Here is a 57,671-nt window from a genome sequence, read left to right as displayed (position 1 = left end):
CCCTGACGCAGAGGAGACCCCCTGATGCAGGAACAACTGCTCGATTTTGCCGCCAGTGACGAACTGGCCGGTTTCCGTCTGCATCAGCTGGAGGTCTACAACTGGGGTACCTTTGACAAGCATGTCTGGTCGCTTGCGCCCGGTGGCCACAACAGTCTGCTCACCGGCGATATCGGCTCCGGAAAATCCACCCTGGTGGATGCGGTCACCACCCTGCTGGTCCCCGCGCAAAAAATCGCCTACAACAAGGCCGCCGGTGCCGACAGCAAGGAACGTACCTTGCGCTCCTATGTGCTGGGCTACTACAAGTCCGAACGCAACGACAGCGGTCACAGCGCCAAACCGGTGGCACTGCGCGATCACAACAGTTTCTCCGTTATCCTCGGTCACTTCCGCAATGAAGGCTATGATCAGGACGTGACCCTGGCGCAGGTGTTCTGGTGCCGTGATACCGGCAGTCAACCGCAGCGCTTCTATATAGTGGCCGACAAGGTGATGAGCATCGCCGCCGATTTCTCGGGCTTTGGCAGCGACATCAACCAGCTGCGCAAACGCCTGCGCAACCAGTCTGCCGTCGAAGGGCCGTTTGATGCCTTTCCCGCCTATGAAGCTGCCTTTCGCCGCCGTTTCGGCATCGAGAACGCTCAGGCGATGGAGCTGTTTCATCAGACGGTATCGATGAAATCCGTCGGCAATCTCACCGACTTTGTGCGCGAGCACATGCTGGAAGCCTTTGATGTTCAGGCCCGCATCGATGCCCTGATCGGCCATTTTGAAGACCTCAACCGTGCCCACGAAGCCGTGCTCAAGGCGCGGGATCAGGTGGAGCGCCTGTCGCCGCTGATCGAGGACTGCGACCGTTATCACCGCGTCAGCGATCAGGCGCGCCACTGGCGCGAGTGCCGCGACAGCCTGCAACCCTATTTCGCTGCGCTCAAGGCCGAGCTGATCGAAAAGCGCTTGAGTAACCTTGATGCGGACGCGCAGCGCCTCGATGCCCGTATCACTCAGCAGACTCAGCAGCTGCAACAGCAGCGCGGTGAACGTGACCAGTTGAAGAACGCCATTGCCGCCAATGGCGGTGATCGACTGGAGCGGCTCAAGGCCGAACTTAACGAGCGCAATCAGGAACTGAGCAAGCGCCGCAACCGCGCCGAGCGCTACGCCCTGCTGGCCGAGCCACTGGGTCTGCCCACCACACCGGACCTGGACAGCTTTATCGCCAGTCGCCGACAGGCACAGCAACAGCGCAACGAGATCGATCAGCAGGAAGCCCAGTTGCAGAACGACCGCACCGATCAGGCCGTCGAACTGCAGCAGCTCAAACAGAGCCATCAGGCCCTGAGTGAAGAGATAGCCTCTCTGAAGCAACGGCGCAGCAATATCGACTCGCGCCAGATTGAGATCCGACGTCTGTTATGCGAATCCCTGGGCGTGGACGAGCACGAGATGCCCTTTGCTGGTGAGCTGATCCAGGTACGGGAATCCGAACAACAGTGGGAAGGAGTCGCCGAGCGTCTGCTGCACAATTTCGGCCTGTCGCTGCTGGTGCCCGAGCATCTTTATCCACAGGTGGCCGAATGGGTCGACCGGACCCGTCTGCGCGGACGGCTGGTGTACTACCGTGTCCGTACCGACCGCACCCTGGCACCGGCTGCGCCCCTGCCGGACTCCCTCGCCGACAAACTGGAGATCAAGCCCGACAGCGAGTTTTACTCTTGGCTGGAACAGGAACTGAGCAAGCGTTTCGACCATATCTGCTGTGAGTCGCTGGATCGCTTTCGTCGTGAGCACAAGGCCGTCACCCTGGCCGGGCAGATCAAGGCCGGTGGCCAGCGTCACGAGAAGGACGACCGCCACCGTCTGGATGATCGCAGCCGCTATGTACTGGGCTGGAGCAACGAAGCCAAGATCACCGCACTGGAGCAGCAGGCGGCTACGCTTGAGCGCAGCATGCAGGGCATCGCCGCTCGGCTGGCCGAGCTGGAACAGCAGCTGCGTGCGCTTGGCAATAACAAAACTCTGCTGGACAAGATTCAGGAATTTACCGATTTTGACGAGTTGAACTGGCAGCAGCTCGCCCGCCTGATTGAGGAGCTGAGTAGCGAGCTCAAGGCGCTGGAAGCCAGCTCAGACCAACTCAAAACCCTGACCGCCCAGCTCAACACCCTGGAAACCGCCATCAGCGAAACCGAATCGGCTCTCGACACCTTGAAGGCCGAGCTGACGACCAACAGAGTCAACCGCGAACAGGCACAGGCACTGCTCGACAGTTGCCGTGTGGTGCTGGAGCCCTTTGCTGCCGAGGTGCTGGCCGCCATTCGAGCCGAACTGGACCCGCTACGAACCGAGGCTTTGGGCGAACACCGGCTGACCGTGGAGGCCTGCGACAACCGCGAGCGTGACCTTCGCAATTGGCTGCAAGCCAAAATCGACAGCGAGGAGCGTCGCCTGAAAGACCTGGGTGAACGCATCGTCAAGGCGATGGAAAACTACCGCCACGCCTACCCTCTGGAGACTCAGGAAGTGGATGCCCGCATCGAGGCCGCCGACGAATACCGGCAGATGCTGACCCAGCTACAGGCCGACGACCTGCCCCGCTTTGCCGAACGCTTCAAGGCGCTGCTGAACGAGAATACCATCCGCGAAGTGGCCGGTTTCCAGTCCAAGCTGAAAAGCGAACGCCAGACCATTCAGGAGCGAATTGAGCGCATTAACCGCTCACTGGCCGATATCGAATACAACCCGGGGCGCTATATCCTGCTGGAGGCTCAGGCCAACCAGGATGCGGATATCCGCGACTTCCAGCAACAGCTGCGCGCCTGTACCGAAGGCAGCCTGACCGGATCGGAAGAGGAGCAGTACGCCGAGAACAAGTTCCTGCAGGTCAAGGCGATCATCGACCGTTTCCGCGGTCGTGAAGGGACCACCGAGCTGGACAAGCGCTGGACCCGCAAAGTCACCGATGTACGTAACTGGTTCCAGTTTGCCGCCTCCGAGCGCTGGCAGGAGGATAACAGCGAACACGAGCATTACACCGACTCCGGCGGCAAATCCGGTGGCCAGAAGGAAAAGCTGGCCTACACCGTGCTTGCCGCCAGCCTGGCCTATCAGTTCGGGCTGGAATGGGGGGCGGTGCGCTCGCGCAGCTTCCGCTTTGTGGTGATCGACGAAGCCTTCGGTCGCGGCTCAGACGAGTCGGCGCGCTACGGTCTGGAGCTGTTCCAGAAGCTCAACCTGCAGCTGCTGATCGTCACCCCACTGCAGAAGATCCATATCATCGAACCCTATGTGGCCAGCGTGGGCTTTGTCCACAACCCCGAAGGGCGCGACTCTCAGGTACGCAATCTCAGTATCGAAGAGTATCAGGCGGAGCGTGACGCACACACCTTATGAGCTGGACCGAACTGGACGAGATCAAGGCGCGGCTGAACAAGGCCTGGGCCAAGGGCAGGCTGCTAAGATCGCCTCTGGATAACGATGATGGCTGGCCCCTGCGCTACCCGCTGCGCCACCCGGCGGCAGGCGAGCTGGGCAGTCGTTTTGCCGAGGCGCAAACATGGGTGCAGCGCTGGTGTACTCATGAAGAAAAACACGACTTCCAGCTGGAGTGGCGTGATATCAATTCCCGCGACATCGGCCGCAACGAACTGCCGGTGGCAATACGGTTTGACTGCCCCGAAGATGCACAGGCGTTGATCGGCAAGCGCCGTGACGGGCGGGACTATACACAGCTGTGCGCGCAGATCACCACATCCTGCCCCGACCTGCTCGACTGGTGCGCGCGCAAGCCTCTGGCCGTACTGGAGCTTCAACCTGCCTGGCCCCGGCTGCTGAACGTTATCCACTGGCTCTGCCAACATCCCCGCCCAGGTGTGTATATCCGCCAGCTGGAACTGCCTGGCGTGGATACCAAGTTCATTGAGGCGCACAAAAAGGTGTTGAGCGAGCTGCTTGATGAGGTCCTGCCCGGCAAGCAGATCAACGAGGATGCCAGAGGCGTCAGTGGTTTCGAGCAGCGCTACGGCTTTCTCAACAAACCTGCACAGATCCGCTTTCGCCTACTCGACCCCAACCTCTATATCCAGGAGCTGAGCGACCTGCAGATCCCGGTAACGGACTTCGCCAGGCTGACATTGCCAGTTCAACAGATTGTGATCACTGAAAACGAGATCAACGGCCTCGCCCTGCCAAACATGCCCGGTGCAATGGTCATCTTCGGGCTAGGCTACGGTCTGGACAGTCTCAAACAAGCCAACTGGCTGGCCGACAAGACAATTCATTACTGGGGCGATCTCGATACTCACGGCTTTGCCATGCTGGATCAGTTGCGCAGCTACTTCCCGCAGACCCAGTCATTGCTGATGGACCGCGCCACTCTGCTGACTCACGAACCGCTGTGGGGTGAGGAGCCGAAACCAACCCGCAAGCGGCTGTCACGTCTGACTGATCACGAGCAGGCGTTGTATGAAGATCTGTGTCTGGACCGGCTGGCACCGGCCCTGCGACTGGAGCAGGAAAGGATCGGCTTTGAGCATGTGAAGGCGGCACTGGCGGGTTTAGGGGGTGGCACCTAGGCTCGCAGCCGGTTGATCACATCCTGAACAGGCTCAACGTCTTCCTGCTGAATCTGCCGTGTTCCAAGCGCAAGGATCTTGAGTAACGCCATCGTCTCTTGGGTTTGTTCATAGCTGCCGATCCCCTGAATCACGGCCTTGGCTTCACCATTCTGGGTAATCACCAACGGCTCTCCTTGATCTTCCAGCGTACGAACAACCTCCGCTGCATGCGCTTTAAGGTAGCTGATGGGCTTTATATGCGTTGAAAGTTTCATAACCACCTTCTAACAAGACCAAATATAGTACTTTATTAAGTCCATCAGTCAACTACACCCAGCGCCGCGTCCCACGGCAATAAACCTCATACTCATCACCAAACAGTTCCTGCAGCACTCGCTCTTCCGGCCGGATCTGAAAGCGGGTGATATAGACCACAAACCCTGCCAGCCAGAGCGGCGACAGCAGGTGTCCGAGTTGCAGCATCCATGCGGTCAGCAACAGCAGCAGCGCCAGATACATCGGGTTGCGGCTGAGCTTAAACACGCCGTAGGCTACCAGACAGCTGGTTTTTTCAGGGCAGTGCGGATGCACCGTAGTGCGCGCACGAAAGCAATGTAATACTGCCAAGGTACCCACCACACCTGCCAGCACCACCGGGACCAGGACCCAAGGCAGCGGTAGCCGAAACAGCACCCCACCCGGCCATAGCCAGGTACTCAGCCAACAGAGCCCAGCCGCGGCCAGCATTACTACCGGTGGCGGAACCAGCAGTTCAAGCGGGTGTTGTTTGCGCATGCTTTATTCCCTATTCGATACAGTGTGATTCGACCGCTGATCTCTGGCTTGCTCGCTCAAAAGAGATACCCCGCCATTACGGGCTATACCATAGGTCTCAAAATCCTGCGCCAGATAAAGCGTGCCGCTGTAATGGTGTGCCGCTTCTGCACGCAGCAGCTCGATCGACAGATCGCGTGGACGCCTGGGCCTGAGCAGATAACGTGGGCTGAAATGGGTCAGCAGCAGCGCCGGGATAGCGCGCGCCTCGGCGAAGCGTGCCACCCGGGCAGCACAGCTGTGCTGAGGATCTGGCCCCACCTGCTGCAGAACTTCTTCAGTATAGGTGGCTTCATGAACCAGCAACTGCACACCCTGGCAGGTCTTGTCTAAAAGTTCAGGCCGGTCGTTATCACCAGCCACCACCACCGCGCGTGCCGGGTGCGAGGCAATGCAGTATTCCCGCCCATCCAGCTCACGACCATCGGGTAACGTCACGTGCTCGCCCTGCTGCAAGCGGCCATACAACGGCGATGGCATCACCCTTTCTGTCTGCAGACGCTCGGTATCCAGCCGTACCGGGACATGAGCTTCCTGCAGCCGATAGGCCCAGCTCTCGGTACGATGGCTGAGTTCTGTCGCCATGATGCTGAAGCCACCCCGCTCCAGCTCCAATGTACGGGATACCTCAACAAACTCCAGCGGATAGTCGATGCGCAGCTCGGTATGCTCAATCACGGCCTGCAGATAACGCCAGACCACCGCCGGCCCCACCAGTGTCAGCGGCGCCGTACGCCCATTCAGCTGACAGGATGCCAGCAGCCCCGGCAAGCCGTAACAGTGATCGCCATGCACATGGGTGATCAGAACCGCCTGCAACTGCAGCGGTGACAGATGCGTTCGCAACAGCTGATGCTGGGTCGCCTCACCGCAGTCCACCAGCACCCACTGCCGCCCTCGCTCGGGCTGAATGGCGGTAGCACTGACATTGCGCTGTCGGGTGGGAGCCCCGGATGAGGTGCCAAGAAAGGTGAGTTGCATGGGTTACTCCCCTGCCAACCAACGCTCGATCCATTTGCGCACCGGTGAGCCCGCGCTGAACGCTTCGACTGCACCCATGCGGTAATGCTCGGTATAGGGCTTCAGGCCCGGGCCGAGCAAACGGTCATAGGGGCAGCTGTCTGTCGGATCAATATAGAGGATGGTCGCCGCGCCGTTACTACCGCTGTAAGCTTCAAGGCAAAACTGGATCACCGTTTCGCTGCTGCCGACCACCAGCACCAGATCATGTCGGGTCAATGAATTCATCAGGGTAAACAGGTCACGATAGACCGGCGCCACCTCACCGAAGAACACAACATTAGGCTTGAAGTGCGTAGGGTGAGCAACGTGATCAAACGCCTCATAGCCGATCGGTTGCACCTCATCTTCGGCCAGATTGACCAGCTCCAGCAGGTTGCCATGGATATGTACCACCTTCGAGCTGCCGGCACGTTCGTGCAAATCGTCCACGTTAGTGGTCATCAACGTCACCCGATCGCCGTAGCATTGCTGCAGTTCGGCAATCGCCTGATGCGCGGCGTTGGGTTCTAACCCTTGCAGCGCCGTGCGGCGGGCATTGTAGAATGCATGCACAAGGTCGTAATTTTGCTCGAAGGTGTCGATGTGACAGACATCCTCGATACGGTGATTGTGCCAAAGGCCATCCGGCCCGGTGCGAAAGGTAGGTACTCCGGACTCGGCGGAAACACCGGCACCGGTAAAAATGATCAACCGCTTGGACATTGTTACCTGCTTCATGACCCGTTAACGGTGTTCAGTACCTGACGCTCCAGCTCGGCTGCCAGTGCCGGTTCGAGCTGCAGCGCGGTTGCCAACTGGTTAAGCCAGGCACGTTCCATAGGGTTTTGTTCATCAATGATCGCGACACTGACCGCATAGATTTCACGCCGTGCCTGTGGCGAATCGGCACTGCGCGCCAGCGCATCGGCATCCAGCGGCGCATCAAACTGCTGCTGAATCCAGGCATGCAGCTCGTCATCCGGCCCCAGGCTTTCAATCTTGCTGGTCAACAAGGCGCGCTCGGCTGCATCAACATGGCCGTCTGCACGGGCGGCCATTATCATCGCCTGCAGAATTTCAAGCCCACGCCGTTCCTGATCCGGCCCCTGCAGCTGCTCAAGCGGCTGCCCTTCCGGCTGGTTGTTGGCTGAAGGACTCGCTGCCGATGCCGGCGACTGGGACTGATAGTTCTGATATGCCTTCCACGCCAGCACGCCGACCCCTGCCAGCGCACCATACTTCAGCGCCTTGCCACCCATCTTGCGACCACGCTTGGAACCCACCAGCAGCCCCAGCGCACCGCCACCGAGCAGGCTCTTCATATCGATCCCACCGGCACCACTGCCGCCAGAACCGCCCTTGAACTGCGAGGCCAGTTGGCTAACCATTCGGTTAACATCACCGCCCCCGGTAGAGCCGCCCTGACCACCGGAGGCCTGGTTCATCAGTTGCTTCAGAATTGACATGGCATTCATAGGCTTTTGCGCGAGAACCCCGTTTCGGTCTGGCCGTTGGCCTGAAGTACGGGGTGGGATAGCACGGGGTTGAGCCCCACCTGTTCTCGCTCCTCCCTTTTGGCTTGCTATCTTGGATTGGGGTTTGTAATGGTATGTGGATACACCGGTTGAGTGGGTTTGGCAACATACAACGTCAAAGCATTTCAGGACATATAGAATCGCTCGTTCGGGCAGTATATCAATAGCTCTGTTTTTTAAGCTGCCTTATACGGTAGCAAATACTGCTCAGTGGAAAGGGGGTCGCCCCGGTTTTGATCCCCGTGCCTACGGGGAACACGGCCAGCGTGAAGTCATGGTGATCTGGCCTGACGGTTGATCCCCGTGCCTACGGGGGAACACAGCACAAACAGCAGCGCTCCCAATACACCTGGCGGTTGATCCCCGTGCATACGGGGAACACATGTCGTTCTTACCAGTAGTAAGTGGAGCCAGCGGTTGATCCCCGTGCCTACGGGGAACACATCGAAAGAAATAGAGGAATTAACACCACCACACGGTTGATCCCCGTGCCTACGGGGAACACACGCGGCTTGAAAATATGTTCACGCAAGGCGGCGGTTGATCCCCGTGCCTACGGGGAACACTGAATAAACAGTGCGCCCCTGTTCAATGAATTCGGTTGATCCCCGTGCCTACGGGGAACACAGATTTGAATATTTCCTCAATGATTAATTCCGCGGTTGATCCCCGTGCCTACGGGGAACACTTGCCGCGCACCTGCTTGCTGGGGATTTCGACCGGTTGATCCCCGTGCCTACGGGGAACACGGGACGTTAGGGTGGTATGCCCCATCACTGTCCGGTTGATCCCCGTGCCTACGGGGAACACTCCCCCCGAACGTGAATGCGCTGGGCGGTAAACGGTTGATCCCCGTGCCTACGGGGAACACTTCGGCAAAAAGACCTGCCAGAGCATGACCACCGGTTGATCCCCGTGCCTACGGGGAACACGCAGCAGTCGCAGAGCTCCCAATATTGAACCGCGGTTGATCCCCGTGCCTACGGGGAACACTCTTCAATACCGTAAATGCCGTCGCCTTCGGGCGGTTGATCCCCGTGCCTACGGGGAACACTCACGCTCTCTTTTGGCTGAGCTCAGCCGCGGCGGTTGATCCCCGTGCCTACGGGGAACACCCTTGATAGTCAGAACCGGCGCTTCACCGGTGCGGTTGATCCCCGTGCCTACGGGGAACACGCAGCGGACGGCAGCAACTTCGATATCGAGAACGGTTGATCCCCGTGCCTACGGGGAACACGGGAAGGGCTGGACCGCGAGATCGCCAAGGCGCGGTTGATCCCCGTGCCTACGGGGAACACAAACACAAGCAGTAGCTGATTACGCCAGGACCCGGTTGATCCCCGTGCCTACGGGGAACACCTGTAGATAGATGCGTTCATCCATTCCGGGAGCGGTTGATCCCCGTGCCTACGGGGAACACTCAACGAGCAAATGAGCTGCAGAAATGACAGCCGGTTGATCCCCGTGCCTACGGGGAACACCACTCTAAAAACATCAAAAATACTCAATCAGACGGTTGATCCCCGTGCCTACGGGGAACACATCAAACCGGGCCTCTAACTGGCTAAGAACATCGGTTGATCCCCGTGCCTACGGGGAACACGCTTCAACCTTGGCGATCGAGGCTGCGGCCGGCGGTTGATCCCCGTGCCTACGGGGAACACGTCTGCTTTGTAACAATTCCTGAACGTGGTAGCGGTTGATCCCCGTGCCTACGGGGAACACCTATAAAGGATTCTCGTTTAAACAAATTATTACGGTTGATCCCCGTGCCTACGGGGAACACGTCTGCTTTGTAACAAGGGCTTAACGTGATAGCGGTTGATCCCCGTGCCTACGGGGAACACTAAAGTAACGGTTTATTCTATGGTTTCGATAACGGTTGATCCCCGTGCCTACGGGGAACACGCAGGGTGCCGAGCAGGCGGTACTGGTTGAGGGCGGTTGATCCCCGTGCCTACGGGGAACACAGAACGGCGGGCTCGCTATCCGTCTCGATTTGCGGTTGATCCCCGTGCCTACGGGGAACACTCCCCGGTTACATCCTCACCAAGCCCGGCCTGCGGTTGATCCCCGTGCCTACGGGGAACACACATGGATACAAGAACTCTTTGCTCAGGCTCTCGGTTGATCCCCGTGCCTACGGGGAACACTCCTGTTTTTTGGTTTATGGAGCTTGCCTTACCGGTTGATCCCCGTGCCTACGGGGAACACCTGCTTTTACAGATACCCAGCTCTGCAATACCCGGTTGATCCCCGTGCCTACGGGGAACACATTTGTGATTGGACAAAGTACAAATAAACCGGCGGTTGATCCCCGTGCCTACGGGGAACACCTGGAATACGCGGCCCTTGATGAGCTCAAAACCGGTTGATCCCCGTGCCTACGGGGAACACCGTTGAATATGATAGTGACGCCCGACCAAATCCCGGTTGATCCCCGTGCCTACGGGGAACACCTCCCAGTCTTCAATGTAGCGGTCGCGGCTTTCGGTTGATCCCCGTGCCTACGGGGAACACGGGTGCGCGACTTCCTACTGCGCAAAGCACACCGGTTGATCCCCGTGCCTACGGGGAACACGCATTCGGCGGCAGTGCGGTATGGCTTTTGGCCCGGTTGATCCCCGTGCCTACGGGGAACACACACCTCTCGCGAGGATGTCATAAACATTAGACGGTTGATCCCCGTGCCTACGGGGAACACCGGCCTGCTAATCGCCATCACCGCGGCTAACGCGGTTGATCCCCGTGCCTACGGGGAACACCAACGGGCACCACACGCAACCTGTAAGCAATGCGGTTGATCCCCGTGCCTACGGGGAACACCCGACCCCTGTGCCTCCGTTCACTGGCTGCACCGGTTGATCCCCGTGCCTACGGGGAACACTGGAGTATCTCAGCGTTAAGGCTGATTCCACGCGGTTGATCCCCGTGCCTACGGGGAACACCTAATAGGGGGGTAAAGTCTCTAAACCGTCAGCGGTTGATCCCCGTGCCTACGGGGAACACATCGTACAGTTCAGACCAGTTATCCGGGGTCACGGTTGATCCCCGTGCCTACGGGGAACACGCCACAATGTCTGATCGCAGGAGTTGAGAGCGCGGTTGATCCCCGTGCCTACGGGGAACACGATCCCCAATGCTCAATGAAGAGCATGAAAAACGGTTGATCCCCGTGCCTACGGGGAACACTTTTGCAATCAGACGGCGAATACCGGTAGGAGCGGTTGATCCCCGTGCCTACGGGGAACACGCTTCAACCTTGGCGATCGAGGCTGCGGCCGGCGGTTGATCCCCGTGCCTACGGGGAACACGTAGTAGCTCAGCTGCATCGTGTATTTCGTCACGGTTGATCCCCGTGCCTACGGGGAACACGTTCATTCGCGGCGAAGAAGTCCTACGGGTTCCGGTTGATCCCCGTGCCTACGGGGAACACCCTACAAGGAAGGGGAGGCATTGGCGCGGGAGCGGTTGATCCCCGTGCCTACGGGGAACACCAGCAGTCCCATTCCTTGAGCGCATTAAATGCCGGTTGATCCCCGTGCCTACGGGGAACACGCTCCTGTCGAATGTCGTCACGACTGCACCTCCGGTTGATCCCCGTGCCTACGGGGAACACGTTTATATCCAAAGGTCAACCCTGAGCTGATCCGGTTGATCCCCGTGCCTACGGGGAACACGTTAACTTTATTTTATCGTCCGCGGTTACACGCGGTTGATCCCCGTGCCTACGGGGAACACTCAACCACTATGGGACCGCAGGCCCGCACATGCGGTTGATCCCCGTGCCTACGGGGAACACGGTGCCCTGGTGCTGTTCAAGCTGTTCAAGCGCGGTTGATCCCCGTGCCTACGGGGAACACGCTATCGTGGCTCAGTTACCGTGTTCGGCTCGCGGTTGATCCCCGTGCCTACGGGGAACACCTTGTCTCAGTTTCTCCAGGTCGTCAGTCATGCGGTTGATCCCCGTGCCTACGGGGAACACGTACTGAGGGTATATTTTTGCCAGCTCTTCTGCGGTTGATCCCCGTGCCTACGGGGAACACTGATTCAAGGCTGTTCATGCATCTATATCCCGCGGTTGATCCCCGTGCCTACGGGGAACACGGAGCCTCAAAGAGAAAGGAGCCCGAAGGCCCCGGTTGATCCCCGTGCCTACGGGGAACACCGCCAACTCGTAGTACCGGCAAAGGACCACGGCGGTTGATCCCCGTGCCTACGGGGAACACTGTAAATCATATTTTTTCAGATCACGGTCGCGCGGTTGATCCCCGTGCCTACGGGGAACACACATTGATTGGATTTTTTAATGGTTGAGCGTGCGGTTGATCCCCGTGCCTACGGGGAACACGGGCACACCCAGTCATCCGGCACCCATACCCGCGGTTGATCCCCGTGCCTACGGGGAACACCAAAGCTTTTGGGTTATCTGTACAGAATTTAGCGGTTGATCCCCGTGCCTACGGGGAACACTTTTTACAGGGTTTTTTCTTTTATAGCCCCTCCGGTTGATCCCCGTGCCTACGGGGAACACTTAAGGCTTTGAGAGCTACGCTGCACCAGAGCCGGTTGATCCCCGTGCCTACGGGGAACACTGTTCTGTATGCCATCCGGTGATCTTTTAGACCTGGTTGATCCCCGTGCCTACGGGGAACACCGATCATCATTGCAGAGCAACCCGATCATCCGCGGTTGATCCCCGTGCCTACGGGGAACACTAGATAAGACAGGATGATATGCATGAATCCCCCGGTTGATCCCCGTGCCTACGGGGAACACTCGAGTATCTGCAACCGCTCTGGGCGTATGGTCGGTTGATCCCCGTGCCTACGGGGAACACCTCTAAAAACATCACAAATACTCTGAATCAGGCGGTTGATCCCCGTGCCTACGGGGAACACTTTCCAGTGGACTCTGGGTCATGGGTAAATTCCGGTTGATCCCCGTGCCTACGGGGAACACTCACCAATGTGTCACCGGAGCCAATTTTACCGCGGTTGATCCCCGTGCCTACGGGGAACACTTATCGTAAAGGGGGCGCATATCAGGTTGTCTCGGTTGATCCCCGTGCCTACGGGGAACACTTTGGCGTTGTCACTGCTTTGTTTATTGCTGGCGGTTGATCCCCGTGCCTACGGGGAACACAACAATCGCATGAGGTCATATACCGTTAGAAACGGTTGATCCCCGTGCCTACGGGGAACACTTCGTACAGTTCAGACCAGTTATCCGGGGTCACGGTTGATCCCCGTGCCTACGGGGAACACTATTTGATAGATGTCCTCTCGGTATCCCTATCCGGTTGATCCCCGTGCCTACGGGGAACACCTCAGGCGGCTGCCCGATAATGAAGAACGTCCCCGGTTGATCCCCGTGCCTACGGGGAACACTCACCATGCTCACGCGCCCAGTGCTGAAACACCGGTTGATCCCCGTGCCTACGGGGAACACATTGAAATCCGTTTGACTCATGCGGCCTCCCGCGGTTGATCCCCGTGCCTACGGGGAACACGGTTGTCTCACGTACCCACAGCAGATCGCCAACGGTTGATCCCCGTGCCTACGGGGAACACAATGCCGTCAGACCGAGTAAACGTGGTTTTCTCGGTTGATCCCCGTGCCTACGGGGAACACATCGCTATGTTCAGGGTTACTCTGACGTGATTCGGTTGATCCCCGTGCCTACGGGGAACACCAGACATCAAACCCGGCATCGCCGAACTCAGCCGGTTGATCCCCGTGCCTACGGGGAACACGTATACAAAGAGCAGTACGAGCGCGAAAAGACGCGGTTGATCCCCGTGCCTACGGGGAACACACTTCGCGAGCCTTGGCCCACTTCTCGGCCGCCGGTTGATCCCCGTGCCTACGGGGAACACAGCTTTTTCACCACACCATCCCACAGCAGCGACGGTTGATCCCCGTGCCTACGGGGAACACCTATAGAGTAAGTCCTATCCGGATAATAAGCACGGTTGATCCCCGTGCCTACGGGGAACACCCGTTGATTGTGACGCCCTGATCCTCGGCAGACGGTTGATCCCCGTGCCTACGGGGAACACATATGGGCCGGGTCGCTGCTGTTTTGCGTTCCCGGTTGATCCCCGTGCCTACGGGGAACACGCCTTGGTAAACTTCGGTGGTGGACCAGTTTACGGTTGATCCCCGTGCCTACGGGGAACACGACCCCCTTCATTACGCGCAAGCTGGAACTTTCGGTTGATCCCCGTGCCTACGGGGAACACAGCATCTGGATGGTGAAGGTTGCGTCTTGTGGCGGTTGATCCCCGTGCCTACGGGGAACACATCTTCGAGATCTGCGCCTGGCGATTGCCAGCCGGTTGATCCCCGTGCCTACGGGGAACACCTGACAGAAGCCGAGCGCGAGCTGTGGCTTACCGGTTGATCCCCGTGCCTACGGGGAACACGTGATAGAGCCGCCATTGATCACGCCGTCCGGCGGTTGATCCCCGTGCCTACGGGGAACACTTGAGTCGACCAGAGCCATCAAGCGCTGGGATCGGTTGATCCCCGTGCCTACGGGGAACACAATGCCATGATCAGTTGCCGGCTTTCTTCTGCCGGTTGATCCCCGTGCCTACGGGGAACACGCTGATCTGAACGGCTCGCTGTTCGACTGTGCCGGTTGATCCCCGTGCCTACGGGGAACACGCTATATGTCAGATTGATCCTGATAATGTTCCTCGGTTGATCCCCGTGCCTACGGGGAACACTCTTTGGTTATCGCCGATCTTTCGATCTTGTGCGGTTGATCCCCGTGCCTACGGGGAACACCCCTGAGCCTGTCACTCGGTGGGAACCTGTCCCGGTTGATCCCCGTGCCTACGGGGAACACCAATACATGATACATAACATGTATTAAAAACCCGGTTGATCCCCGTGCCTACGGGGAACACAGGGGCGCGCTGTTTATGCAGATATTGATGGCCGGTTGATCCCCGTGCCTACGGGGAACACTTAAGGTTTTCAACACTGGCGAGGTATGCAGCCGGTTGATCCCCGTGCCTACGGGGAACACACTTCAGGCCTTATCCCTGCCAGCTTTGCAGCCGGTTGATCCCCGTGCCTACGGGGAACACTCATCAAATACCGTGAATCAGTCGGCGATCCACGGTTGATCCCCGTGCCTACGGGGAACACACCCCCACGAGAGCCGACATAGAACGTGCATCCGGTTGATCCCCGTGCCTACGGGGAACACGCCCAAGGGAGCACGCTCAACCCATTTTTTTGCGGTTGATCCCCGTGCCTACGGGGAACACACTTAATGGATGTGATTGTTTTAAAAGGCTTTTCTCGCCGTTTAAAATTCCACCAAGTTTTTGAACTATATCCCTGGTTGTTAAAGAACGCTAACTTATTGTTTTTCAAAAGGCAGAAATGAGACTAGCCTGAGTCCATCATGATCCACCGGCACACGCCGGTTAGTACCATAAGTTTGGAACTCAAAACCAGACTCGGTATTAGTCGCCCAAGCCATCACGACATTGCCTTCTTCCGCCAATGCATTGACCTGTTCCCAAATCATTTCTCGGATACGGCGAGAGACATCACCGATGTATACTCCCGCTCGTACTTCCAACAACCAGATAGCCAAGCGGCCTCGCAGCCTGGGCGGTACATTTTCAGTTACCACCATCAGCATGCTCATGAATGGCTCCTGTGGCCTATATCACCTGTGGGCGCTGGCTCAGAGATTGCAGGGGGCTGACTGTCTTCCGGCGGCTCGGGCGGTTGGATATCACCCGCCGCCAACACCTCTTCAATCAACGGTATCAAACGATCCAGCACCTTATTACTGCGGAAAATATCGCGACACGCCAAGCGCGCGGCGCGATCAGGTTCCTTGGGGCCGGTCGCCGCAATTTCGAAGGCTTTGGGTACCACTTCGTCAAACTTGATGATATCTGCAATGTCATACACGAATGACAAAGGTTTGCCGGTATGGATAAAGCCGATGGCGGGCGCATAACCGGCGGCCAAGACCGCCGCTTCGGTAATACCATACAAGCAGGATGTGGCTGCACTGATACACTGATTGACCTTATCACCTTTGTTCCAGTCCTTTGGATCATAGCGGCGGCCGTTCCACTTGACGCCATGGCGTTGGGCCAACAATTTATAGGTTTCACGTACGCGGGCACCTTCGATGCCACGGAGCTGCTCCACCGAACGTCGACTCGGCGCCGGTTCGCCAAAACGCAATTCGAACATCTTGCGTACCACTTTGAGCCGCAAGTCTTCATCCAGCGCCAGCTTTGCTTGATAGAGCAAACGATCCGAACGTGCGCCACCAGGCTGCCCCGATGCATACAAACGTACGCCGGCTTCACCCACCCAAACCAGCAAGGTGCCAACCTGTGCCGCCAACTTAATGGCGGCATGGGAAACGCGGGTGCCCGGTTCAAGCATGATGCAGGCCACGGATCCAACAGGGATATGGGTTCTAATGCCGGTCTTATCGATCAGAACGAAGGCGCCATCCAGCACATCGACCTGTCCATATTGCAGGAAAATCATCGACACCCGATTCTTGATCGGGATGGGGCTCAGCGGAATAAATGACATATCAGCCTCCAAATGCAGGCTTGATCATCATCAGTCCACAGCCGAACCCTTTTGCCGGCCCCATTCCACTGTGGATAAGTTCGCGCAGTCTGTCCGGATCTTGAACAATGAGTTCACCTGCCAGATCCACCGCGCAGAATCGTGCGCTGCGCCCCTTCTCCGGCAGAGCATGAGCCTGGTAGCCACTCCACTGGAAAAATGGGCGCTCATATTCGCGATCCTGCTCTTCATCAAACACTGTTCGCGTCGCAAGCGTGAATACCCCTCTGCGAGATTTGTTATCACAGAGCCAGGACGCAAGCCGCTGGCTGGTGCGCTCCTGTAAGACTTGCTCCAGTGCTTCCGCAGGCTGAGCCGACAACTTTCCGGGGAAATGGGCCGAATATTCTTGCAAGACCACGTGCAACGAAGCGGCAACCTCGGGCACAAGCAGTTGACGACGCAACACCTGCTTAGTGCCCTTAGTCTGCAATCCTAATCGATCTGCCAATTGCCGATAGAAGCTCTGCTGTTCATCCATCACCAAATCGTGACGCTTGCCGTTGCGTGTCACGACCGGGTTGGCTCTGAGCCTGAAGGCCAGATGCTGTCCCTCCTGCAACTGTGGCTCAAAGGGTCGACTATCCACCGCAAACAGCGGCGTATCCTGCGCTGGTTGGACGGAGGACAACAGATACCAGATCGATTCCCCTTTGATGCCATTCCCCTCTTCGCGCAACTGACTTTGAGCCAGTTCTTCACGGTAAAGAAAGCGTGCCTGACCACCGGGAAACAGATCCCACAGCAACTGATGTACACCGTAGGTGTTGTGCAGCAGCAGCCTCCCCAGCTGGCTCTGTCGGTCAATCTCGGGCCTGATGCGAACTCTGGACAGATACATCCTGGCTTACCTCCCTGTAACGATAGATTTCATTACTGCCAAACTGCCAACGCTGCCGCGACAACAAACGGTCGTGCCGGGTCAGCTGCATGAGCTGGTGAGCATCCAATTGTTGCGGAGCAGCGAAGTCAGCCACTTCACCTTCCCAGTAATAATCGGTGTACCCCTGCGTGTGCAGCGCAGTGTTATCAGACAGGGCCGATGGTGCCGGTTGATACTGTGCAAACGCCGCAGCAAAGCCATCAGCCTTTACCATCTCAGGCTGCAAGGGTGCCGCCAGTGGGCAGGATTTACGCCCCAGATAAAGGGTAAACCTGGGCTTTCGCAAAGCGGCCTGTAACTCGGCCAGGCTAAAGGGCGCGCTCTCCAGACACTGGAGTGCAACCAGCGCCTGCGCATCGGTACGATAGTCGCGGCTGGAGAGCACCGTTCCCAAACGATCCCGCCCGGTCACCAGTTCATCGCGGCGTGTGCGATACCGTACCTTGCCCACGGAGTCCGGCGCCTGCACCGTGTGATAATCACGCAGCAGGTCACCTTCGCTCAAAATCGCACTGGCCATACGGTAGCCCTGATTCAGCGCCAGATGCTGCGCCTCCTGCTCACGATCAATGCCCAGTGCAGCCGCTACCAGCCCCATGACAGCTGACTTGGTAGGGGCAGCATGCACATGCCGCGATTCCCCTACCGCAATATCGCCCCAGGCCGCCATCGGGCCATAAAGGCGAAACAGCAGATAGTCCATACGGCCTCCTTACTCGGCAGCAAATGCCAACAAGGCTTTCATCTCGCCTTTTTGTTCTGCAACCGAAAGCTCGTAACGTGCATCGGCACAAGCGCCATAAACCTGATCAAAATTGTCGCACTGAGTGCGAATCGCTTTGATGGCCTGAGTCAGATAGTCGTCATCGTTACGACCACGAGTTTCGATCGGCTTGAGGAAAGAAACGGACAGCGAGCGCGGCTGCTGACCGCCTGACTCCGCCAGCACGTAACTGGCATACCCCTGATGGGCAAAGCTGTTCTGCTTGCCAGATGGGGGCACTTTGATGGCGGCCTCGATCAGTGCAGCGATGGCCTTGTCGGCCAATGCCTTGTCACCATTGAGGTTATCGACCAGCTGCTCGCGGTTGATGCAAATATAGGAATAGAACAGGCCGGATGCGAACCCGGTTTCGCCGATATGCGCCGAACCAGTGTCTTCGCTTCGGTCATTGAGATCATCCACCGCCGTGAAGTAGTCATCTTCGATCACTACCGGGTGCACACTGATAGCATGGGCGACCTGACAGGCCGCTTCCACGTTAAAAGCGGGCTTGGAGGCCAGCATACGGCCAAAAAGTGCGATATCAGCAGCACTGGTATTGTGTCGCAGCAGGTCCAGCTCTTCCTTTTCCGGTGCCCGGTTTTCCTGAACCAGCACCTGCGCCAGCTGATTTACCGCCTGTCGCTCATCCTGACTGACATGCACCAGTTGTTCGATCTCCAGCTCATTCAACGGGTCGTTCTTGTCAGCCTTCTTGCATTTACCGAACACCCCGGCAATCTCACCTGCCCATTTGAGCGCGTCCTTGTCCTTGATGCCACCGGCGACCAGCTGGTGATACACCTCAACACCCAATCGTTTGGTACGCGTACCGACATGCTCACCCAATGCGGTTTGGAACAGTTCAGACGTACGCCAGTGGCGCTTGAGGCTCTGCGAAGAAACCCTCAGGCGGTCCACACCCCCCATGCGCGCGGTTTTCGGACGCCCCTGGTCATCACGGTTCAGGTTCGCGGGCGGATAGGCAGTCAGCAGGTGCAGTTGCAAAAAACGGTTCATTTCATGTACTCCTTCACATTTAAATTCAGGCCTTGAGTTGGCTGTAGTATTCACGCGCCCAGATCATACCCAGGCGATTGCGGGGGTTGGCGTCAGGGCCGAAGTGATATTCCTGATGCCAGTGCAGAATGCCTTGCGCCAGCGAAACCACATTGACTTTGCCATCCAATAGCCGGATAGCTCTCAGGGTACGGCGGAAGAATTCCTCAGGTGAGCGACTTTTCAGTAACTGACGAAAACGCAGCTCACTCATGGCGGGTTTATCACCACTGGCCAACGCTTTGGCGAAGCTCTGCTTGTCGTCAGTACGCACATGACTCAACAAGGTGGCGACACTGGCGGCGGTATAGAGCCTGTCGCCCTGTGCCCAGGATTCAGGCACCCGCTGCAGGAAATGAAAGAAGGCATCGGTCAGCAATGCATCATCCGGCGTAGCGGCACGACGCAACCGGGCACGCTCGCCGCGATGGTCCTCCAGAGCATGCCACCAGGCCATAAGGCTGGCCGGATCGGCACCGTGCAATCGTGTATCAACCATGAGCTTCCTCCTCCATGGCGGGCTGAGCGAACTCCTTCAGCTCCTTGATTGGTTTCAGGGTATAGATGCGCTTGTGCAGTTGTTCCCGTGCTTTCATCACCCGCTTCAGATCCAACGCCTCGACCGAAGTGTGCAAAGTAAAATGATCGAACAGCTGCCGTGTCGTGTTCATCAGGGTGCTGTACCAACGCAGGTACAGCGCCGCATCGACACGCCCTTGCTCCGTCTTGGCAGCATACTCCGACAGCAAACGGTAAAATTCGGGCTCGGTGCGTTGCCAGAAAGTCTGGTCGATCATCGAGGTATCACCCTTGTGATCCTCGGGACGACGGAACCAGGCACTTTTGACCTGCTTACGCAGCTCCGGCAGCAGGGCACGTGCGCAGTTGATCAGGACTTGCGCAAGTCTCTTGATCAGGTCGGCTTGTTCAGGCGGAACGGAGAACAATGGCAGGCGGTGCTCATACCAACCCCGGGCTTTCATGTTGTCTAGATCGAACCCGAAACACCAGAGTTGCGGCAACATACCCGCCTGCAGATCGATGGCCCGAGCGCTGATGTGGTGACTCACCACTTGTGCAGCCCGATCACCATTATCATCATCCCTGAACGCCAACCCCAGCCAGTGGCGGTAGCTCAAACCACCCTTTTGCCCCTTCAGTGAAAGCGGCGGCTTTTCCTTTTTTGGGTCTTCGCGGTAGGGTGTCAGTGGATGTGTCCAAGGGCCTTCGTAGTTAACCCCATAGTTGCGGGTACTGAAGCCGGTGACCAAGCTCTCGGACGCATCTCCGCACAGATCGCAATGACCGGGCTCGGCTTCCAGCTGCAGCCGAATGCGTCGGGGCATGCCCCAATAGGCTTGTAGCTCATTCACATCCCCGGGTAACGTGGCCGTACCGGCTTTGACAGAAAGTCGGGCAGGTGCCAGCCACGGGAACACGGAAGCATTGCAAACCGGTTCATCGTACCATCTGCCCGGCAGAATTTCCTTTTCAAGCACATTGAGCCAGAGCTTATGCCACAGGGTATGAGCAACATCCGCCGGCATCACCAGCGTGGTCAGCGGACCACCGCCGCGCAGGCCAACTCGATGCCCTACCCCACCACTGGGGGCGTTGGTTTGCAGCGTGAACAAGGCTTGAGCTGCACAGGACGGACAAATTTTATTAAAGCGTCCGCCCTTGACGAAGAAGTCCAGATTATCCTTGAGCGTCTTGCCACCCGGGGCTTCGATCAAGAGACTCTCGACGGGCTTGTCCTCACCGTCAACCAGTTCAAGATCCTGCAGGAATGCCGGACTGCCCGGTTCCGAGAACAGCTCAAACGCTTGAGCACACGGTCCCATCAGAGCTTTCAGTTCTTCAGGTTCGGGCGGTTCTTCATACCATTCGAACCAGCTATCCAGATCCTCTGGTGCGCAGCAGGTTTGCAGCAAACCGATCAGAAACTGGTACAGCCCGCCTTGAAAATCAGGTCTGGGGGCGTCCAGTTCCACCACCGGGTTATCCCGCTCGGATACCTGCCAGGGGGCAATGCGGCAACGGCTGCCGTCTTCCCTGATGACAGGAATCCAACATGTATCTATGAGATTCACGTGTCTCCTCCTTGTGTACCTATCCACCCCTGCAAGGGACAGTAGCAAGACCTCAATTCATCCACCAACGGAAAAAGCTTGTGCCATTTCAGTGCCGGCTGGGTTTCCCTGAATGCCTCAAGCTGTTCAGCAATATTTTGGGGAATTTGTTGCTCCGCTTGATGCCAGAGTTTTGCTCTCAGACTCAGGGCACTTAAATCCCAGCCATGCTTTTCGATCTGTGCATAAGGCCTCCAGCCACCCTTATCATCAGGCACAACCAGCACCACCGAGCAGGTTTCATCGCTCAGGCGTGTGGGCACATTTACGTCCTCGGCCCAGCCCTGCTGGTTGCTTTCAGCACTGTAGCCTTGGGTAAGATCCAGCTGATTAAAACCGGCCATACTGCTGCTGGCACGCTGTTCGCCCTCGGCGCGCAATGACGCCTGGAACAGGGGCTCGGGCGTATCCAGTTCCATGTCCGGGTGGTAGACCGATTCGATCAGGTAACGGGCATCATCCGGCATGCGAAAGCCGCCGTTCCGCAGCACAACAGCGGCAGAGCGCCACAGCATGCCGGGGTCTCGGTAGACCGCCTCGGTACCACGCTGAGATACCAGCCAATGCTCATCTACTTCAGCAAAAGGATCGGGAGTGTGCAGATACAGGACGGGCATACCGCGGTCGCCGCGCAGGTGCCGATGCAGCCGCCCGGCGCGCTGAATGATCAAGTCCACTGGTGCCAGGTCGGTGATCATCAAGTCAAAATCCAGGTCCAGAGACTGCTCCACTACCTGTGTACTGATCAGCAGCCTGCCACGCCTTTCTTCTGAGGTCGAAGCCTTGCCGAACCAGCCAAGCACTTCAGTTTCAACTCGCTGTCGGTCCACCATGGCAAAACGGCTGTGGAACAGGTGCAGGCACTCAGAGTCGATCGACGGCAAACACTCTGCGTGCGCATAAGCTTCACGCGCTGCATCCACCGTATTGCGAATCCAGCACACTGCCTTACCTGCCATGACCGCCTGCTCTATGACCTGCCATACCGCCACTTCCTCACTCAGCCGCTCGACTCTGACCTGCCGTGCAACGGCGGCACGCGTCTCGACCGGGAATTCATGCTCGTCTCCGAAAGCCGGGAACTGGGTAACCAGCGGGTAACTTTGCTCAGCTAGCACAGGGGCTTGGCACCCCAGGCCCTTGGCATAACTATCAACCAATTTTTTCTTCATGATCTGGGGCAGAGTTGCAGACAGCAGAATGGCACTGCCACCCTGTCGGGCATGCATTTCCAGTAACGCTTGTAGCAGTCTTTGCATGTAAGGATCATAGGCGTGTACTTCGTCGATCACGATGATCTTGCGATGTAGGCCCAACATCCTCAGCGACTGGTGTCGGGCCGGCAGAACGGCGAGCAGTGCCTGATCGATAGTGCCCACACCCACATCGGCAAACAGAGCCTTCTTGCGGCTATCCGCCACCCAGGCGTTGCAATACACCGAGGCCGAAAGCTCATCCTTGGCATAGACGCGGTCGGTGGCCTGCGCCGATAGTTCAGTTCGGTCCGTGAACCCAGCCGCTACCGACTGGCTGAAAGCATCCGACAGATGCCGAGCGCCATGGGATAACACCAGCGATGGCTGTGCATCCGGCGTATACAATCGCCGGTAGCACTCACCCAGTCGACCATACATGGCGTTGGCCGTTGCCATGGTCGGCAGGCCAACGTATACACCTTCTGCCAGCCCCTGAGACAACATCCGGTGTACCAGTAACATGGCGGCTTCCGTCTTTCCTGCACCGGTGACATCTTCCAGAATGAACAGTTGCGGGCTTTCAACCAACGGTTGACCGACAGCAAAAGCCTGCAAGGGTGTAGGTGTCTCCAGAAAAGAAAACAGCTCTGCGGCATTTTGGAACGCACTTGGAGATGGGGCTTTCAGCGGCAACTCTCCAATCGCTGTTGCAGCCTGCGGCAGCGCATGGTCATTCCAGTACCGAGCCAGCGGCATGGGGCTTTCTACGTAGGGAAATCGGCTTCTGTTGGAACCGCTCCAGTCGGCCAATACCACGAGTCCAGCCAGCTGCCAGGACACGGACTTCAGGGGCTTCCATAGCTCCTTTCGCTGCAGTAATACACGATCGTCCGGGCTCAGAAGCAGATCTGCCACCTGCTGCATGAACGCTATCGCTGCCTCCACATCCTCAGTCAGGCAATAGTTCTGCAACATGCCCGGCTGCTCCTTGGGCGGCTGACCGTGGTGCCCGGTCACGACCTTGAACAGCGGATCAAGATAACCCAGTCGCAAACGCTTTTGCTCACTGCCCAACAGGTCGACAAAGGCCTGTCGAAACCCTGGCGACTGCCACAACCAATATCCAAGAGAGTCATGGCGAACCTGTGCGTAAGACAGGCCGGCTACCGGCGGTACCAATGCATCACTCAGATCGGGGGCCAGATTTTGAAAGGCACGGAAAAACTTGCCCAGGTCATGCAAGGCAATGAAGAAGGTCAGGATACGGCGCAACTGCTTTGGCTCTATGGCCAACGCTTGAGCCAATTCTTGGCACCAGGGGTAGTCGTCCGACAGCAGTTCCCAGCCACAGGCCGCCACATCCAGGCTGTGCCACACCAGCAAATGGTATCTGGCACTGGCTTCATCCATGCTCTGGGCTTTGCCCCAGTACCGAAAGCAGGGTGCGTAACATTGATGCTCAACTCTTCGGCTCAAGGCCATCACTCCGTGTTCACTGTTCATACCTTTTTATAAGGCTCCATCATTCCTGGCTCAACACTGTACAAATCCACCTGTCGCCTCAGCGTACAGGTTCAGAACAGCCACTGACGGACTTCATCCAGGTTTACCAGGATCAGCTGTTGGGCCTCCGGTGTGCCATCCAACATTTTGTAATTCACCTGCATCTCCTGCAGCAGATAATTCGCCAGTGCCGCGCGGGTACTCAGCTGCAGGAACCCGTTCGCCATCGCGTAGTCTTGCTCAATGACGTTGCGCTTGGCCGGGGACAAACGCGGATCAGGGGCCAGAATGAGCTCGATTTGAGTCTGCCACGCCACATCCTGATCTACTCCCTGAAACGACAGGTCCAACAGTTCAGCCTCACCTCGGAAGCGGCTCAATACAAAATCACGGTAGTCTCGGCTCTTTTCACACCAGGCTCGCAGGTGCCAGCGTAGGCCTGTATTAACGAAGGTATGAGGCACGATCACGCGCCCTTCATGGTCAGGGTTGGACAAGGAGACATAGTCCACTTCAATGCGGCGCTGCTCTCGTATGGCCTGTATAAGCTTGCGCATCAGCGGGGCGGCAACCTTGCGAGGCGGATGACGCAGGCATTGATAGGGCAACACACTTCCGGCAGTGGTCGGGGCACGTTGTCCGCTGACCCAGTCAAGGTACTCGGCAACATCGCCACTGATCAGGCCACAGATAAAATGACTCGTGGGCTGGAAGGTTTTCAGGGATGGGCTGTAGCTCAGGTTGGTGCTGAAGCGTTCACGGTAAGCGCTCAAATCTTTGGTAGCCTGCTGGCGGCCAATACCACACAGCGCAGCAAGTCCGGTTGCATTGATACCACCCTCCCAGTAGCTGATGAGTTCAATCAACCAAGCCCTGCGATCTGTATCCGTTTTCAGCATCTGCTTTTCCCTGTGATTTGAGCCACAAATTCATTCTGACCAGAACAGGTACTTTTGCAACCTCAAGATCCCCCCACCCCGGCCGATACCCGTCTATTATTTGATCAGAATACCAAGCCCTCGAGGTTGTTATGAAAATCCAGTCTCCACCGACCCAGATCTATTCCTCTCGTCCACAGTCGGACCCGGTTGCCGGGCGAGGCAACGGCAAATCGCAGGATGCGACGCAGGTGTTGCTTGGAAAACTGGCCGAAAAGATTCCCGGCATGACGACCGAGAAGCTGTCCGGGCTGGATGCCCAGAACTTCACGCCTGACAAAGTGGCGGGACGCATCAGCGATTTCGTGGCGGCCGGTCTTGCGGCGGCCAAAAACAGAGGTGCCTCTGACGAGCGACTGCAGCAGATGTATGACGCGGCTTTGAAAGGTGTGGAGACCGGCTTCAAGGAAGCACGTGAAATTCTCGACAATCTCAATGTGCTGCAGGGTGATATCAAAACTCAGGTGGATGAAACCGAGCAGAAAACCTTTGATGCCCTGGCAGAGATAGCACCGGGAAGCCGGGATGCCGTAGCACAGGCAGTACTGGGTGCAGCCGAGCGCTATCGTAACGCCGAGGACATGTCACTGACCGTGAAGACGCAGGACGGGGACGAGGTAACCATCAACTTCAGCCGCAACCAAAGTTACGATGCAACCTATGGCGCCGGGGCCGACAGTCAGGGCAACTCAGTTGCGTGGATGGATGTAAGTCGCAGCGAAAGTACCCAGTACCAGTTCAGCGTTAAGGGCGAACTGGATGAGGGTGAAATCGAAGCACTGCAGCAGATGGTGCGTGATATTTCAGGCGTGGCCGATGAGTTTTTCAATGGCGATGTGCAGAAGGCGTTCGAGCAGAGCGCCGGTATCCGATTTGATGCATCCGAGTTGAGTTCAATGGACCTCAGCATGAGCTACAGCCGTTCATTTTCGCAGGCCGCCAGTTATGAACAGGTTGGCAGCCTGGAGCAACCCGCAGACAAGCCGGGATTGCGTTTGGGTCAGTTGATGAAGGATCTGGCCGAGTCTGTGGGTGCGCCCTCACTCGGATTCCTGCAATCGCCGTCTCAGGCCGGACGCGACCTGATGACCGGGCTGGTCGAGCAGGACGGCCGTTTCTCGGATGCCATCAAGGAGCTGCAGGACAGCTATCGCAATAATCTGAAGCAGTTGCTGGATACGGTATTGCCGCTGAAGGCAGAGCCCGCCGCTGAGTCCGCTGCCGAAAACGGGTCAACCGACAAGGCTTGATCCCCTCGGGCACACCTTGGCGGTGTGCCCCTGATCAACTTGCGTACAGCCGATCGAGCGCCTGTCGAATCCGTTTGACCGCCTGTACCGACTCAGCATTGTCGCCGTGAACACAGAGTGTGTCCGCCTCAAGCCTTACTTCAGAGCCCTCCAGCGTTGTAACAATGCCTTCCTGAGCCAGCCTCAATGACTGCTCCACTATGCGGTCCACATCGTGGTAGACCGATCCGTCCACCGAGCGCGGCACCAGATAGCCACGAGTGTCGTAGGCCCGGTCGGCAAAGGCTTCAAACAGCAGCGGTATGCCAAACTCGGCCGCAATCGTCTTAACCGGACCATTGTCCGCCGTGGCCATCAGCATCAGTGGCAGGCTGGCGTCATAGCAAGCAACACCTTCCAGTACAGCGCGCAGAATGTCGTGATCACGCATCATGTCGTTGTAGAGCGCCCCGTGGGGCTTGACGTGGTTCAGCGTCAGCCCGTGCGCACGGGCAATACCGGCCAGTGCGCCGGCCTGATACTGGATCAGTGCAACGATCTCTTGCGGATGGCACTGCATGCTACGCCGACCAAAGCCGACCAGATCGGGGTAGCTGGGGTGGGCACCGATGGCGGTACCGGCATGTCGTGCCAGCATCACGGTGCGTGTCATGGTGACCGGGTCAGACGCATGGAAGCCACAGGCCACGTTGGCCAGCTCCACCAGCGGCATTACCTGATCATCCAACCCCATGTGCCAAGGGCCGAAGCTTTCGCCCATATCGCAGTTGAGTAGCAGGCGTTTGGTATCAGTCATTTAGTTGCCTAACCAGATCAAGCAGTTCAGTTATGCTGTGGATATCATTGCGTTGCAGGATCAGCTCACGCCCCAGCTGCAATGCCATCGCTTCACATTGGGCGCGCAGAGCCGCGTCTTCAATGATTTCCAGGTCGGCCACATGAGCCAGGCCGATGGTGCGGCGGATCAGCTCGGTACCGGCAAACCCCAGGGTGTCGGACCAGATTTGCAACATGCGACGTGCCTGCCAGTGCGGATTTTGCAGGCTTTCATCGACTGTCTGCTCCGCCATCAGGTGGCTGAACTCACGGCTGAATTCATGCCAAAGCTTGTCGATCTGAACCAGCAGCCAGTCACGCCAGTCCTGGCGCTCCTGTGCATCACCGGCCTGTTCATGCTGACCGCACCAATTCAGCAACAGATTGCCGATCACGCTACCAACATCAAAGCCGATGGGGCCGAAATAAGCAAACTCCGGGTCGATCACCTTGGTGCTCTGCTCGGTCACGAAGATGGAACCGGAGTGCAGATCGCCATGCAGCAGGGCTTCGGCCCGGTTGAGGAACGCATACTTGAGGTCGGCCACCTCGACCTTCAACCGATCATCCTGCCACAGGGCCTCGGCCGCCTTGCGCAGCGGCGGGTTGATGGCGTTGCGCTCGTGATCGCAGTAGGGATCGAGGAAGAACAGGTCTTCCGTGATCTTGCACAGGTCCGGGTTGATGAAGCGCTTCACCAGCGCCTTTTTCTGATGGGCATCCAGGTGCATGTCACTGGTGTGGAACAGCGTGCGTGCCATGAACAGGCCCAGGTGCTGTGCCAGCAACGGCAGTTTGCGCCGCTCATTCAGTGCATGCCGCAGGTTCTGATGCTCGCCCAGATCCTGCATGATAATGGCCGCCAGATCATGTTCGTAATGGTACACCTCAGGCACCCACTCACCAGCGTGTTCGGCTTCCAGCACCAGCGATTCCGCCTCGATCCGAATCCGATCCAGCGACAATGGCCAGCCTTCACCAATGATGCGCACGTAAGGCAGCGCCTGTTTGACGATAACGCTGGCCCCATCGGGCTCGGCCACGCGATAGACAAAGTTGATGTTGCCATCGCCGATTTCGGTCACGACCAGGTTGGCATCATCATTGAAAAGACGTGTGTGACGGCGAACAAAAGCGATAATGGCCGCATCATCCGAGAACTTGTGCTTCGTCATTGGGATTCCCGTAGCTGAAGTTTAATGGCCCAATTCTGACAAAAAACAGCGGGGCTGTAAGCGCCTCGGCAAGACTCTTTTATCTACGGGTTATAACGCTTAAGCTCTTCGCCTCTACTCACCAGCCGGATCTCACGATGAAAGACCTGATCTCCACCGCCCTGCGCTACCGCAACCATCGCCTTGAACTGCTGGACCAGCACCAGCTGCCTGACCGCGAGCTCTGGCTGCACTGTGATTCGGTAGAGGCAATGGTGGCTATGATCCGCAAGCTGCAGATTCGCGGCGCGCCATTGATCGGGATTGGTGCTTCGCTGCTGCTGGCGCACCTGGCGGAGCAGGGTTTAAGTGAAGATCAGCTGCGCGAAGCAGCCGCCACGCTGCGTGAGGCCCGACCGACCGCCGTCAATCTGATGAACTGTCTGGACCGCATGCTTGCGGTGATGGATCAGGGAGCCGATGCACTGGTGGCCTGTGCCGAGAATCTGTTTGAGGAAGATGTAGCCCTGTGTCAGCGCATGGCAGAGCATGGCGCTGCCCTGCTGCCGGAAGGTGCTCAGGTGTTGACCCACTGCAACACCGGCAGCCTGGCCACCGCCGGCGCCGGCACCGCCATCGGGGTGATTGCCGAAGCCTTCCGCCACGGCCGACTCAGTCATGTCTGGGTGGATGAAACCCGTCCCCTGCTGCAGGGCGGCCGACTGACCGCCTGGGAGATGTGCCGACTCGGCATTCCGCACCAGATTCAATGCGACAGCATGGCGGCGATCCTGATGCGCGATGGTCAGGTGGATGCCGTGATGGTGGGCTCAGATCGCATCGCTGCCAATGGCGATTTTGCCAACAAGGTGGGCACCTACAATCTGGCGGTCAACGCGCACTACCACAAGATTCCGTTCTACGTGGTGGCGCCCTGGACCACCGTTGACCCGCACTGCCCCAACGGCGATGCGATCCCGATTGAGCAACGCAGCGCCGAAGAGATAAAAGGTGTGAGCGGCAGCTTTGGTGAAGTGCGCTGGAGCCCGCTGGAGTCACAGGTGTTCAACCCTGCGTTCGATGTCACCCCCGCCGATCTGGTGACCGGCTGGGTGCTGGATACGGGGGTGTATGACCGCGATGGCATCGTTGCGGCCATCGCGGCAAACAACCAGCGTGAATTCGCAACTGCCTGAAAAGCGTTGGCGAGGCCGTCAGCGCAAGGCAAAAAACGGCGAAATGAGGGAGTTTACAGATCGTAAATGACCGATTTGAGCCGTTTTTTAACGCCGCGGTGACAACGCAGGTAGCTTTTCAGGTAGTTGTCGGTTCAAAGCGTGGGTGGCGATCAGCTATATCAGAGCCGGTAAAGTTCGCCACCCAGCCTTCCGGGTTGTTGAACAGGCGCAGGGCAGTGAAACGCGGTGCCGGCCCCATATCGAACCAGTGAGTGGTGTTGGCCGGTACCGAGATCAGGTCGTTCTTGCAGCAGTGCACCTGATACACTTTGTCTTCCACATGCAGGTAGAACATGCCTTCGCCATCGACGAAGAAACGCACTTCATCCTCTGAATGCGTGTGTTCGCTGAGGAATTTCTGCCGCAGGGCTTCGCGGTCGGGGTGATCCGGCTGCAGGCTGATCACATCCACGGTGACGTAGCCTTCCTCGTTTTTAAGCCGTTCGATCTCCTTGCGGTAGGCCTCCAGGATCTCTTCGCTGGCCATGCCCGGCACAATCTCGCGGTCGGCTTCCCAGCGCTCGAAACGCACGCCTATGCCACTGAGGATCTGTTGAATCTCATTGAAGTCGGTGCTGCTGCCGAGCAGTTCGGCGCTCTGGTCGGCATGGATATGGATGGCGCTCATCGGTGGCTCCTCAAGAAAGTGTAATCTGGTCAAAGTTTTCCACAGCGTTGTGGCGCTCGGCGCCGTCCGGTCGTTCGCCGCGCATCAACAGGCAAGTCTGCATGCCTGCAGCCTTGGCCGCGTCCAGCTCGGCCACCACGTCCGACAGGAACAGAATCTGACTTGTAGGCAGGCCGATACTGGCACCGATGCGTTCATACGCAATCGCTTCACGCTTGGCGCCGGTGGTGGTATCAAAGTAGCCGCTGAACAGCGGAGTCAGGTCGCCGAAATCGCTGTAGCCGTACAGCAGCTTCTGCGCCTTCACCGAGCCGGAGGAAAAAATGTGCAGCTGTTTGCCGCTGTCGTGCCAGCGTTTCAGCCCTTCATACGCGTCCGGATAGAGGTGGCCGGTAAAGTCGCCACTCTCGTAGCCCTGTACCCAGATCAAACCCTGCAGTGCCTTGAGACTGGTTTCCTTTTTGTCCTGATCGATCCAGTCGATCAGCCCCTTGGCAATGGCATCGAGATCATCGGCCGCGACATTCAGGGCGACCGCTGCCTCTGCAACGGCCGGTTCGTTAGAATGGCTGTGGATAAAGTCCGTCATCCGTTCACGGGCATAGGGAAACAGCGTCTTGTGGACAAAATCGATATCGGTGGTGGTGCCTTCAATATCGGTCAGGATGGCGTTGATGCCGCTAAATGTAGCCATGTTGATGTTCAGACTCCTGCGCTCAGACGGCGCATTTCCAGTTCGCAGGCGAAGAGAAATTCCAGCCCTTCCAGATGGCGGCGTGCTTCATTCATGTCGTGACCCCAGGTGTAGAGACCGTGGCCGCGAACCAAAAAGCCCCACTGCAGCGCTTCAGGCTGCCAGCGCTGGCTCAGCTCGGCGGCCAGCGCCTGCATGTCCTGAGCATTATCGAGAATGGCGATGCGGATGCTGGCATCATGGGTGTGGTTGCCACTGAGCGATTTCTGCATTTCGTAACCGCTGATGGTCAGCCACTGACCCGACTCCAAACGAGACAGCACCGTGGAGGCCACCGAATGCGTGTGCAGCACGGCGCCGATCCGGTTATCAAGCTGATACAGGCGGGTATGCAACAGGGTTTCGGCCGAAGGCTTGAGCAAGCTGGCCTGAGGCTGACCATCCAGATCCACCTGCAACAGCTGCTCCGGTGTCAGATGCCCCTTGTGACAGCCCGATGCCGTAATCAGGGCAGATTCAGGCCCAAGCCGAACGGAAAAGTTGCCGCCGGTAGCGGGGCACCAGCCTTGGGCATCGATCCATTGTCCGGCATCGATAATCTGTTGTGCGGCGGAATCGATCATGCAAAATCGTCCTCAACGTCAGAGAAAAAGCTGAACTCATCCGCATCCTGCCAGGCCGGAAAGTTGTCCCGAAACCGCTGCAGATCGTCGGCATTCAGGGTGCCGGTTTTGACGAAAGCTTCACCGACAGAGGCATCCAGCAGCGCCTGCCCCTTGAAGTCCACCAGCAGACTGTCGCCACTGTACTCCAGCCCCTTGCCGTCCTCACCGATGCGGTTTACCCCCGCCACATAGCACTGGTTTTCGATCGCCCGTGCCAGCAGCAGCGTGCGCCAGGCATTGCGACGTGGCGCGGGCCAGTTGGCCACAAACAGTGCCAGGTCATAGTCATTGCGGTTGCGACACCAGACCGGGAAGCGCAGGTCGTAGCAAACCTGTGGCAGGATGCGCCAGCCCTTGTACTCGATCACCTTGCGGCTGTCGCCGGCCACGTAATACTGATGCTCGTTCGCCATGCGGAACAGGTGACGCTTGTCGTAATGCTCAACGGCTCCGTCGGGCGTTACAAACAGCAGCCGGTTACGATACCCCTGATCCTCGATCACTACGCTGCCACACACGGCGGCACCCAGTGACGCCGCCTGTTCCTTCATCCATGCCAGAGTCGGACCGGACATGGGCTCGGCCACAGCCTCGGGTTCCATGGTGAACCCGGTGGTGAACATCTCGGGCAGTACGATCAGATCGGTCTGTCCGGCCAGCGGCGCCATCAGTTCAGCCAGCCGGTTGCGGTTTGGCTCGGGCTGCTGCCAGTCCAGTGGAGTCTGGACCAATGAAATTCTCAGATTTTGCATAGTCGCTCCGCAGCTTGATCAAGGGTGGTTTCGCTCTTGGCGAAGCAGAAGCGCACCAGACGCATCTCAGGGGGTTGTTGATAGAACACCGATAACGGAATGGCCGCAACGCCCGCCTGTTCGATCAGCCAGAGGACAAATTCGGTGTCCGGAAGTTCACTGATGGCGCTGTAGTCCATTACCTGAAAATAGGTGCCCGCTGCCGGTGTAAACTGGAAGCGGCTTTTCTCCATACCTGCGTTGAATCGGTCACGCTTGGCCTGATAAAACGCGGGTAGCGCCTGATCATGCTGCGGATCGTCATTCAGGTAATCCGCCAGCGCCAGCTGCATCGGCGTGCTGGTGCTGAAGGTCAGATACTGGTGGATCTTGCGCAACTCGGCTGTCAACGGTGCCGGAGCGACGCAGTAGCCGATCTTCCAGCCGGTGGTGTGGTAGGTCTTGCCGAAAGAGGACACCACGAAGCTGCGCTCAGCCAGCGCCGGATAGCGGTTGATGCTCTGGTGTTCAGCGCCATCGAACACGATATGCTCATACACCTCATCGGCCAGCAGCAGAATATCGGTGCCGGCCACCAGGTCGCTCAGCTCCTGCAGATCGGCGGCGGCCAGCGTCTGCCCGGTCGGATTGTGCGGCGTATTGAGGATAATCATGCGGGTATTGGGGCTGATCGCCTGTCGGGCCTGCTCCCAGTCGATCTCAAAAGCGGGGGGTTGCAGCGGGATATGCACCGCTTTGCCACCATTGAGCGTGATGGCCGGATCATAGCTGTCATAGGCCGGATCAAACACCAGCACTTCATCCCCCGGGCGCACCACCGCCGAAATGGCCGCGAACAGTGCTTCTGTTGCCCCGGAGGTCACCGTCACCTCTGTTTCCGCATCAACCATGCGACCGTAGCAACGTTCCACCTTGGCGGCGATCGCAGTGCGTAGGCCTGGCACACCACTCATGGGGGCATACTGGTTGGCGCCTTGGCGGATATAGTGATCAACTCGCGACAGCAGAGCCTGAGGGCCATCAAAATCGGGAAAACCCTGCGACAGGTTGATCGCCTGGTGCGCTTGCGCAAGGGCGGACATGCGAGTAAAGATGGTCGTTCCGACCTGTGGCAGCTTGGTATCGGGGTAGTGCATGACGGGCTCGGGTTTGTGATAGAGGTCAAATAGTACCGGAGAGGGCCCGACACGCTCAACAAATGCGCTGGTCTATCGGCGCCTGAGAGGTAGAATAGCGCATGCTGGACTGGATTCTGGAGCACAACGGCTTCATTCTTGAAGCAGCCATACTGGCTTTGGTCGTGTTGTATGTAGGACTGAAAATCAAATAACTACTCTGTCCGGAGTTGCAATGACGAATCGTACACCCCTGTATCGGCTGGCGCCGCTGCTGGCCCTTGGACTGACAAGTCCCGCTCTTCAGGCTGACGAGAGCCTGTACCTCAGCGAACAGGATTTTCTTACCGATATTCCCGAAATCACTTCTGCCACACGGCTGACCCAGAAACTCACCGAAGCGCCCGCTTCCATCAGCATTATCGATCGCCAGATCATTGCAGCCTCCGGCGCCCGTAATATTCCTGACCTGCTGCGTCTGGTGCCGGGTTTTCAAAGCTACCATGTCAGTGCCAACAAGTTTGCTACCAGCTACCACGGTGCCAGCGATGACTTTCCGCGCCGCCTGGAGGTAATGGTTGATGGCCGCAGCGTGTACTTGCCGCTGCTGACAACCGTGGACTGGACCTCTTTGGGCATCAACCTGCAGGATATCGAACGGATCGAAGTGGTGCGGGGCTCCAACGTGCCAACTCAAGGTTCCAACGCCTTTATGGGCTCGATCAACATCATCACCCGCTCACCGGCCCTGCTGAGCGGTGGTTACGTCAGCGCCACCGGTGGCAGCATGGACACTCGAAACCTGCAGTTTGGCCATGCCGACCAATTGAGCAGCTGGAACTACCGCCTGTCGGGCGGACATGAAGAGAATGACGGTTCTGATCTCTATGGCGACGCGCTCAAGCGCAACTATCTGAGCTTCAGCGGCAGCTACACACCCACCCTTACCGATACCCTCTGGATTCAGGCGGGTGTGGACCGTGGGCATACGTATGTAGGAGGGGCTGACAAACTCGAACCCTTTAGCAAACGCGATCATGATGCCAACTACCAGTCGATCAAGTACCAGCACCTGTATTCAGATACCGGGACCGTTCAGTTGACGGCTTATCACAACTACCTGGATCTGGAAGCACCGGCAATGAGCTTTGAGCGTGTTGGTGATTTTATCGGAACCGACAATCCGGCAATCGTGAATGGTTTTATCGCGTTGAATTCCCCACGCGAAGACTCTGAGCATGGAACCGCCCACAGCTACGATACCGAATTGCAGCTAACGGATCAGATAGGCTCTTTGGAACTCGTTGGCGGTTTGGGTTACCGCTACGAAACCGCCGAAAGCGATGTGTTGCTGCAAAGCGGCAAGGTAACCGAAGAGCGCTGGCGCCTGTTCAGCAACCTGGACTGGGATTTTGCCCCTCGCTGGAGCCTGAGCACCGGTTTTATGTACGAGGACAGCTCAGAAAACAGCGATGCCCTGTCCTATCGTCATGCACTGATTCACCGGCCTGATGAGCAGAGCAGCTTCCGGCTGGGTTACTCCATCAGTGAGCGTTTGCCTTCTCAACTGGAACGGCATGCAAACAATACCATCTATGCACCTGCCGGCCTGTTTGGCCCAGACCCCGTTGTCTATGATCTGGACAAGGCCGCTAACCCAGACCTTGGCCCTGAAAGGATCAAGACGTATGAGTTGGGTTACTACCGCGCATTTGATGATCATCAGGGACATTTCGACCTGCGCCTGTTCCACGAGCAACTCAGCAACGTGATCAGCTCCTATTTCTTGCCGGCTGACGAGCTTGCTCCCCCCCCTCACCCAATGACCCAGGGTCGGGTGTCTACTAATGAGAACAACTTCGGCTGGGAAAACCAGGGCGTTGAAATTCAGCTTCATCGACAACTCAGCAGTCAGCTCTCGGCACTGCTGAACTATACCTATACCAACACGTTGACTGATCGCTGGGAGACCAATAAAGATCTACAGGGACAGACTTTGATATTCCGTGATGCGATCACCCCCGAACATACCGCATCATTAATGCTTAACTGGACTCCTGCTTCTGATTTAAACTTGAGTTTAATGCACTACTATATGGATAGCGTGCACTGGTTCGAGGGTGGCCTTCGCGAAAGCTATCAGCGCACCGACCTGCGTGCAGCATACAACTGGCAGCTGAATGGGGGTACTGAACTGGAAACCGCACTGACAATTCAGAATGCTTTCGGTCCGACGTATGAAGAGTTTTATCAGTACAACCTTTTTGACCGCCGGGCCTGGCTGAAACTGACGCTCAGATATCATTAATCGGGAAGCAGAGATAATTGCAGGGATGTCATTATTACTCAGGACAAAGACCCGACTGAGGCACTGGCTGCTATGCAGCCTTGTGATCTGTCTTGTGCCTCTTAGAGCGGCCGTAGCCGGGGAGTCACTGATCGTGCTCAGTGACTTCAGCCCCAGTTATAATCAGGTCTTGTCGGCTATTCGGGAACATGCCGTACACCCTATTCGGGTACTGACCCTGGATCAGTTCAAAACCGATGACAGCCGCGCACCTGTTATTCTCGCAGTGGGTACCCGAGCTTGTGAACGCATGCTGGAGCGCTACCATCCCGATTCAAGCCTGATCTGCTCTTTCCTGCCATCGGCAACCTTTGATCAGCTCAAGCGAAAACTGCTGCCGAAAGGCTCGTATGCAGCGGTCAGTGCCATTTATATTGACCAGCCTCTGGCACGCCAGATCCGGCTGGCCCGCCTGGTCAAGCCGGCTGCCGCCATCTTGGGAACCGCATTAGGCAGTAACAGCCTCAATATGCGTGATGGGCTGGAGCAAGGTGCACAGGCCGAGGCATTCGAGCTGTCTCTGGTTGAATTGACTCGACAAGACAATCCGGTCGAGCGTCTGACGCCAGTAGTGGAAGGCAGCGATCTGTTCCTGGTTGTTCCTGACAGTTCAGTGTTCAACCGTGCCATTTCCAAATGGCTTCTCTATCTGTCATTACGCCACAAGGTACCGGTGATCGGTTTCTCTGCCAGCTATACAGAAGCCGGTGCCGCAGCGTCGGTTCACTCGTCTGCAGCACAGATCGGACGCCAAAGTGCCGAATGGCTTAACCTGCTGCAGAACGGCGGCAGCCTGCCCAGTGCCAGCTTCCCACGTTACTTTGATGTCAGCGTTAATCCGGTTGCAGTACGCACACTCGGTATTGAGCCACTTTCAGCCGAGTGGCTGCAGGAAAAACTGGCGCGGATAGAGGCAGATGGCTGATGCCGGGCACACGTAGCCGGCTGAGTATTCGTCATCGCGTGCTCCTGCTGTCGATTATTCCAATGCTGGTACTGGCGACGATTCTCGGCAGCTATTTCATCTACAGCCGCCTTTCGGACAACACCGACAAATTGATTGAACGAGGCAAGATTATGGTCGATCTGCTTGCCTCCGCAGCCGAGTTCGGTGTTATCAGCGGTAACCAATACCAGCTTCGCGTTCTGAGTCAAAAAACCCGGTACAGTCATGCCGAAGTACTGGATGTCCTGTTTTACGACGATACGTTCAATCTTTTACACCGCAGCGGCCAATTTGCTGTAGAACTGAGCGCCGAGAGCCCGGCTCTGCAGTCAATATCGGGCCAGTGGATATTCCTGTCGCCGATTTTCAGCAGCGCCCTGCTGGCAGACAATAATCCCGAGCTGAGTATCCATGCGCCTGAGCCCGAGCAAATTGGCTGGGTAGCGGTCGTATTATCGGCCCACAACAATATCGCGACACGTCAAGAGATGCTGCGCAACAGCCTGCTGCTGATCAGTCTGGGCCTGATGCTCACCGCCATTCTGGCAAGCCGTTTTGGCCGCCGCATCACCCAACCGATTCGTGGGCTTAGCCAGGTTGTCGAGCGCCTGGAAGCGGGCCATCTGGATACCCGTGCCGCCACGACACATACAGCTGGTGAGCTGGGCTTGTTGGCACGGGGCATTAACCGTATGGCCGCCAGAATTCAGGCATCCAGCCAGGAGCAGGAACAGCAGATCAACCGGGCCACACGTCAGCTCACATCCACCCTGCGCCATCTGGAGCGCCAGAATGAGGAACTTACCGTTGCTCGCCGTGAAGCGGATAAAGCCAACCGCTCCAAGGACGAGTTTCTGGCCCGCATGAGCCACGAACTGCGCACCCCGCTCACATCTGTACTGGGCTTTTCGCGCTTGCTGGAGCAAACCGAGCAGTCGGCTGAGCAACGGCACTACTGCAGCATCATCAACCAGACATCCAGCCTGCTATTGACCATTATTGACGATATTCTCGATTTCTCACGCTTGCAGTCCGACGCCATCCAGCTCGAGCAGATTCCGTTCGATCCAACCCTGTACTTCAATAACCTGTTGCAGATGCAGGCACCAATGGCGCTGGAGAAAGGGCTGCAGCTAAGATCTGAGCTGGACCCGGAGTTGCCACCGGCACTGTTGGGTGACCCAACCCGAATCGGTCAGATACTGACCAACCTGTTGAGCAACGCAATCAAGTTCACAGACCATGGAGAGGTCTGCTTCAGAGTCAGGTCTCAACGGCAGGATTCAATCTGCCATATCGAGTTGAGTGTACAGGACACCGGCATTGGCATTTCCGAGCAGCAGCAGCAACACCTGTTCAAGGCGTTTATTCAGGCCGACAATACCATCAGTCGCCGCTTTGGTGGTTCTGGCCTGGGGCTGGTCATCGCCCACCGTCTGACTCTGCTCATGGGGGGGGACATCAGACTCAGCAGTGAAAAGGGCAAGGGTACCTGTGTTAACGTAAGCCTGACCTTGCCTCTGGCAGACGCCGATACGGTCGTTTCGCCACTTTACCCCGCTGAGCCAATACTCCATGCAGCATCCAGTTATCAGCTACCCTGCAGGCTGAGGGTGCTGCTGGCGGAAGACAATGAGTTCAACCGGATACTGCTGAACAAGGCACTCGGCCAAGCTGGCGCTGAAGTCATTGAAGCCCGCACGGGCGTAGAGGCGTTGCAGATATTCCATAAGCAACCGATTGATATGGTATTAATGGATGTACACATGCCGCAGATGGATGGTATTCGGGCCAGCCATGAGATTCGTCGGCACTCGGCCTCATTGCCGATCATCGCGCTGACCGCCAACGTCATGACCCATGAACATGAGGCTCTGCAAGAGGCGGGCGTGAATGAAATTCTGCTCAAGCCTGTGGATCTGAGCACCCTTTTCCGACTGATGTCGCTTCATTGTCCGGTGGATGAAGACGCCGTTGCCACCCTGAGTGACTGTGCGCCAATGCCTGCACTGCTGGATCAGGTCGATACCGGTGAGTTGCATACCGAGCTCCAGCATCAGGCGCAGTCCGTTTGCGCCGCTGTCCGATCAGGTCAGTTTGATCAAATACGTACACACTCACATCAGTTGTTGGGACTTGCCGGCCTGTACCAACTGCCAGAACTGGAAACAGTGGTTGCCGAATTGCATCAGGCAGCTGTTGCACACGATTTGGAGGCCTGCTGGCGTAACAGCCACCGCCTGACCCGGCTGATTGAACACCACCAGTATGTGTGATCAAAAACGCCGATAATAAGGCTCAGAAGCGATCAACTGCTCCAGATCTGCCATGATCAAAGCCAACCGGGCACGGGCTTCACGATCATACAGATAGGGTTCAAGCCCGTCTCTTGCTGGTGAGTGATCAGCATCGCCCTCATGCACCGCCACGCAACGGCGCCTGATCTCTTCCAGCTCAGGGTCATGCAGCGCGGCAATACCTATGAACAGCTCCCACTCTTCGCGCCGGGCGGTGCCATCCTGCAACCGTTGCATGAGTTGCAATACCGCGCGTCGCTCAGGTCGCCAGATGGGTGCCCGCCCATAGGTCAGAGCGACCACCAGCCCAACGACCAGCAACAGTGAGATCAAAAACGTGAGCAGAAACTCCATCCCTGATCAGCTCAGATACTGGCCTCGGCTTAATGCCTTGGCCGCTCCCTGTATTGCGTTCAGGTGCCCCTGTTCAAGCTGCTCCATCTCACGCTGATACTCCAGCTTGAGCTTTTTCGGTAAGGCCTTCCATTCATCCTTGATCGGGATGTGACTGGTTTTGTCATGCACTTCGGTGATCACCTGAAATGTCTCTTCCTGCAGCAGCTGGGGACGAAAATTCTCCAGCAGTACTTTAAGACGAATACAGCCCTCGGTTGCTGTCATTTTCTCATCATGCAAAATGGCATGTGCAACCAGCCGGATACTTTCACTCAGATATTCCTGCCGTGCCTCAAACTGCTTCAGCCATTCGGCTTCCTGAGCCGCCAGCTGGGTCTTGCGCGATTTTTCCTGCTGCAGCTGGCGAAAAATGATCGCTGCCAATACGGTGATCGCAACCAGTCCGGCTGCAATCAGGCCATAGATCAGTGTATTGTTCATGCTAAACCTCAAGGACAGATGGATGCCGTTTGCAACCTATTATGCCAAATACGGCCTCTTCTGACTCATTACGGAGCTGTCATGTCGAGCGATCAACATTACGAGCGTTTGATCAGAATGTATCAACAGGCCCCCATCAACCGCCTGTACCCGTCCCAGCTTACACTGGATAAGGGGCACGCCCGCATTGAGTTGGCGCCGGACCCTGGCCTCTGCCACGCAGCAGGAACCCTGCACGGTTCAGTATTGTTCAAGTTACTGGATGATGCCGCCTATTTTGCTGCAGCCAGCCGAGTACAGGATCAGTTTTTGGTAACGGCCAGCTTTCATACGTTGTTCATGCGACCGGCAAAAGTGGGGGCTCTTCATGCCGTCGGCCGCTTGATCAGTGCCGGGCGCCAGCAGCTGATTGCCGAAGCCAGCGTGTATGACGAACGCAGCCGTGAGCTGGCGCGAGGCCAGGGCTGCTTTAGCCGCAGCGGTATCATGCTGGATGAGGTAACTGAGCAGGAGAGGTCTTAGCGACCCCTCCTGAAAACCTTTACTCGAACGTAAAGCTGCGAGGCTTCAGGTTGTCCGGCTTGAGGAACGGCTTGTCGCCGGTGTTGTCATGCTGGCCCAAGACCTTGCCGTTGAACTCGGTACCGTAGCGCGAGTGCTTGTGGAAGTTCAGGTGCTTCTCGCGGGTTTCCTTGGCATCGCCGGTGAAACGCGGGTCCTGCGGACGCTCCTGGCTGTTGATGTACCAGGCCACGTTCCAGGCATCCTTTTCACTCAGTGAGCCTGGCTTGCCCAGCGGCATGTTCATGTGGATGAAGGAAGCCGCTGTATAGATACGGCTGATACCGGCACCCCAGTTGTAGGAGTTGTCGCCCCAAACCGCCGGGAACACCACCTTGCCGTTGACGCGCTGGCCATTGCCGTCATCACCATGACAGATTGCGCAGTTTTCCTGGTATACTTTCTGGCCAGCTTCATAGCTGATATCAGCCGGAATCTGCTTGCCCAGACTGCTGAAACCACGGCCGCTGATATTACGCTCATACACCTTCGCGCCGGTTGCCAGCCACTGGTGGTAGGCGCTGAGGGCTACCATTTCATCACTGCCATAGGCCGGCGGCTTACCATTCATTGAGTAGGCAAAACAGCCGGCGATGCGCTCTTCCAGCGAGTTCACATGGCCGTTTTTGCCACGGAAATCAGGCAGTGTGGTAACCGCAGGCCAGACCGGGCCGGACCAGTTCTGTCCGCCTTCACCCATGTGGCAGTTGCGGCAGCTGTTGTCGTTGAACACATATTTGCCGCGCAGCTGCTGGGTATTGTTGAACAGATCGCGGCCCTTGAGGATCACTTCCCGCAGTTCGGGATGGATGCTTTTATCGGCGTATAGATCTTCCAGTGTGGGTGCCTGGTGTACATAGGCACCTTCCTTGTGAGCCGGCAGGTTAACCGGAACTTTCGGCTCCGCCGCATGTGTGGCCGATGTCAGTACGGCAGCAGACACCGCCACTGCCAGCGCATTGAAATGGTTCATTACTGACCTCCTTCGACAACAGTGACAGGCTGAGCCGCCAGATACGTCGCGACCGCTTCAATCTCAGCATCAGTCAAACGCTCGGCAACGCCGGTCATCAGCTGCACTGGATCGTTGTGACGGCTGCCACTCTGCCAGGCCTTGAGTTGCTGGCGAATATAGGTCGGATGTTGGCCGGCAATGCCTGGAAATGCAGAACCAACACCTGCATTACCGGGACCGTGACAACTGCTGCAGGAAGGCACATGCTTGCTCCAGTCGCCGCGCAGAGCCAGCTTTTCACCCAGGGCCAGTACCTCTTCACTGGCGCTGGACGCTTTCACGGCAGGCACTGGTTGCGACGCGTAATAGGCGGCAACGTCCAGAATCTGCTGTTCGCTGAGGTTATCCACATTCGGCTGCATGATCGGGCTGACCCGGGTACCCGCGTTGTAGTCCTGCATCTGCTTGGCCAGGTATTCGGCACTCAGTCCAGCCAAGCGCGGAAAACCACCTGCATCATTACCAGCACCGTCCATGCCGTGACACGCCAGACAGGGCGCACCACTGCCATCCCCCTGCATGACGATTTTCTGTCCGTCAGCGGCCACACCCGCTGCCTGCGCAGTACCGCTGGCCAGCACAACACCGGCCAACATGAGGCGCAATCCTGATTTGAACATGGCACTCTCCCCATTGCTCATGTCTAATTTAGAATAGGCTTAACAGGCATTAGTTTATGCCAAAAAATGACATAAATCATGAAAGGGCACCTCTCTTTGGTCTGAGAAGAAGGATTTCACCTGTTCAAGACAAGCGTATGAGCCTTTTGCCCAGCCCGCTGGCCCGGCGCACTCGCGCACGTACGGCATCATCCAGTCGGCCAGGGTGGCTCAGCAGCAGGGTGAACCAGCGACTGGCGCGTGTAATACCAGTGTAAACCAGCTCCCGCGTCAGCACCGGGTTGACCGCGGGTGGCAGCAGCAGAGCCGTGTGTGCAAATTCAGAGCCCTGTGACTTGTGCACAGTCATCGCGTACACGGTTTCGATCGCCTGAAGCCGACTGGGCAGGACCCATTTGAGATTGCCGTCCGCGAGCGGGAAGACCACGCGCAGCCCAGTGGACCCATCCGTCTCCTGGCGCATCAGGGTAATACCGATATCACCGTTCATCAGTCCCAGGCTGTAATCGTTACGGGTAACCAGTACAGGCCTGCCTTCGTACCAACCTTCACTGCGTAATATCAACCCGGCACGCTGCAGCACAGCGGCAATACGTGCATTCAACCCCTCGACTCCCCAGGGGCCGCGGCGCAGCGCACAAAGCAGTTGAAACTCGCCAAAGGTGTCCAGTACTTGTCTGGCCCAAACGTCTTGTGTCTGCTCATCATGGCTTTCGGGTCTGTGTGTACTCAGCTGCTCAAGATACTCGCGATAGCCGCGAGGCTGCATTCCTTCAGCCGTGGCCGGCTGGGGGCCGCCATCCAGTATCAGGCGATCCAGTGCCCTGTCGGCATCACCCTTGAGGTGAATCCAGCCAAGATCGACATAACCCGCCGCCAGCACGGTATTTACCGCCTGCGGCTGGCCGCTGTTGACAGCTCGTGCCAGCGCACCGATGCCACTGTCGACACCAAAGCGGTGACTGTACCTGAGCATCGCAATGGTTTGCGCCAGCGGCTGCTCAGAAGGACTCCCGGCTTCAGACTGCCACTGCGCCACGTCCTGCCCGGTACGCCGCTGCAGTTGCAGCAGGGTTTCACGGCTGTAACCGCCTCGTTCGGCACCTTCGCACAAATCCCCCAGTACCGAGCCGGCTTCCACCGAGGCCAGCTGATCCTTGTCGCCCAACAGAATCAGCCGTGCTCTGGTCGGCATGGCCGCCAACAACTGGTGCATCATTTCCAGGTCAATCATGGAGGCTTCATCCACGACGACCAGATCGGCATGCAGCGGGTTATCCACATTGTGGATAAAACGGCGTGTGTTGGGCCGAGCTCCCAACAGCCGGTGCAAAGTTGTTACCTCCTGCGGGACACCCTGCTGCATCTCTGCAGGCAGGTGTCCAATTGCGCCGCTGATTGATTCGGTCAACCGCGCCGCAGCCTTTCCTGTGGGCGCCGCCAGCCGAATACGCAAGGTGCGACCTTCATCACGGGCGAGACTTTGCAGCAGTGCCAGCAAACGAACGACCGTGGTGGTTTTGCCCGTACCGGGGCCACCGGTAATGATGCCGAAGCGACTGCCCGCCACCAACGCACAGGCCAGCTGTTGCCAGTCCAGGTGCCCCTCTTGCAGATGAAACAGCTCTGACAGGCGTTGCCGCAGGCGAACGTCATCCACCTCAACCGGTTGCAGGCGATCGGCTATCCGTTCAGCGACCTCCACTTCGTAACGCCACTGGCGGTAGAGATAAAGACGGGTAGTGCCCGGTTCCAGCACCAGCGGTGCGGGCGGATCACCTGCACTGACCAGCACCGTTTCCGCCAGCACCTGCAGCCACTGACCACGCCCAAGCCCCTGCAACAATTCAACCGGTCGATCTGGCAGAGCTTCGCCAAATTCTCCGTCTGGTGGTAGTGATAGAGCACTGTCCGGCGCCGAGAGCAGACTATCCAGATCAACGCAGATATGTCCTCGGCCCAACTGGTGGCTGACCAGCACAGCCGCCAGCATCACCAGCGGCGAGGCATTGGGATCAAGGTCATGCAGGAAGCGACCCAGTGCCAGATCCAGCGACCGTATCCAGCCCCGTTCCTGCCAGCGCTGCAGCAGCGATTCCAGCACAGTCCAGTCGGCCAGCGCTGGATGCAAAGAGGCTTCGGTTGCGAAAAGATCGACCTGTTCAGACATGAGCACTCTCCCTGTTGGCCAGCAGTGCATCCAGTGTTTCAATCAACTGCGCTGACGGACGATCAATGCAGCAGCCATGCTGCTCCGGTTCTGTAATGCCACGCAGAAACAGATAAAGAGCACCGCCTACATGCTGTTCGTAGCCCCGGATGGGGTCATCGGCATAACCCGGCAACCGGGCCTTGAGCAGCCGGTGCAACGCCAGCAGATAAAGCACATACTGCACGTCGTAGCGCTTATCCAGCACCGCCTTTTGCATCGCCGCAGCGCTGTAGTGACTGTTGTCCGGCCCCAACCAATTGGACTTGTAATCGGCCACCCAGTAGCGCCCCTGATGCTCGAACACCAGATCGATAAATCCCTTGAGCATACCGCCCAGCTGCTGCGGCGCCAGTGCAGGACGCGGCTGGTCCGGCAACACCTGCTGCGTGATCAGGCGGTCCAGTCGACTTACCGGCACCTCAGCAACCTCCAGCCAGAACTCCATCTCGGCCTGATACTGTTGCAATTGCGCCAGCGGTACACTTTGCCCAACCAGTGGCAGGGGGATAGTCAGCAGCTTCTGCAACCAATCGTCCAGCACCGGCAACCAGGGTTGCCATTCCCGCCGCTGGCAGCGCGGTGCCAGAAACTGGTGTCGCAGTGGCGCCTCCCGTGCCACTCGCTCAAAGCCCTCTTCCGCTGCCCATTCCAGTACACCGTGCAAAAAGGTACCCGCCTGAGGGCCTTTCCAGAAATGATGCGGATCATAGGCAAACTCAACCACAACGGCACGCGTTGACGGCTCATCCAGATTTTCCCGAGCGGTTTCTTCACGGGCACTTTCAGCCGGCTCAGCCTCGGCGGGCTGCTCCTGCTCGGCCCCCCCCTGCAGCTGGCTGATCGCACTGTAACTGGCGATCCACCAGCGTTCAGCTGCAACCGGTCTATCGCAAAGGCGTGCCGGTGCCAGTGCTGTTACAGTGGCAGTGTCCGGCAGCAACTCGGCATCGATTGTCGGCGGAGGCTCCACTTCGATCACACCGGCACTGACCAGCGGTTGCAGCCGGGCCTTGAGCGTCGCGCTGTCGGTTTTCGCTTCGCAACCCAACAATTGGCCGAAAGCGCTTTTGTGCAGACTAAGCGAACGGTTGTATTTGATTGCAGCCACCCCCAGCCAACACGCGAACACGGGGCGGGTCAGTGCCACATAGAGCAGGCGCAGATCTTCCTGTAGCCGCTCGGCTTCTGCAGCCCGCTTGGCGCTTTCATCCTTGCTGTCCAGTTCCAGTACACTGCCCTGCTCCGACTGATAGCGGTAGCTGCCGTCACTGGCAGTCACTTCACGGTAGGCACAGATGAAGGGCAGAAACACCAACGGATATTCCAGCCCCTTGGACTTGTGAATGGTCACCACCTGCACCAGGTCAGCATCACTTTCCAGCCGCATGATGTGTTCATCACCCCCCTGGCCGCTGTCCATGATCTGTTCCTGCAGGTAGCGAATCAGGGCCTGCTCACCTTCCAGCTGGCTACTGGCCGCCTGCAGAAGTTCGGCAAGATGCAGCAAGTTAGTCAGCACCCGCTCACCACCCGCATCCTGTAGCAGACGGGCAGGAAGCTCAAAACTGTCCAGAAGGTGGCGCACCATTGGCAGAACACCCTGCCGCTGCCAAATGTCACGCAAATGGCGGAACCGCTCCACTGCCTGTTCCCACAGCTGCTCATCACGGGTTATCTGTTCCAAGTGAACGTAGCCCAGATCCAGCGTTCGACTGGCCAACGCACCCTGCAGCAGGCCCGGCTGCTCCGGTTCGGCACAGGCGCGCAGCCAGCGCCAGAGGTCTTCAGCTTCGGCACTGGCATAGACCGAAGCCTGATCGGAAAGGTACACACTGCGAACGTTGCGTTGCTGCAGGGCATCACGAACCAGCCGGGCCTCGCTGCCGTTGCGCACGAGAATGGCGATATCACTTGGCCTGATCGGGTTCAGCTGGCCATCCTCGGAGCGAAAGCCCGCCCGTTGCTTTTGCGACAGTGAGAGCAGGTGACGAATCTGGCTGGCACTGTGCTCGGCCATCAGCCTGCGGTAATCACCGACGGCTATCCCGTCAGCCGCGTCCTCCTCCAACAGCCAGTGCGTCAGGGCTGATGGCCGTACGCCTTCAACCTCAAATACCGTTTTGCGGCCGTTGGCATCCACCGGAATAAACGGCAACGGGTTATCACCCTCACGGGCAAAACGAAAGGCACCACTGGCCTGGCTGGCTTCAGCATGCTCAAACAGCCGGTTGACCGCCTCCACCAAGGCTTTTGATGAACGGAAATTGCGCCCGAGGGTATAGTGGCACCCGCTGGTATCACGTCGTGCCTGCAGATATGTATGAATATCGGCACCACGAAAGGCGTAGATCGCCTGCTTGGGGTCACCTATCATCAACAGTGCGCACTCTGAGGGGTCAGCATCCGGCAGGTTCGTGCCGCGATAGATGCGGCTAAAAATACGGTACTGCAGTGGATCGGTATCCTGAAACTCGTCGATCAGTGCGACCGGGTACTGACGACGAATGGTTGCGGCAAGGCGATCACCCCCTTCGCCCTGCAGTGCGTGATCCAGCCGCACCAGCATGTCATTGAAGCCGAGCGCCGCTGCGCGCTCGCGGGATCGATCAAAACGCTGCTGAATCCATTGCGCCGCATGCAGCTGTACCGGTTGCAGTGGAGGCTGCAGCTGCAGGTAATCCACCAGCTCCTGTAACAGGTCGAATACAGGATGCTCCGGCGTCTGGTCCTGCATCTTTTTGGCTGTTTTATCGGTCAGCTTTGCACGCGCAAAGTGGGCCAACCTGTCACTCGACAGCATGCCCCCTTCAGCCCAGACCACCATGTCAGCCAGCTTTTCAGGCAGGGTTTCCGGCTTGTAGCTGGTGTTATTCAGAATCTTCTTTTGGGCGGCACTGATCAGCAGCGTTTCAATTTCGTCGTGCTCAGCCAGCCAGAGGGTGCGTGCCCGCTGCTCCAGCTGCTGCTTCTGTGGCAGCCAGTCGTTCAACTTCCGGGCATATTCTGCAGGGGACTGAGCCTCGCTGATACTGCTGCCCTGATATCGTACCTGTTGATCACCCGGCTGCAGCAGGGGTTTGACCGCCTGCAGCAGAGCATCGGGATCAGCGGCCAGTTCACTCAGTGCTTCGGCCACGATCGGCGACAGTGCGTAGCACCAGCTGCGCCAGTAGTCACGTGCCATCTCGGCCAGCAATTCGCTGTCATCCTGCTCCAGCTGCTGGCGGAACAGGCTGCCGGTATCAAAAGCGTGCTGGGTGAGCATGCGCTGGCACCAGCTGTGGATGGTGTATACCGCGGCTTCATCCATCCACTCAGCGGCCTGCTCCAATTTGCGGGCGGCCAGCGCTCGTGCCTCTTCCATGGCAAATTCGGGCTCGGCGAGCAGCTGCTGCAGGAACGGATCAGGCGCGGACTGACCACGAAATACGCGCGCGGCATCGGCCAGGCGAGTGCGGATTCGGTCACGCAATTCACGGGTGGCTGCATTGGTGAAGGTCACCACCAGAATCTCAGGCGGTAACAGGTCACGTAGAAAGCGGGTATCAGTATTGCCATGGCCCAGTACCAGGCGCACATACAGCGCGGCGATGGTGAAGGTCTTGCCGGTACCGGCGCTGGCCTCGATCAGGCGCTGTCCATGCAGTGGAAAGGCCAGCGTGTCCAGCGTTTGTGGCTGAGTGTTCGGTGTTTTCATACGCCCTCCCGCTGCAGCAGCTCAGCCTGATCAATCAAGGGTTGATACAGTGCACGTGCCCAGTCTTCCAGACCCTCCTCCAGCAGGCTGTCAAAGTCTGGCCACGCCCGCTGCAGGTAACGGTCCCGTATGCCCTCCCCCGGGAAACGACTATCGCCGTTGTAGGCGTGGTAGGCGTGGTAGGCCTGTGTAATTGGATCTTTCCCATCAGCAGCCGTCAGCAGAGCAAGGCCAGTTCGACAGGCCAGCGGCGCCGGCTTTTCAAGCGCCTGCAGGTAATGGGACAGCAGTGTATTGAGCTGCGCTTGTGCCTGTGTGGCCGTGATCGGCCTGATCCGGGCACTGGTATCCGGCCCGACCAGAAAGGTGGTCAGTGAGTACCCGCTTGCACTGACGGCAAGGTGATCCAGCCATGCCCGGACAAGCCGGTGCCAGCGTGGTGCTCCCTTGTCGCTGATGGCCTGAGGCGAATGCAGTATCAGAGCCAGTTCCGGCCCCGAACGGTGTCGGTAAAGCCCACTGAGCCAGTCTTCCAGCATCACCTGCCCTCCATCCACTTGCAGACACAGCTGCAACTCCAGCGCATCAGGCAAGAGTTGCCAGTCGGCGAATAACGGCTGTAGATGACGCAGCGTTGAAGCGGCCGGGCTGACGATTTCTCGCAGCGAACGTTCGCCGTAGGCACCCAGCGGCAACTCCCCCGCTCGCTGCCAGCGTGCCAGCTGCGCCTGGATGCCCAGCTCCGGTGTGTCGGCTTTAAGCCCGGCATCGATCAGGTCAGAACCCAGCCGATACTGATCAAGCCGGTTAAAACGGAAGGGCTCATGCTCCTGCGGCATCTCTTCCAGCGTATCGAACCAGACATTGAGGCGCTGGTTGAAGAAGATTTGCACCGGGTTGCGCAGGAAACGCTGCAGCGGTTTCAGACTCAGGCTTTGAGGCAACTCCATCGGAGGCAACTCTCCGGCCTCTAGCCTGCCCACTGCTTCATGTACGTCACGCCACTCGCGGGCGTAGGTGAACAGGCGTGGGTTATGCTCAAAGTAGCGTGGACTGAAAGGTTGCAACGGGTGCGCGGTAGTCAGGGCATGTAACACTGCCTTACCGTCCTCTGCCGCCGTTGCCCAACCCTGCTGGATGTGGTCACGCAACTGAGCCACCAATACTGATGGCGGCTGTTCGGCATTATCACGTACACTGCGACCCACCCAGCTGATATAGAACGCATCTCGCGCCGACAGCAGTGCTTCCAGAAACAGGTAGCGGTCATCTTCACGCCTTGACCGGTCACCAGGGCGGTAGCGCCCCACCATCAGGTCGAAATCCATTGGCGGCTGTACGCGTGGATAGTCGCCATCGTTCATTCCCAACAGGCAAACCCGACGAAAGGGGATGGCACGCATCGGCATCAGGGTCGAGATGTTGACGGCCCCAGCCAGGAAGCGTTGTGACAGACTTTGTTCATCGATGCCATCAAGCCAGCTTTCGCGCACCACTTCCAGCGGCAGCGGACGATTCAACCCGGCTTCGGCACAAGCCTCCTGCCATTGCTGCAACTTCAGTCCGAGCCGCTCCAGCAGTATCAGGTCCTGATCGCTGACGGGCAGCAAAAAACGCTCCAGCAGATCAGTAAGGATTAAACCCCAATCAATATGTGACTTTGGGGTTAGCAAGTGCTCACGCAACTGCAGCAGAGCGGCGATCAGCTCAGCCAATGGCCCCACTTGTGCCGCCTCCAGCCCCCCGACTTCGCCATAGGTCTCAATATCGGCGAATGTCTGTTCTTCGCCCATCGCATAACCCAGTAACATGCGACGCAGGCCGAACAGCCAGGTGTTCTGCTCCAGCCCTTCGGGCAGCTCCAAGCCTGCGCGTTGGGCACTGTCCAGCCCCCAGCGAATACCGGATTCACGAACCCAGTGCTGCAGTCGAGGCAGGTCTGTCTCGGCCATGCCAAAACGTTCACGCAACGCCGGCACCTCCAACAGGTCAAACAACTGACTGACGCCAAAACGCTCCTGCGGCAGCTGCAGCAAGAGTTCCAGTGCAATCAGCAGTGGCGCCTGACCACGGTTCTGCTGATCATTGAGGGTGAAGGGGACAAAACGCGGGTCCTGTCGCTGCAGGCGGCCGAACACGGCACGGATATGCGGTGCATACTGGTTGACGTCGGGCACCATCACGATGATATCGCGAGGCCGCAGTGATGGATCCTGTTGAAACCAGTGCAACAGCTGGTCGTGCAGTATTTCGACCTCACGCTGACGACTGTGTGCTATCTGAAAAGTCAGTGAGTGATCACCTTCAACCCAGATCCGGGGAACATGAGATGTTGGCTCCAGCTCCAGAATATCCTGCTGAATCTGGTTCAGCAGTGGCAAAGATTCAATATCGCGTTCGGCTTCATCAAACAGATCGATGCGTTCAAACCAGTCCTGATAACGCCCGGGTTCATCAAACTGATCCAGCAAGCGAATATAATCACGGCCCTGCTTGCCCCAGGCCGCCAGCAGAGGCTGCGCATGCAGATGCAGCTGAGCATCACTCAATACTTCCGGCATACCTTCCTTGCGTACCTGCCGTCGTTTTTCACTGCGCAGCAGTTCCTTGCCATCGATAATATCGGCCCAATAGTGCCGGCAAGGGTTATGTACGCACAGCAAAACCTGGGTGTGGCGTGACAGAGCGGCCAACGCCTCAATGAACTGTTGCGGCAGTGCCGATATGCCAAACACCACCAGACGACGCGGCAACCCCGCCGGACGTTGACGCAGTGACTTGCAGCCATCAAGGAAGCGCTGCTGCAGATCGGCACGACTCAACATTCGCTGCTGGTCATCGAGGTCCGCACGAATGGCACGCCAAAGCAGTGCCTGCCAGCGCTGATCATCCGACAACGGCCGAGGCTGGCCATGGGCATCAATCAGGATATCCTGACCATCGGCCCATGCCTTTAACCAGTCGGCACGGTAGACCTGATACTGGTCAAACAGATCCGCCAGCCGTTCGGCCAGCTGGTATTCCTTGCGTGCACTTTCGTCATCCTTAAGAAAATGCGACAGCGATTCAAAGTCAGGCTGCTTGAGCAGGTCGGGCAGTAGTCGCAGCAACCGCCAGGTCAGGCGAGATTTGTCATAGGGTGATGTTTTAGGAACTGCATCAGGGCCGAGGACAGCCCGATATGCCTGCCACAGAAAGGCCGAGGGCAGCTGAATGTCCAGCGCAGCCGCGATGCCACAGCCAGGCTGCTCCGGGTCATCTGTCGAACGCGCCAACGCCAGCTGCAGCCACTGGGCAATACCGTTGCTTTGAACCAGCACGACTTCGTTTTCCAGCACCCCAAGCGGGTTAATTTGCATCCACTGCACCAGCAACGTGCGCAGTGCCTCAAGTCGATTGCTGTGGATAATCGCCAGTCCCGAGGATACGGGGGTAGTTGAGTCATGTGCCATCTGCCTGGCTCCCTGTCATACAGCGTTCCGAACGGACTAGGATACACCGGCACTCGAAGGCACGACAGGACTGAGATCGACGTCCTCTCCTGTCTCCAATACTTGACAGATATCAACCCTCTACCAATTGCCTGCAGATCAGTTCACACTCTGCGCGTACAATCGTCCGACTATAAATAAAACAGCAGTGGTTCATATGTCACGTCACTCGCCATCCATCCGGCGTTACCTGCTCAACCGCACATTTCTTTTTTCTGCCATCGGATTTCTGGTGTTGCTGCTGGTCTGCCGCCAAGCCTATCAGGCCAGTGTACGTGACAGCGCTCAGGAAATTGCCCGCTCGGTCGCCGAAAGCACCTTCAACTCAATGTATCTTGTCATGAGCCAGGGCTGGACCCGGCTGCAGCTGGAGCAATTCATGCGCCAGCTGTCCAACACCGAGCACCCCGCTTCCAGCCTTAAAGTGAGTGTTTTCCGTGGCACCAAAGTAACCGAGCGATTCGGCTCCATCGAGCAGCCCGATCTGGATGCTTTGATGCGCGAGGCCATGCAAAGCGGTGAGATCATTGAGGAGAATGACGGTACTCATCAACGCTATCTGTATCCGCTTCAGGCCCGCGAAAACTGTACGGGTTGCCATACCAATGCCCGCGTTGGTGACAACCTGGGGCTGATCGAGGTGCGTCAGGACCTCAGCCGTCAGATGAGCGTTGCAAACCGAAACCTGCTGTATTACCTGTTGCTGCTTTCCCCTTTGCCCTTCCTGTTTGGTTTCTGGGCGGTGCGGACCGTGACACTGCGTATCAATCAGTCTGTAAAAGAGCTGAGCAACAGGATTTCACGAGTCGATTCGCTTGAGGATCTCAGTCAGCTGTCAAAAGACAAAAAGGATCTTGGCTTCAGGGAGCTGAATCACATATTCGGACAGGTCGAAGCGCTTGCTGAAAAATTACGCACCATCGCGGTGGACAAAGACCTGCTGGAGTTCGAAATCCGTCTGCTGGAGAAATTTGTCATCACGTCGGAAGTGGTACGGGACTGGCGCGAATACGTTAATCTGTTGATGCTGGATATCAACCAGGTCATTCCGATCTACACCATGTTTTCCATCTTCAAGGTGGACGATGAGATGTTTGATCTGGAAATTTTCTGGCTGCGCCCCCCCGCCAAGGAAACCAAGAAGATGATGGAGCAGGCGGTGCTCAATCGCCTGCAGGGCAACGATCACTTTTCGATACCCGGCGAGATTATTATTCACCACAACTCGGTACAGCTTGAGGGTCCCGAGATGGTGCTGAACACGACCGAAATTGAGTTACAGACCAAGTCTCTGTTGGTCGAAACACCCAAGATCGGTGGCATTGTCGGTATCGGTGTGCATGCCGATATCGTCAAGGACAGTACCAAGGTACTGGTACTGGAGAGCATTTTGTCCACCCTGCTCAATGTGGTCGGCTCGGTTAAAGCGATCTACAAGTACACCCGTGACCTTGAATACTATGCAACACGTGATCCGCTGACCAACCTGTATAACCAGCGCATGTTCTGGGAGCTGTTGGACTACGAACTGGATCGCTGCCATCGTCACGATTATCAGGTCGCCCTTTTGATGATCGATCTGGACAACTTCAAGGCGGTCAATGACGGCTATGGTCATGCCATGGGAGACAAATTGCTGCGGCAGCTTGCTCTGGCCATGCAGGAGGTGTTGCGTACCGGCGATATTCTGGCCCGCTACGGTGGCGATGAATTTGTAGTGGTGCTGCCTGAAACAACGCTGGAACAGACCAGCGAAGTCTGTGAGCGCCTGCTACATTGCCTGCAATCCTTCAGCCTTGAGACCGAGAAAGGCGGTCTGGTACGCGTCACCGGCTCGATCGGGGCAGGCATCTTCCCTGACCATGCGGATAACCGCAAAGACCTGTTCATGTTCGTCGATAACCTGATGTACCGGGCCAAAACTCAGGGCAAGAACCGTATCAGCCTGCCACATAAAGAAGATGTAGCGGATATTTTCAACGACCTTAACCAGAAGATGCTGCTGGTCAATGATGCCATCGAGAATCGCAGCGTGGTGCCGGTTTTTCAGCCCATTCAACCACTGGATGAGGATACGCCTGCTGTAGAAGTACTCAGTCGTCTGCAGCTGCCGGGTGACAAACTGATGTCAGCCGGCGAATTCATTGAGATTGCAGAGTCCATGGGCAAGGTACATCTGCTGGACTACATCGTAATGGAAAAGGCGTTCGCCAAGGTTCAGGAAACCGATTATCAGGGCCTGCTGTTCATCAATCTGTCACCCCGTTCGATACTGGTGCGCGACTTCCTGCAAACGCTTCACGAGCTGACTCAGCGATACCAACTGACCCCATCCCGGATTGTGTTTGAAATAACCGAGCGCGACACTGTCAAGAACATGGGGCTGCTGGAGAACTTTGTCCGCAGCCTGAAGGATTCCGGCTACATGATGGCCATCGATGATTTTGGCTCCGGCTTTTCATCGTTCCATTACCTGAAGTACCTGCCAATCGATTTCGTTAAGATAGAAGGCGAGTTCATCGCCAACATGGGCAATGATCCTCGAGACCTGGCCTTTGTGGTCAGTATTACCGAACTGGCCAAGAAGCTGAACCTTAAAACCGTGGCCGAATTCGTGGAAACCGAGGAAGTGTTGCAGATGGTGCGAGACGTCGGCATCGACTACGCCCAGGGTTACCACATTGGCCGACCCGCGCGTGAAATGCCGGGCCTTAAATAAGCCCGGCATTTTTTCGGTTCAACGAGCTTCCTGAATTAACCGATCAATGGCGCTGACGATTTCACCAGACAGTTGAGCAACCTCCTGATACTTGCGTTCAGCCTCAGGTTCTTTGCCATGATGCTTGGCCTCGATAATCTCGCCAATCAATTGATGCAGACGGTCATGTGGTTTCTCGATGGCCTGTAAAACCGATGAGTTACCGTAGCGTTCCTTGCCGGTAGTGTAGTACCAGCGGCCGAAATCGCATTCGTGTGATGATACCGCCTGCTCATGCGGAATATCCGCGTGCCCATCAAGAAATGCTCGTAGCCTCATCTTCCAGGCCTGATGTGCAGCTTTCGCCACTTCCAGCTCAATTACATCGTCCTGCGTCACTCTGAACTTTCGAATCACCCGCATCAACTGCGAGAGCTCAGAGCCTATGCCGGCAGCTGACACAAGGATATCCGACGCGCCGACCGAGGTTTCTTCAGCACCGGTACCAACGCGCTCGACCGACTGGTTAATGGTTTCACTGACCTGTGTCTGCTCCTCGGCAGCAGAGGCGATCTGCGCGGTCATGTCACGTATCTCATCCATCCCCCGCGTAATTGCCTGCAGCGCTTCCCCTGCACGCGCGGCAGTGGATACCGTCTGTTCAGACTGGCTCTGACTCTGCTCAATAACCCGAACCGTATGTCCGGTCCCTTCCTTGAGTGCACTGATCATGTCGTTGATTTCGGCTGTAGAGTTTTGAGTCCTGTGTGCAAGTGCTCTCACCTCATCCGCCACTACCGAGAAGCCGCGCCCCTGCTCACCTGCACGGGCAGCCTCTATTGCGGCATTCAACGCCAGCAGATTGGTCTGGTCGGCGATATCACGGATAACATCAAGGATGGTATTTATTTTTTCACTGCGGGTTTCGACATCCCGTATCACATCACGCATGGAAGCAACATCTGCTGCCAATGCATTAATGGCGTCAATGGCATCCTCTACAACCCGATGACCAATCTGTGCCTCTTCATCAGCTTTTTGCGTCACCTCTGCAGAGCTGGCTGCACTGCGCGCTACCTCTTGGGCCGTCGCAGTCATCTCGTTCATGGCTGTAGCGATCTCGGTAGTTTCGCGACGTTGGCGGTTCGCAAGTTCCAGCGTATGGTCACTGACATCAAACAGGTGTGAGCCGGAGCTGGAAACTGACGCGACTGCACGCATCAGTTCCTGAATCAACGCTTCAATGCGGCTAATGAAATGATTGAACTCACTTGCGATGTCTGTCAGTTCATTCTTGCCATTAACCGGTAATCGTTGTGTCAGGTCACCGTCACCACTTGATATGTTTTTCATCGCATGCGTGATTTGCAATAGTGGTTTTGCCACACTGCGACTGATATAAAGAGCAATCAAAACTCCCAGCACCAAAAATGCACCAATGATGGCCAGCAACTCATAAAAAGCTTGTTCATATGCATCAATGTAGCTGCTGCGGTCCATTGCCAATGACAGAACACCAATCGACTGGCCTGAAAAATCCTGTAACTGGTTGGAGTAGATCGCGACAGGAGAGCCCTCCAGTTCTCCTGTCCCCATCTGCCCCTCGCCCCGAAGCGCAAGCTTGAATACATCGGGATCGAGCAGCGCCTGATCGCCCCACGTGGACGCGAACAATGTTTGTTGACCCGCATTATTCAGAATTAATGCGACATCCAGCCCGGTTTCCTGTTTGACTTGACCAAAAAACGATTGTCCCAGAGAGAAGCCAAACTCTACCGATCCCCAGTGATGCCCGGCCACTTCCAAAGGCACCATGCCACGGATGCCAAGGCCAGCCACTCCCTGCTCAACGCCACTGACCGCTACTCGTTTCTGATTGGTTTCCACAACAGTCTGGCGGAACCCGGAGAGGTCGTCTCCATACTTTTCCGGTCGATGCACACGCAACCAGGACACCGCTGGTGGTGTGTGAAACTGCAATTGGCGCAAGCCAAAATCTGATTGCAGTCGAGCAAAGGCACCCTCAAGTTCTGCCAGTAACCGGTCACGCGCCCCGTCCGACAGGGCGGCCTGAACACTTGGCTGGCTAGCAACCAGGGTCGCCATAGCTGTTGCCAAACGACGTTCAGACTCTATCCGTTCAAGTACCTTATCAAACTGAACTTTCAGCTCCCGCTCTTCTGCTGCATGGATAAGATTATTGAAGTCACGCATGACAGCTGGCAGTACCAATAACGCAACCAGCAGGAGTAAGAGGCAAAAACCACCTATAACACGCATTCGGATACTGAGATGGTTGAGCATAAGAGGGTCCTTTCTTCAGCTTTGTTTTATTTTTAGTTCGATCATACCTGTTCAACCAGACAGAAAACATGGATATAAAAGCTCACATTACTCACAGATACAAACATTCAGCGTTTTAACCATACAGTCACCGAAACCTGATGAGATAATGGCATCGCACGATTCAATCAGACCCCCATGGAAGCTGAAATGATAGATTTGACAGGAAAACGTGGTGTTATATTCGGCATCGCTAACAACAAAAGCATCGCCTACGGCTGTGCAGAAGTCCTCAGCGGCCTTGGTGCGGAGCTTTGCATTACCTACCTGAATGACAAGGCACGTCCATATGTCGCCCCTTTGGCAGACCAGTTGGGTGCCACTTTGGTACTTCCCTGCGATGTTGCCACTGAAGGCGAGCTTGAGCAGATTTTCGAGCGTCTGAAGCAGGAGTGGGGACAGATCGACTTTGTTATCCATTCAATTGCCTGGTCACCCCTGGATGAACTGCACGGCAAACTGGTGGACTCATCTTCAGAAGGTTTTTGCAAAGCGATGGATATCTCGTGCCACTCTTTCATACGAATGGCGCGGCACGCACGTGAATTGATGCCTCAAGGTGGTTCACTGCTCACCATGAGTTATCATGGTGCTGAACGTGTCGTGGATCACTATAACCTAATGGGCCCCATCAAGGCCGCCCTTGAAAGCTCCGTACGCTATCTTGCAGCAGAGCTGGGACCAGAGCAGATCAGGGTCCACTCTCTATCCCCAGGACCCATGCCAACTCGTGCAGCCAGCGGCATTGATTCCTTTGATGAACTAATGGGAGATGCCATTGAACGATCTCCACTGCACCGGTTGGGGTCACCTTCCGATGTGGGAAAACTTGCCGCTTTTTTGATCAGTGAACACTCATCAGCCCTCACAGGCAACCGCATCTATGTTGATGCAGGTCATCATCTTATGGCATGAAAACGCAATATAAGAGTTTTCCTATATACCCGAAAAGACAACACGCCTATTATGCGCCCTGAGGTTCACAAGGTGTGACCAAGACGACAGGAGTTCGTACCTCACCGCTTGCTTCAGGACTGAAGCAGCGACTGACAGGGAAGTCAGTGACAGGGCCCGCCGCAGGGAAAGCGCCGGGCCCTTTCTTTTGCCTGCCGTCTGCGCGTGTTTTGCCCCAACACAAAAACCCCGGCCTCAACGAGACCGGGGTTTCTGGTATTAAGTGCCTGGCGATGACCTACTCTCACATGGGGAAGCCCCACACTACCATCGGCGATGACGCGTTTCACTGCTGAGTTCGGTATGGGA

39 protein-coding genes, 1 rRNA gene, 1 pseudogene and 1 CRISPR repeat array (1 of these 42 running past the window's edge) are annotated in these 57,671 nt (G+C 57.2%); of the genes and pseudogenes, 11 read left to right on the top strand and 30 right to left on the bottom strand.

Translation table 11 applies throughout. The annotated features are described in order from the left end of the window. The 3 genes in view from ABIE61_RS02925 to ABIE61_RS02915 are tightly spaced (each overlapping or abutting the next) and all read left to right on the top strand, a layout consistent with a single transcriptional unit that may run on beyond the window. Positions 1-25 carry the 3' end of a DUF4194 domain-containing protein gene (locus ABIE61_RS02925; RefSeq protein ID WP_354406559.1) on the top strand. Its footprint begins 575 nt before the window's first position, so 25 of the gene's 600 nt are visible here — the last part of the coding sequence; its start codon lies off the left edge, out of view; it ends in the stop codon at positions 23-25. Continuing rightward, a complete protein-coding gene (locus tag ABIE61_RS02920) occupies positions 25-3,396 on the top strand; it encodes an ATP-binding protein (RefSeq protein ID WP_354406557.1) in 3,372 nt (1,123 codons plus the stop codon). Before ABIE61_RS02925 ends, ABIE61_RS02920 begins: the two co-directional genes overlap by 1 nt. After that, positions 3,393-4,577 (top strand): Wadjet anti-phage system protein JetD domain-containing protein, encoded by a 1,185-nt coding sequence (locus ABIE61_RS02915; RefSeq protein WP_354406555.1) that lies wholly within the window; start codon positions 3,393-3,395, stop codon positions 4,575-4,577. The genes ABIE61_RS02920 and ABIE61_RS02915 overlap by 4 nt, the downstream gene beginning before the upstream one ends. On the opposite strand, the gene ABIE61_RS02910 is transcribed toward ABIE61_RS02915, so the two are convergent. The 14 genes from ABIE61_RS02910 to ABIE61_RS02845 form a co-directional block, all read right to left on the bottom strand. Continuing rightward, positions 4,574-4,834: a type II toxin-antitoxin system Phd/YefM family antitoxin gene (locus tag ABIE61_RS02910; protein WP_354406552.1), complete on the bottom strand. Its 261-nt coding sequence runs from the start codon at positions 4,832-4,834 to the stop codon at positions 4,574-4,576. The genes ABIE61_RS02915 and ABIE61_RS02910 overlap by 4 nt on opposite strands. Before the next feature lie 52 nt (positions 4,835-4,886). Continuing rightward, entirely contained in the window at positions 4,887-5,354 is a 468-nt protein-coding gene (locus tag ABIE61_RS02905; RefSeq protein WP_354406549.1) for a methyltransferase family protein, read from the bottom strand. A 3-nt stretch (positions 5,355-5,357) separates the two neighbouring features. After that, positions 5,358-6,374, bottom strand: a complete 1,017-nt coding sequence (locus ABIE61_RS02900) for a ribonuclease Z (protein WP_354406548.1) — start codon at positions 6,372-6,374, stop codon at positions 5,358-5,360. A 3-nt stretch (positions 6,375-6,377) separates the two neighbouring features. Continuing rightward, on the bottom strand, positions 6,378-7,118 hold the full coding sequence (locus ABIE61_RS02895) for an SIR2 family NAD-dependent protein deacylase (protein ID WP_354406546.1): 741 nt from the start codon (positions 7,116-7,118) through the stop codon (positions 6,378-6,380). 11 nt (positions 7,119-7,129) lie between these two features. Continuing rightward, a complete protein-coding gene (locus tag ABIE61_RS02890) occupies positions 7,130-7,870 on the bottom strand; it encodes a tellurite resistance TerB family protein (protein ID WP_354406544.1) in 741 nt (246 codons plus the stop codon). 290 nt (positions 7,871-8,160) lie between these two features. Continuing rightward, a CRISPR array of direct repeats spans positions 8,161-15,213; the repeat unit is 29 nt; unit sequence CGGTTGATCCCCGTGCCTACGGGGAACAC. A gap of 95 nt (positions 15,214-15,308) precedes the next feature. Next, positions 15,309-15,602 (bottom strand): type I-E CRISPR-associated endoribonuclease Cas2e, encoded by a 294-nt coding sequence (cas2e, locus tag ABIE61_RS02885; protein WP_354406543.1) that lies wholly within the window; start codon positions 15,600-15,602, stop codon positions 15,309-15,311. Next, the gene (gene cas1e / locus ABIE61_RS02880) at positions 15,599-16,519 is read right to left on the bottom strand and encodes a type I-E CRISPR-associated endonuclease Cas1e (protein WP_354406541.1); all 921 of its coding nucleotides are present in this window, start codon (positions 16,517-16,519) and stop codon (positions 15,599-15,601) included. Before cas1e ends, cas2e begins: the two co-directional genes overlap by 4 nt. Position 16,520: 1 nt before the next feature. Further along, the gene (gene cas6e, locus ABIE61_RS02875; RefSeq protein ID WP_354406539.1) at positions 16,521-17,399 is read right to left on the bottom strand and encodes a type I-E CRISPR-associated protein Cas6/Cse3/CasE; all 879 of its coding nucleotides are present in this window, start codon (positions 17,397-17,399) and stop codon (positions 16,521-16,523) included. Next, positions 17,362-18,144, bottom strand: a complete 783-nt coding sequence (cas5e, locus tag ABIE61_RS02870; protein ID WP_354406537.1) for a type I-E CRISPR-associated protein Cas5/CasD — start codon at positions 18,142-18,144, stop codon at positions 17,362-17,364. Before cas5e ends, cas6e begins: the two co-directional genes overlap by 38 nt. 9 nt (positions 18,145-18,153) lie before the next feature. Next, complete coding sequence (gene cas7e / locus ABIE61_RS02865; protein WP_354406535.1) at positions 18,154-19,224, bottom strand: type I-E CRISPR-associated protein Cas7/Cse4/CasC; 1,071 nt, start codon at positions 19,222-19,224, stop codon at positions 18,154-18,156. 25 nt (positions 19,225-19,249) lie between these two features. Continuing rightward, complete coding sequence (casB, locus tag ABIE61_RS02860; protein WP_354406533.1) at positions 19,250-19,762, bottom strand: type I-E CRISPR-associated protein Cse2/CasB; 513 nt, start codon at positions 19,760-19,762, stop codon at positions 19,250-19,252. Beyond that, positions 19,755-21,356 (bottom strand): type I-E CRISPR-associated protein Cse1/CasA, encoded by a 1,602-nt coding sequence (gene casA, locus ABIE61_RS02855; protein WP_354406531.1) that lies wholly within the window; start codon positions 21,354-21,356, stop codon positions 19,755-19,757. The genes casB and casA overlap by 8 nt, the downstream gene beginning before the upstream one ends. Continuing rightward, complete coding sequence (gene cas3 / locus ABIE61_RS02850) at positions 21,353-24,067, bottom strand: CRISPR-associated helicase Cas3' (RefSeq protein WP_354406530.1); 2,715 nt, start codon at positions 24,065-24,067, stop codon at positions 21,353-21,355. The genes casA and cas3 overlap by 4 nt, the downstream gene beginning before the upstream one ends. A 98-nt stretch (positions 24,068-24,165) precedes the next feature. Continuing rightward, positions 24,166-24,993, bottom strand: coding sequence for a helix-turn-helix transcriptional regulator (locus ABIE61_RS02845; protein WP_354406529.1), 828 nt, complete (start codon positions 24,991-24,993; stop codon positions 24,166-24,168). Between the two features lie 131 nt (positions 24,994-25,124). Here ABIE61_RS02845 and ABIE61_RS02840 point away from each other — a divergent pair, with 131 nt between their 5' ends. Then, entirely contained in the window at positions 25,125-26,282 is a 1,158-nt protein-coding gene (locus ABIE61_RS02840) for a DUF5610 domain-containing protein (RefSeq protein ID WP_354406527.1), read from the top strand. Positions 26,283-26,316: 34 nt separating this feature from the next. On the opposite strand, the gene ABIE61_RS02835 is transcribed toward ABIE61_RS02840, so the two are convergent. Both ABIE61_RS02835 and mtnK read right to left on the bottom strand, forming a co-directional pair. After that, entirely contained in the window at positions 26,317-27,078 is a 762-nt protein-coding gene (locus tag ABIE61_RS02835; protein ID WP_354406524.1) for a 5-oxoprolinase subunit PxpA, read from the bottom strand. Beyond that, positions 27,071-28,273 carry an S-methyl-5-thioribose kinase gene (gene mtnK / locus ABIE61_RS02830; protein ID WP_354406522.1) on the bottom strand — a complete coding sequence of 401 codons (1,203 nt, stop codon included), beginning with the start codon at positions 28,271-28,273 and terminating at the stop codon, positions 27,071-27,073. The genes ABIE61_RS02835 and mtnK overlap by 8 nt, the downstream gene beginning before the upstream one ends. A gap of 137 nt (positions 28,274-28,410) precedes the next feature. Between mtnK and mtnA the strand changes: the two genes are divergently transcribed. Next, complete coding sequence (gene mtnA / locus ABIE61_RS02825) at positions 28,411-29,448, top strand: S-methyl-5-thioribose-1-phosphate isomerase (protein WP_354406521.1); 1,038 nt, start codon at positions 28,411-28,413, stop codon at positions 29,446-29,448. Positions 29,449-29,566: 118 nt separating this feature from the next. Here the strand turns inward: mtnA and ABIE61_RS02820 are convergent, their stop codons facing one another. From ABIE61_RS02820 to ABIE61_RS02800, 5 genes and pseudogenes are all read right to left on the bottom strand, one after another. Then, entirely contained in the window at positions 29,567-30,118 is a 552-nt protein-coding gene (locus tag ABIE61_RS02820) for a 1,2-dihydroxy-3-keto-5-methylthiopentene dioxygenase (RefSeq protein ID WP_206836604.1), read from the bottom strand. Between the two features lie 10 nt (positions 30,119-30,128). Then, positions 30,129-30,812, bottom strand: a complete 684-nt coding sequence (gene mtnC / locus ABIE61_RS02815) for an acireductone synthase (protein ID WP_354406519.1) — start codon at positions 30,810-30,812, stop codon at positions 30,129-30,131. An 80-nt stretch (positions 30,813-30,892) separates the two neighbouring features. Continuing rightward, a pseudogene (locus tag ABIE61_RS02810) lies at positions 30,893-31,435 on the bottom strand (methylthioribulose 1-phosphate dehydratase); the annotation flags it as partial. Further along, positions 31,432-32,229, bottom strand: a complete 798-nt coding sequence (locus ABIE61_RS02805; protein ID WP_354406514.1) for an amidohydrolase — start codon at positions 32,227-32,229, stop codon at positions 31,432-31,434. The gene ABIE61_RS02805 and the pseudogene ABIE61_RS02810, both read right to left, overlap by 4 nt. After that, complete coding sequence (locus ABIE61_RS02800) at positions 32,217-33,365, bottom strand: pyridoxal phosphate-dependent aminotransferase (protein WP_354406511.1); 1,149 nt, start codon at positions 33,363-33,365, stop codon at positions 32,217-32,219. Before ABIE61_RS02800 ends, ABIE61_RS02805 begins: the two co-directional genes overlap by 13 nt. Before the next feature lie 214 nt (positions 33,366-33,579). Here ABIE61_RS02800 and ABIE61_RS02795 point away from each other — a divergent pair, with 214 nt between their 5' ends. The 3 genes from ABIE61_RS02795 to ABIE61_RS02785 all read left to right on the top strand — a co-directional run bounded on the left by ABIE61_RS02795 (position 33,580) and on the right by ABIE61_RS02785 (position 38,913). Beyond that, entirely contained in the window at positions 33,580-35,652 is a 2,073-nt protein-coding gene (locus ABIE61_RS02795; protein ID WP_354406508.1) for a TonB-dependent receptor plug domain-containing protein, read from the top strand. A gap of 133 nt (positions 35,653-35,785) precedes the next feature. After that, positions 35,786-36,616, top strand: coding sequence for a hypothetical protein (locus tag ABIE61_RS02790; RefSeq protein WP_354406505.1), 831 nt, complete (start codon positions 35,786-35,788; stop codon positions 36,614-36,616). Beyond that, positions 36,616-38,913: an ATP-binding protein gene (locus ABIE61_RS02785; RefSeq protein ID WP_354406503.1), complete on the top strand. Its 2,298-nt coding sequence runs from the start codon at positions 36,616-36,618 to the stop codon at positions 38,911-38,913. The genes ABIE61_RS02790 and ABIE61_RS02785 overlap by 1 nt, the downstream gene beginning before the upstream one ends. Here the strand turns inward: ABIE61_RS02785 and ABIE61_RS02780 are convergent, their stop codons facing one another. Both ABIE61_RS02780 and ABIE61_RS02775 read right to left on the bottom strand, forming a co-directional pair. Then, on the bottom strand, positions 38,914-39,288 hold the full coding sequence (locus tag ABIE61_RS02780; protein ID WP_354406501.1) for a hypothetical protein: 375 nt from the start codon (positions 39,286-39,288) through the stop codon (positions 38,914-38,916). Positions 39,289-39,294: 6 nt separating this feature from the next. Beyond that, positions 39,295-39,771, bottom strand: a complete 477-nt coding sequence (locus ABIE61_RS02775) for a DUF2489 domain-containing protein (RefSeq protein WP_354406499.1) — start codon at positions 39,769-39,771, stop codon at positions 39,295-39,297. An 81-nt stretch (positions 39,772-39,852) separates the two neighbouring features. Here ABIE61_RS02775 and ABIE61_RS02770 point away from each other — a divergent pair, with 81 nt between their 5' ends. Continuing rightward, positions 39,853-40,293, top strand: a complete 441-nt coding sequence (locus tag ABIE61_RS02770; protein ID WP_175527643.1) for a PaaI family thioesterase — start codon at positions 39,853-39,855, stop codon at positions 40,291-40,293. A 19-nt stretch (positions 40,294-40,312) separates the two neighbouring features. Here ABIE61_RS02770 and ABIE61_RS02765 read toward each other — a convergent pair whose 3' ends face one another. From ABIE61_RS02765 to recC, 5 genes are all read right to left on the bottom strand, one after another. Beyond that, positions 40,313-41,305 (bottom strand): c-type cytochrome, encoded by a 993-nt coding sequence (locus ABIE61_RS02765; RefSeq protein WP_354406495.1) that lies wholly within the window; start codon positions 41,303-41,305, stop codon positions 40,313-40,315. Further along, complete coding sequence (locus tag ABIE61_RS02760) at positions 41,305-41,967, bottom strand: c-type cytochrome (RefSeq protein WP_354406492.1); 663 nt, start codon at positions 41,965-41,967, stop codon at positions 41,305-41,307. The genes ABIE61_RS02765 and ABIE61_RS02760 overlap by 1 nt, the downstream gene beginning before the upstream one ends. Before the next feature lie 124 nt (positions 41,968-42,091). After that, positions 42,092-44,137, bottom strand: a complete 2,046-nt coding sequence (gene recD / locus ABIE61_RS02755) for an exodeoxyribonuclease V subunit alpha (protein ID WP_354406490.1) — start codon at positions 44,135-44,137, stop codon at positions 42,092-42,094. Beyond that, positions 44,130-47,876 (bottom strand): exodeoxyribonuclease V subunit beta, encoded by a 3,747-nt coding sequence (recB, locus tag ABIE61_RS02750; RefSeq protein ID WP_354406488.1) that lies wholly within the window; start codon positions 47,874-47,876, stop codon positions 44,130-44,132. The genes recD and recB overlap by 8 nt, the downstream gene beginning before the upstream one ends. Next, on the bottom strand, positions 47,873-51,328 hold the full coding sequence (gene recC / locus ABIE61_RS02745; protein ID WP_354406485.1) for an exodeoxyribonuclease V subunit gamma: 3,456 nt from the start codon (positions 51,326-51,328) through the stop codon (positions 47,873-47,875). Before recC ends, recB begins: the two co-directional genes overlap by 4 nt. 196 nt (positions 51,329-51,524) lie before the next feature. Here recC and ABIE61_RS02740 point away from each other — a divergent pair, with 196 nt between their 5' ends. Further along, positions 51,525-54,086 (top strand): EAL domain-containing protein, encoded by a 2,562-nt coding sequence (locus ABIE61_RS02740; protein WP_354406483.1) that lies wholly within the window; start codon positions 51,525-51,527, stop codon positions 54,084-54,086. An 18-nt stretch (positions 54,087-54,104) separates the two neighbouring features. Here ABIE61_RS02740 and ABIE61_RS02735 read toward each other — a convergent pair whose 3' ends face one another. Further along, entirely contained in the window at positions 54,105-56,369 is a 2,265-nt protein-coding gene (locus tag ABIE61_RS02735) for a methyl-accepting chemotaxis protein (RefSeq protein WP_354406480.1), read from the bottom strand. Between the two features lie 189 nt (positions 56,370-56,558). Here ABIE61_RS02735 and fabI point away from each other — a divergent pair, with 189 nt between their 5' ends. Beyond that, positions 56,559-57,323 (top strand): enoyl-ACP reductase FabI, encoded by a 765-nt coding sequence (fabI, locus tag ABIE61_RS02730; RefSeq protein WP_354406478.1) that lies wholly within the window; start codon positions 56,559-56,561, stop codon positions 57,321-57,323. 264 nt (positions 57,324-57,587) lie between these two features. On the opposite strand, the gene rrf is transcribed toward fabI, so the two are convergent. Further along, positions 57,588-57,671, bottom strand: a 5S ribosomal RNA gene (gene rrf / locus ABIE61_RS02725); the annotation flags it as partial.

Origin of the sequence: Marinobacterium sp. MBR-111 (assembly GCF_040547585.1) — a bacterium.
GTDB lineage: Bacteria > Pseudomonadota > Gammaproteobacteria > Pseudomonadales > Balneatricaceae > Marinobacterium > Marinobacterium iners.
This window is presented reverse-complemented; position numbering and strand designations above follow the sequence as displayed.

Bases quoted from the DNA above. Each gene is read 5' to 3' on its own strand.
- recC (WP_354406485.1), bottom strand. From the start codon at position 51,328: ATGGCACATGACTCAACTACCCCCGTATCCTCGGGACTGGCGATTATC.
- ABIE61_RS02795 (WP_354406508.1), top strand. From the start codon at position 33,580: ATGACGAATCGTACACCCCTGTATCGGCTGGCGCCGCTGCTGGCCCTT.
- recD (WP_354406490.1), bottom strand. From the start codon at position 44,137: ATGTCTGAACAGGTCGATCTTTTCGCAACCGAAGCCTCTTTGCATCCA.
- ABIE61_RS02735 (WP_354406480.1), bottom strand. From the start codon at position 56,369: ATGCTCAACCATCTCAGTATCCGAATGCGTGTTATAGGTGGTTTTTGC.
- casB (WP_354406533.1), bottom strand. From the start codon at position 19,762: ATGGTTGATACACGATTGCACGGTGCCGATCCGGCCAGCCTTATGGCC.
- ABIE61_RS02800 (WP_354406511.1), bottom strand. From the start codon at position 33,365: ATGCACTACCCCGATACCAAGCTGCCACAGGTCGGAACGACCATCTTT.
- ABIE61_RS02760 (WP_354406492.1), bottom strand. From the start codon at position 41,967: ATGTTCAAATCAGGATTGCGCCTCATGTTGGCCGGTGTTGTGCTGGCC.
- mtnA (WP_354406521.1), top strand. From the start codon at position 28,411: ATGAAAGACCTGATCTCCACCGCCCTGCGCTACCGCAACCATCGCCTT.
- ABIE61_RS02895 (WP_354406546.1), bottom strand. From the start codon at position 7,118: ATGTCCAAGCGGTTGATCATTTTTACCGGTGCCGGTGTTTCCGCCGAG.
- recB (WP_354406488.1), bottom strand. From the start codon at position 47,876: ATGAAAACACCGAACACTCAGCCACAAACGCTGGACACGCTGGCCTTT.
- ABIE61_RS02740 (WP_354406483.1), top strand. From the start codon at position 51,525: ATGTCACGTCACTCGCCATCCATCCGGCGTTACCTGCTCAACCGCACA.
- ABIE61_RS02805 (WP_354406514.1), bottom strand. From the start codon at position 32,229: ATGCAAAATCTGAGAATTTCATTGGTCCAGACTCCACTGGACTGGCAG.
- ABIE61_RS02910 (WP_354406552.1), bottom strand. From the start codon at position 4,834: ATGAAACTTTCAACGCATATAAAGCCCATCAGCTACCTTAAAGCGCAT.
- ABIE61_RS02915 (WP_354406555.1), top strand. From the start codon at position 3,393: ATGAGCTGGACCGAACTGGACGAGATCAAGGCGCGGCTGAACAAGGCC.
- ABIE61_RS02920 (WP_354406557.1), top strand. From the start codon at position 25: ATGCAGGAACAACTGCTCGATTTTGCCGCCAGTGACGAACTGGCCGGT.
- ABIE61_RS02835 (WP_354406524.1), bottom strand. From the start codon at position 27,078: ATGACTGATACCAAACGCCTGCTACTCAACTGCGATATGGGCGAAAGC.
- ABIE61_RS02905 (WP_354406549.1), bottom strand. From the start codon at position 5,354: ATGCGCAAACAACACCCGCTTGAACTGCTGGTTCCGCCACCGGTAGTA.
- ABIE61_RS02840 (WP_354406527.1), top strand. From the start codon at position 25,125: ATGAAAATCCAGTCTCCACCGACCCAGATCTATTCCTCTCGTCCACAG.
- fabI (WP_354406478.1), top strand. From the start codon at position 56,559: ATGATAGATTTGACAGGAAAACGTGGTGTTATATTCGGCATCGCTAAC.
- cas7e (WP_354406535.1), bottom strand. From the start codon at position 19,224: ATGAACCGTTTTTTGCAACTGCACCTGCTGACTGCCTATCCGCCCGCG.
- cas5e (WP_354406537.1), bottom strand. From the start codon at position 18,144: ATGGACTATCTGCTGTTTCGCCTTTATGGCCCGATGGCGGCCTGGGGC.
- ABIE61_RS02770 (WP_175527643.1), top strand. From the start codon at position 39,853: ATGTCGAGCGATCAACATTACGAGCGTTTGATCAGAATGTATCAACAG.
- ABIE61_RS02890 (WP_354406544.1), bottom strand. From the start codon at position 7,870: ATGAATGCCATGTCAATTCTGAAGCAACTGATGAACCAGGCCTCCGGT.
- cas2e (WP_354406543.1), bottom strand. From the start codon at position 15,602: ATGAGCATGCTGATGGTGGTAACTGAAAATGTACCGCCCAGGCTGCGA.
- ABIE61_RS02820 (WP_206836604.1), bottom strand. From the start codon at position 30,118: ATGAGCGCCATCCATATCCATGCCGACCAGAGCGCCGAACTGCTCGGC.
- ABIE61_RS02775 (WP_354406499.1), bottom strand. From the start codon at position 39,771: ATGAACAATACACTGATCTATGGCCTGATTGCAGCCGGACTGGTTGCG.
- ABIE61_RS02900 (WP_354406548.1), bottom strand. From the start codon at position 6,374: ATGCAACTCACCTTTCTTGGCACCTCATCCGGGGCTCCCACCCGACAG.
- cas6e (WP_354406539.1), bottom strand. From the start codon at position 17,399: ATGTATCTGTCCAGAGTTCGCATCAGGCCCGAGATTGACCGACAGAGC.
- ABIE61_RS02845 (WP_354406529.1), bottom strand. From the start codon at position 24,993: ATGCTGAAAACGGATACAGATCGCAGGGCTTGGTTGATTGAACTCATC.
- cas1e (WP_354406541.1), bottom strand. From the start codon at position 16,519: ATGTCATTTATTCCGCTGAGCCCCATCCCGATCAAGAATCGGGTGTCG.
- mtnC (WP_354406519.1), bottom strand. From the start codon at position 30,812: ATGGCTACATTTAGCGGCATCAACGCCATCCTGACCGATATTGAAGGC.
- ABIE61_RS02765 (WP_354406495.1), bottom strand. From the start codon at position 41,305: ATGAACCATTTCAATGCGCTGGCAGTGGCGGTGTCTGCTGCCGTACTG.
- ABIE61_RS02785 (WP_354406503.1), top strand. From the start codon at position 36,616: ATGCCGGGCACACGTAGCCGGCTGAGTATTCGTCATCGCGTGCTCCTG.
- mtnK (WP_354406522.1), bottom strand. From the start codon at position 28,273: ATGACGAAGCACAAGTTCTCGGATGATGCGGCCATTATCGCTTTTGTT.
- ABIE61_RS02780 (WP_354406501.1), bottom strand. From the start codon at position 39,288: ATGGAGTTTCTGCTCACGTTTTTGATCTCACTGTTGCTGGTCGTTGGG.